Source organism: Rheinheimera gaetbuli (assembly GCF_054781935.1).
The window spans coordinates 459254-516757 of the sequence record NZ_BAAGTL010000001.1; the positions used below are offsets into that span (position 1 = coordinate 459254).

General features: G+C 44.6%; 60 protein-coding genes and 1 tRNA gene (2 of these 61 only partly in view). 26 read left to right on the forward strand and 35 right to left on the reverse strand.

Going from position 1 to position 57504, the window contains the following annotated elements; all coding sequences use genetic code 11:
• Positions 1-325: the 5' end (the start) of a histidine ammonia-lyase gene (gene hutH / locus ACYVIC_RS02145; RefSeq protein ID WP_460856850.1), read on the reverse strand. Its footprint begins 1181 nt before the window's first position; 325 of the gene's 1506 nt are visible here — the first part of the coding sequence; it begins with the start codon at positions 323-325; its stop codon lies beyond the left edge, outside the window.
• Between the two features lie 293 nt (positions 326-618).
• Here hutH and ACYVIC_RS02150 point away from each other — a divergent pair, with 293 nt between their 5' ends.
• On the forward strand, positions 619-1521 hold the full coding sequence (locus ACYVIC_RS02150; RefSeq protein WP_460856852.1) for a LysR family transcriptional regulator: 903 nt from the start codon (positions 619-621) through the stop codon (positions 1519-1521).
• Positions 1522-1561: 40 nt separating this feature from the next.
• Here the strand turns inward: ACYVIC_RS02150 and ACYVIC_RS02155 are convergent, their stop codons facing one another.
• Positions 1562-2593 carry a methionine synthase gene (locus ACYVIC_RS02155; RefSeq protein ID WP_460856854.1) on the reverse strand — a complete coding sequence of 344 codons (1032 nt, stop codon included), beginning with the start codon at positions 2591-2593 and terminating at the stop codon, positions 1562-1564.
• A gap of 24 nt (positions 2594-2617) precedes the next feature.
• Positions 2618-3592, reverse strand: coding sequence for a DUF1852 domain-containing protein (locus ACYVIC_RS02160; protein WP_460856855.1), 975 nt, complete (start codon positions 3590-3592; stop codon positions 2618-2620).
• A gap of 258 nt (positions 3593-3850) precedes the next feature.
• Here ACYVIC_RS02160 and ACYVIC_RS02165 point away from each other — a divergent pair, with 258 nt between their 5' ends.
• Entirely contained in the window at positions 3851-4105 is a 255-nt protein-coding gene (locus tag ACYVIC_RS02165) for a type II toxin-antitoxin system ParD family antitoxin (RefSeq protein ID WP_460856856.1), read from the forward strand.
• A complete protein-coding gene (locus tag ACYVIC_RS02170) occupies positions 4098-4274 on the forward strand; it encodes a type II toxin-antitoxin system RelE/ParE family toxin (RefSeq protein WP_460856858.1) in 177 nt (58 codons plus the stop codon). The genes ACYVIC_RS02165 and ACYVIC_RS02170 overlap by 8 nt, the downstream gene beginning before the upstream one ends.
• Here the strand turns inward: ACYVIC_RS02170 and ACYVIC_RS02175 are convergent.
• Positions 4263-4658 (reverse strand): VOC family protein, encoded by a 396-nt coding sequence (locus tag ACYVIC_RS02175; protein ID WP_460856860.1) that lies wholly within the window; start codon positions 4656-4658, stop codon positions 4263-4265. The genes ACYVIC_RS02170 and ACYVIC_RS02175 overlap by 12 nt on opposite strands.
• A gap of 458 nt (positions 4659-5116) precedes the next feature.
• Between ACYVIC_RS02175 and ACYVIC_RS02180 the strand changes: the two genes are divergently transcribed.
• Positions 5117-6397: a tyrosine-type recombinase/integrase gene (locus ACYVIC_RS02180; protein ID WP_460856861.1), complete on the forward strand. Its 1281-nt coding sequence runs from the start codon at positions 5117-5119 to the stop codon at positions 6395-6397.
• Positions 6398-6479: 82 nt separating this feature from the next.
• Here ACYVIC_RS02180 and ACYVIC_RS02185 read toward each other — a convergent pair whose 3' ends face one another.
• The 6 genes from ACYVIC_RS02185 to ACYVIC_RS02210 form a co-directional block, all read right to left on the reverse strand.
• Entirely contained in the window at positions 6480-7730 is a 1251-nt protein-coding gene (locus tag ACYVIC_RS02185) for a GmrSD restriction endonuclease domain-containing protein (RefSeq protein WP_460856863.1), read from the reverse strand.
• 15 nt (positions 7731-7745) lie between these two features.
• Complete coding sequence (locus ACYVIC_RS02190; protein ID WP_460856864.1) at positions 7746-8309, reverse strand: DUF262 domain-containing protein; 564 nt, start codon at positions 8307-8309, stop codon at positions 7746-7748.
• 98 nt (positions 8310-8407) lie between these two features.
• A complete protein-coding gene (locus ACYVIC_RS02195; protein ID WP_460856866.1) occupies positions 8408-9673 on the reverse strand; it encodes a Wadjet anti-phage system protein JetD domain-containing protein in 1266 nt (421 codons plus the stop codon).
• On the reverse strand, positions 9666-13124 hold the full coding sequence (locus ACYVIC_RS02200; protein WP_460856867.1) for an ATP-binding protein: 3459 nt from the start codon (positions 13122-13124) through the stop codon (positions 9666-9668). The genes ACYVIC_RS02195 and ACYVIC_RS02200 overlap by 8 nt, the downstream gene beginning before the upstream one ends.
• Positions 13121-13984 (reverse strand): DUF4194 domain-containing protein, encoded by an 864-nt coding sequence (locus tag ACYVIC_RS02205; RefSeq protein ID WP_460856869.1) that lies wholly within the window; start codon positions 13982-13984, stop codon positions 13121-13123. Before ACYVIC_RS02205 ends, ACYVIC_RS02200 begins: the two co-directional genes overlap by 4 nt.
• A gap of 22 nt (positions 13985-14006) precedes the next feature.
• On the reverse strand, positions 14007-15467 hold the full coding sequence (locus ACYVIC_RS02210) for a DUF3375 domain-containing protein (protein WP_460856871.1): 1461 nt from the start codon (positions 15465-15467) through the stop codon (positions 14007-14009).
• A gap of 202 nt (positions 15468-15669) precedes the next feature.
• Between ACYVIC_RS02210 and ACYVIC_RS02215 the strand changes: the two genes are divergently transcribed.
• Positions 15670-16614 carry a helix-turn-helix transcriptional regulator gene (locus ACYVIC_RS02215; protein ID WP_460856872.1) on the forward strand — a complete coding sequence of 315 codons (945 nt, stop codon included), beginning with the start codon at positions 15670-15672 and terminating at the stop codon, positions 16612-16614.
• A 111-nt stretch (positions 16615-16725) separates the two neighbouring features.
• On the opposite strand, the gene ACYVIC_RS02220 is transcribed toward ACYVIC_RS02215, so the two are convergent.
• The 4 genes from ACYVIC_RS02220 to ACYVIC_RS02235 all read right to left on the reverse strand — a co-directional run bounded on the left by ACYVIC_RS02220 (position 16726) and on the right by ACYVIC_RS02235 (position 18876).
• Positions 16726-16947 (reverse strand): hypothetical protein, encoded by a 222-nt coding sequence (locus ACYVIC_RS02220; protein WP_460856874.1) that lies wholly within the window; start codon positions 16945-16947, stop codon positions 16726-16728.
• Between the two features lie 228 nt (positions 16948-17175).
• The gene (locus ACYVIC_RS02225; protein ID WP_460856875.1) at positions 17176-17352 is read right to left on the reverse strand and encodes a hypothetical protein; all 177 of its coding nucleotides are present in this window, start codon (positions 17350-17352) and stop codon (positions 17176-17178) included.
• A gap of 61 nt (positions 17353-17413) precedes the next feature.
• Complete coding sequence (locus ACYVIC_RS02230) at positions 17414-17824, reverse strand: hypothetical protein (protein WP_460856877.1); 411 nt, start codon at positions 17822-17824, stop codon at positions 17414-17416.
• Positions 17825-17913: 89 nt separating this feature from the next.
• Positions 17914-18876: a hypothetical protein gene (locus tag ACYVIC_RS02235; RefSeq protein ID WP_460856878.1), complete on the reverse strand. Its 963-nt coding sequence runs from the start codon at positions 18874-18876 to the stop codon at positions 17914-17916.
• Positions 18877-18973: 97 nt separating this feature from the next.
• Between ACYVIC_RS02235 and ACYVIC_RS02240 the strand changes: the two genes are divergently transcribed.
• Complete coding sequence (locus ACYVIC_RS02240) at positions 18974-19219, forward strand: helix-turn-helix domain-containing protein (protein WP_460856879.1); 246 nt, start codon at positions 18974-18976, stop codon at positions 19217-19219.
• Positions 19220-19313: 94 nt separating this feature from the next.
• The gene (locus tag ACYVIC_RS02245; protein ID WP_460856881.1) at positions 19314-20084 is read left to right on the forward strand and encodes a DNA/RNA non-specific endonuclease; all 771 of its coding nucleotides are present in this window, start codon (positions 19314-19316) and stop codon (positions 20082-20084) included.
• 73 nt (positions 20085-20157) lie between these two features.
• Here ACYVIC_RS02245 and ACYVIC_RS02250 read toward each other — a convergent pair whose 3' ends face one another.
• From ACYVIC_RS02250 to ACYVIC_RS02265, 4 genes are all read right to left on the reverse strand, one after another.
• Positions 20158-20664 (reverse strand): imm11 family protein, encoded by a 507-nt coding sequence (locus ACYVIC_RS02250; RefSeq protein WP_460856882.1) that lies wholly within the window; start codon positions 20662-20664, stop codon positions 20158-20160.
• Between the two features lie 81 nt (positions 20665-20745).
• A complete protein-coding gene (locus ACYVIC_RS02255; RefSeq protein WP_460856884.1) occupies positions 20746-21324 on the reverse strand; it encodes a hypothetical protein in 579 nt (192 codons plus the stop codon).
• A 162-nt stretch (positions 21325-21486) separates the two neighbouring features.
• Entirely contained in the window at positions 21487-22065 is a 579-nt protein-coding gene (locus ACYVIC_RS02260; RefSeq protein WP_460856885.1) for an imm11 family protein, read from the reverse strand.
• Positions 22062-22799: an AHH domain-containing protein gene (locus ACYVIC_RS02265; RefSeq protein ID WP_460856887.1), complete on the reverse strand. Its 738-nt coding sequence runs from the start codon at positions 22797-22799 to the stop codon at positions 22062-22064. Before ACYVIC_RS02265 ends, ACYVIC_RS02260 begins: the two co-directional genes overlap by 4 nt.
• 119 nt (positions 22800-22918) lie before the next feature.
• Between ACYVIC_RS02265 and ACYVIC_RS02270 the strand changes: the two genes are divergently transcribed.
• Positions 22919-23173: a hypothetical protein gene (locus ACYVIC_RS02270; protein WP_460856889.1), complete on the forward strand. Its 255-nt coding sequence runs from the start codon at positions 22919-22921 to the stop codon at positions 23171-23173.
• A gap of 38 nt (positions 23174-23211) precedes the next feature.
• Here ACYVIC_RS02270 and ACYVIC_RS02275 read toward each other — a convergent pair whose 3' ends face one another.
• The 3 genes from ACYVIC_RS02275 to ACYVIC_RS02285 all read right to left on the reverse strand — a co-directional run bounded on the left by ACYVIC_RS02275 (position 23212) and on the right by ACYVIC_RS02285 (position 25604).
• Complete coding sequence (locus ACYVIC_RS02275; RefSeq protein WP_460856891.1) at positions 23212-23667, reverse strand: hypothetical protein; 456 nt, start codon at positions 23665-23667, stop codon at positions 23212-23214.
• 12 nt (positions 23668-23679) lie between these two features.
• The gene (locus ACYVIC_RS02280; RefSeq protein WP_460856893.1) at positions 23680-24732 is read right to left on the reverse strand and encodes a competence protein CoiA family protein; all 1053 of its coding nucleotides are present in this window, start codon (positions 24730-24732) and stop codon (positions 23680-23682) included.
• Positions 24733-24800: 68 nt separating this feature from the next.
• On the reverse strand, positions 24801-25604 hold the full coding sequence (locus ACYVIC_RS02285; protein ID WP_460856895.1) for a hypothetical protein: 804 nt from the start codon (positions 25602-25604) through the stop codon (positions 24801-24803).
• A gap of 124 nt (positions 25605-25728) precedes the next feature.
• Here ACYVIC_RS02285 and ACYVIC_RS02290 point away from each other — a divergent pair, with 124 nt between their 5' ends.
• Positions 25729-25878 (forward strand): hypothetical protein, encoded by a 150-nt coding sequence (locus tag ACYVIC_RS02290; RefSeq protein ID WP_460856897.1) that lies wholly within the window; start codon positions 25729-25731, stop codon positions 25876-25878.
• 218 nt (positions 25879-26096) lie between these two features.
• Here ACYVIC_RS02290 and ACYVIC_RS02295 read toward each other — a convergent pair whose 3' ends face one another.
• Positions 26097-27368, reverse strand: a complete 1272-nt coding sequence (locus ACYVIC_RS02295) for a hypothetical protein (protein ID WP_460856898.1) — start codon at positions 27366-27368, stop codon at positions 26097-26099.
• 115 nt (positions 27369-27483) lie between these two features.
• Entirely contained in the window at positions 27484-29526 is a 2043-nt protein-coding gene (locus ACYVIC_RS02300; protein ID WP_460856899.1) for a DUF3987 domain-containing protein, read from the reverse strand.
• A 324-nt stretch (positions 29527-29850) separates the two neighbouring features.
• Between ACYVIC_RS02300 and ACYVIC_RS02305 the strand changes: the two genes are divergently transcribed.
• From ACYVIC_RS02305 to ACYVIC_RS02340, 8 genes are all read left to right on the forward strand, one after another.
• On the forward strand, positions 29851-30618 hold the full coding sequence (locus ACYVIC_RS02305; protein WP_460856901.1) for a hypothetical protein: 768 nt from the start codon (positions 29851-29853) through the stop codon (positions 30616-30618).
• Positions 30619-30730: 112 nt separating this feature from the next.
• On the forward strand, positions 30731-31648 hold the full coding sequence (locus tag ACYVIC_RS02310) for a tyrosine-type recombinase/integrase (RefSeq protein ID WP_460856902.1): 918 nt from the start codon (positions 30731-30733) through the stop codon (positions 31646-31648).
• A 2-nt stretch (positions 31649-31650) separates the two neighbouring features.
• Entirely contained in the window at positions 31651-33666 is a 2016-nt protein-coding gene (locus tag ACYVIC_RS02315) for an AAA family ATPase (protein WP_460856904.1), read from the forward strand.
• Positions 33667-33698: 32 nt separating this feature from the next.
• Positions 33699-34157, forward strand: coding sequence for a DUF6641 family protein (locus ACYVIC_RS02320; RefSeq protein WP_460856906.1), 459 nt, complete (start codon positions 33699-33701; stop codon positions 34155-34157).
• Positions 34158-34213: 56 nt separating this feature from the next.
• On the forward strand, positions 34214-34660 hold the full coding sequence (locus ACYVIC_RS02325; protein ID WP_460856908.1) for a JAB domain-containing protein: 447 nt from the start codon (positions 34214-34216) through the stop codon (positions 34658-34660).
• Between the two features lie 28 nt (positions 34661-34688).
• Complete coding sequence (locus tag ACYVIC_RS02330) at positions 34689-35096, forward strand: DUF2787 family protein (protein ID WP_460856909.1); 408 nt, start codon at positions 34689-34691, stop codon at positions 35094-35096.
• On the forward strand, positions 35096-35383 hold the full coding sequence (locus ACYVIC_RS02335) for a helix-turn-helix domain-containing protein (protein WP_460856911.1): 288 nt from the start codon (positions 35096-35098) through the stop codon (positions 35381-35383). Before ACYVIC_RS02330 ends, ACYVIC_RS02335 begins: the two co-directional genes overlap by 1 nt.
• Before the next feature lie 78 nt (positions 35384-35461).
• Positions 35462-36340, forward strand: a complete 879-nt coding sequence (locus ACYVIC_RS02340; RefSeq protein ID WP_460856913.1) for a DNA-methyltransferase — start codon at positions 35462-35464, stop codon at positions 36338-36340.
• A gap of 79 nt (positions 36341-36419) precedes the next feature.
• On the opposite strand, the gene ACYVIC_RS02345 is transcribed toward ACYVIC_RS02340, so the two are convergent.
• The 5 genes from ACYVIC_RS02345 to ACYVIC_RS02365 form a co-directional block, all read right to left on the reverse strand.
• Positions 36420-37193, reverse strand: a complete 774-nt coding sequence (locus ACYVIC_RS02345) for a hypothetical protein (RefSeq protein WP_460856914.1) — start codon at positions 37191-37193, stop codon at positions 36420-36422.
• 230 nt (positions 37194-37423) lie between these two features.
• Positions 37424-38188, reverse strand: a complete 765-nt coding sequence (locus ACYVIC_RS02350; protein ID WP_460856916.1) for a DUF6602 domain-containing protein — start codon at positions 38186-38188, stop codon at positions 37424-37426.
• A gap of 57 nt (positions 38189-38245) precedes the next feature.
• Complete coding sequence (locus ACYVIC_RS02355) at positions 38246-39175, reverse strand: AAA family ATPase (protein WP_460856918.1); 930 nt, start codon at positions 39173-39175, stop codon at positions 38246-38248.
• Positions 39172-39690 carry an HORMA-1 domain-containing protein gene (locus tag ACYVIC_RS02360; protein WP_460856919.1) on the reverse strand — a complete coding sequence of 173 codons (519 nt, stop codon included), beginning with the start codon at positions 39688-39690 and terminating at the stop codon, positions 39172-39174. Before ACYVIC_RS02360 ends, ACYVIC_RS02355 begins: the two co-directional genes overlap by 4 nt.
• An 8-nt stretch (positions 39691-39698) precedes the next feature.
• Entirely contained in the window at positions 39699-40664 is a 966-nt protein-coding gene (locus ACYVIC_RS02365) for a CBASS oligonucleotide cyclase (protein ID WP_460856922.1), read from the reverse strand.
• Positions 40665-40874: 210 nt separating this feature from the next.
• Here ACYVIC_RS02365 and ACYVIC_RS02370 point away from each other — a divergent pair, with 210 nt between their 5' ends.
• The gene (locus ACYVIC_RS02370) at positions 40875-41201 is read left to right on the forward strand and encodes a helix-turn-helix domain-containing protein (RefSeq protein ID WP_460856924.1); all 327 of its coding nucleotides are present in this window, start codon (positions 40875-40877) and stop codon (positions 41199-41201) included.
• The gene (locus ACYVIC_RS02375) at positions 41185-42018 is read left to right on the forward strand and encodes an ImmA/IrrE family metallo-endopeptidase (protein ID WP_460856926.1); all 834 of its coding nucleotides are present in this window, start codon (positions 41185-41187) and stop codon (positions 42016-42018) included. Before ACYVIC_RS02370 ends, ACYVIC_RS02375 begins: the two co-directional genes overlap by 17 nt.
• A 15-nt stretch (positions 42019-42033) precedes the next feature.
• On the opposite strand, the gene ACYVIC_RS02380 is transcribed toward ACYVIC_RS02375, so the two are convergent.
• A tRNA-Leu gene (locus tag ACYVIC_RS02380) sits at positions 42034-42120 on the reverse strand.
• A gap of 340 nt (positions 42121-42460) precedes the next feature.
• Here ACYVIC_RS02380 and ACYVIC_RS02385 point away from each other — a divergent pair.
• A complete protein-coding gene (locus ACYVIC_RS02385) occupies positions 42461-42958 on the forward strand; it encodes an RDD family protein (protein WP_460856927.1) in 498 nt (165 codons plus the stop codon).
• A gap of 25 nt (positions 42959-42983) precedes the next feature.
• Here the strand turns inward: ACYVIC_RS02385 and lptG are convergent, their stop codons facing one another.
• On the reverse strand, positions 42984-44051 hold the full coding sequence (gene lptG / locus ACYVIC_RS02390) for an LPS export ABC transporter permease LptG (protein ID WP_460856928.1): 1068 nt from the start codon (positions 44049-44051) through the stop codon (positions 42984-42986).
• Position 44052: 1 nt separating this feature from the next.
• Positions 44053-45165 carry an LPS export ABC transporter permease LptF gene (lptF, locus tag ACYVIC_RS02395; RefSeq protein ID WP_460856931.1) on the reverse strand — a complete coding sequence of 371 codons (1113 nt, stop codon included), beginning with the start codon at positions 45163-45165 and terminating at the stop codon, positions 44053-44055.
• Between the two features lie 180 nt (positions 45166-45345).
• On the opposite strand from lptF, the gene pepA reads away from it, so the two are divergent.
• The 4 genes from pepA (at position 45346) to ACYVIC_RS02415 (ending at position 51908) form a co-directional block, all read left to right on the forward strand.
• The gene (pepA, locus tag ACYVIC_RS02400; RefSeq protein ID WP_460856932.1) at positions 45346-46854 is read left to right on the forward strand and encodes a leucyl aminopeptidase; all 1509 of its coding nucleotides are present in this window, start codon (positions 45346-45348) and stop codon (positions 46852-46854) included.
• Entirely contained in the window at positions 46854-47294 is a 441-nt protein-coding gene (locus ACYVIC_RS02405) for a DNA polymerase III subunit chi (protein ID WP_460856934.1), read from the forward strand. The genes pepA and ACYVIC_RS02405 overlap by 1 nt, the downstream gene beginning before the upstream one ends.
• A gap of 15 nt (positions 47295-47309) precedes the next feature.
• Entirely contained in the window at positions 47310-50165 is a 2856-nt protein-coding gene (locus tag ACYVIC_RS02410; RefSeq protein ID WP_460856936.1) for a valine--tRNA ligase, read from the forward strand.
• Positions 50166-50438: 273 nt separating this feature from the next.
• Positions 50439-51908: a Na+/H+ antiporter NhaC family protein gene (locus tag ACYVIC_RS02415; protein ID WP_460856938.1), complete on the forward strand. Its 1470-nt coding sequence runs from the start codon at positions 50439-50441 to the stop codon at positions 51906-51908.
• 45 nt (positions 51909-51953) lie between these two features.
• Here the strand turns inward: ACYVIC_RS02415 and ACYVIC_RS02420 are convergent, their stop codons facing one another.
• A complete protein-coding gene (locus ACYVIC_RS02420) occupies positions 51954-53480 on the reverse strand; it encodes an amidase family protein (RefSeq protein WP_460856940.1) in 1527 nt (508 codons plus the stop codon).
• A gap of 235 nt (positions 53481-53715) precedes the next feature.
• Here ACYVIC_RS02420 and ACYVIC_RS02425 point away from each other — a divergent pair, with 235 nt between their 5' ends.
• Entirely contained in the window at positions 53716-54207 is a 492-nt protein-coding gene (locus ACYVIC_RS02425; RefSeq protein ID WP_460856941.1) for a TIGR03546 family protein, read from the forward strand.
• A 10-nt stretch (positions 54208-54217) separates the two neighbouring features.
• Entirely contained in the window at positions 54218-55969 is a 1752-nt protein-coding gene (locus ACYVIC_RS02430) for a TIGR03545 family protein (protein WP_460856943.1), read from the forward strand.
• Between the two features lie 62 nt (positions 55970-56031).
• Here the strand turns inward: ACYVIC_RS02430 and rraB are convergent, their stop codons facing one another.
• The 3 genes from rraB to parC form a co-directional block, all read right to left on the reverse strand.
• Positions 56032-56403 carry a ribonuclease E inhibitor RraB gene (rraB, locus tag ACYVIC_RS02435; protein ID WP_460856945.1) on the reverse strand — a complete coding sequence of 124 codons (372 nt, stop codon included), beginning with the start codon at positions 56401-56403 and terminating at the stop codon, positions 56032-56034.
• A gap of 5 nt (positions 56404-56408) precedes the next feature.
• Entirely contained in the window at positions 56409-57158 is a 750-nt protein-coding gene (locus ACYVIC_RS02440; RefSeq protein WP_460856947.1) for a 1-acylglycerol-3-phosphate O-acyltransferase, read from the reverse strand.
• A 79-nt stretch (positions 57159-57237) separates the two neighbouring features.
• Positions 57238-57504 carry the end of a DNA topoisomerase IV subunit A gene (gene parC / locus ACYVIC_RS02445; protein WP_460856949.1) on the reverse strand. It continues 2019 nt past the right edge of the window, so 267 of the gene's 2286 nt are visible here — the last part of the coding sequence; its start codon lies beyond the right edge, outside the window; it ends in the stop codon at positions 57238-57240.

Sequence of the window (57504 nt, forward strand, 5' to 3'; positions counted from 1 at the left end):
GGCTTAGTGCATGCACCTTGGTGATTAACATCAGTTTAGAAATGGCTTTGGCAATCGGCTCACCAACACCAACCGCATGAGTAATAAGCAGGTTTTTTTGCAGCAAGGCGGTTTCCGCCGGGGAGATTTGCGTATCACACAAGGGGCCAAAACCGGTGTTGATACCGTAAATGGCTTTGTTAGACGCCGCCATAATTTCAACGTTGTTGCGGCTCTGGTTAATGCTGGCAATGGCTTCTGCGCACAGCTCAGCCTTAATGCTGCCATCGGCGATACCGTTAACGATATCTAAATCCATCCTGTCTATACCATAGCGAAACGTCATTTTGTGCTCCTCGATGTTTAACTCTTTTAAGTCTGTTCAGTACGACCAAACGTTTGAGCGGAATCGGTTTGTACTAAGCTAACCGTTGAAGCCCCGGATGGGCTGAGACGAGCCCCCAGGGAGGGGTTCACGGCGTGTTAGCGTGTGCAAACCGATTCAAGCCAACACCTCAGTCAGGAAGATTGGCACTGAACCCGCTTTACTATGCCGTCATGCTAACTTGCGCCAGTAGTTTTATAAATACATAATAATCGTAACTTATTCCGAATTTACCGAACTAAAGAGCCAGCACTATGCAAGTTCAGGATGTCGACCTTAGATTACTCCGGGTGTTTGTTACTATTGTCGAATGCGGCGGGCTGTCGGCGGCCGAATCGCGGCTGAATATTGGCCGCTCGACCATTAGCGCACATTTATCGGATCTGGAAATCCGCCTGGGTGTAACCCTGTGCAAACGCGGCCGCAGCGGCTTTGAGCTAACCGAGCCCGGCCGCATTACCTATCAGGCGTCGCTGGAACTACTGCAGCAGTGTGAAGCCTTCGCCAGCACCGTTGCTGGCTCAAAGCATAAACTTTCCGGCCGGGTTACCCTGGCCATCATTGACACACTAGTCAGCGATCCACGCTGTGGCGTCGCCCAGGCCATAGCGGCACTAAAGCAAAAAAGCGACAGCATTCAGTTTGATTTATATGTCTGCGAAGCGCGCGAAGTGGAAACCGCTGTCGCCAACGGCCGCTCTTTACTCGGTATCGGCGTTAGCCGCCACCCAATCCGCGGCCTCGATTACACGCCGCTATTTAACGAAACCAACTACCTGTACTGCGGCAGTGACCATCCGTTATTTGCCTGCGACGCTCAGGCCGTCAGCACACTGCTGCAACAGGCCGAGGTGATCACCAGCAACTATTTACGCGATAAAGAACGGCGTAACGACGGCTTAAACTATCAAAACAGCGCCATTGCCTATCATGACGAAGGCATAGCGCATTTAATTTTATCCGGCAAATTTATTGGCTACCTGCCCGAGCATTACGCCAGCTATTGGGTAGAAAAAGGTCTGTTTAAGGCGATATTACCGCAGCAATATTGCTACCAAATACCGGTGATGCTGATCACGTCAAACAATCATGCCAGCTCGCCACTGGCACAAGCGATGATTGACGCCATTAAACGCAGCCATGTTGTCAGGCAATAAACTCTGGCACAGTTTCAGCTGTTTTTGTAACGGCATTTAGTTAGTTGGCCAGTAGTTCATTTCTCACAATTTGCGTCCCTGCCGCCAGGGCATGCAATTTGCCGCTGGCAACCTCGCGGGATAACGGCGCCATACCGCAGTTGGTACAAGGGTAAAGCTTGTCGGCATCGACATACTGCAGCGCTTGCCTCAGCGTCGCCGCCACTTGCTCTGGTGTTTCTATGCTATCGCTTGCCACATCAATGGCACCCACCATCACTTTTTTACCGCGCAGCAGCGCAAGCAGCTCCATCGGTACCCGCGAGTTATGACACTCCAGGGATATAATATCGATATTGGATTGTTGCAGCTTAGGGAATACCGCTTCGTATTGCCGCCACTCGGAGCCTAAGGTTTTTTTCCAGTCGGTATTGGCTTTAATGCCATAACCATAACAAATATGTACGGCCGTTTCGCATTTAAGCCCTTCGATGGCGCGCTCTAAACACCTAATACCCCAGTCATTTACCTCATCAAAAAACACATTAAAGGCCGGTTCATCAAACTGAATAATATCCACTCCGGCAGCTTCTAACTCTTTTGCTTCCTGGTTCAGTATTTTGGCAAATTCCCAGGCCAGTTTTTCACGGCTTTTATAGTGGTCATCATACAGCGTGTCGATCATCGTCATCGGGCCCGGCAGGGCCCACTTTATCGGTTGCGTTGTTTGCGCGCGTAAAAATTTGGCATCGTCAACAAACACCGGCTTTGGCCGCGACACCGGGCCCACTACTGTGGGTACACTGGCATCATAGCGGTTACGGATTCTAACCGTTTTACGCTGGTTAAAATCCACACCGCTTAAGTGCTCGATAAAGGTGGTGACAAAGTGTTGCCGGCTTTGCTCGCCATCACTGACAATATCAATGCCGGCCAGCTGTTGCTGCTGTAATGACAGCCGCAGTGCATCCTGCTTGCCATCAGCCAGTTCGTCACCCTGCAGTTTCCACGGCGACCAAAGTGTTTCCGGCTGTGCCAGCCAGCTTGGTTTAGGCAAACTGCCGGCCGTTGAAGTAGGTAAAAGTGTTTTCATAGTTAGTATTATCCGGATTATTAATTAAGCGAAGTTAGCCGACCATTGTTCCAGCGTTGCCCGGTGCGGTTTAATAAAGTGCTCTTCAGCAAACCTGCCCTGAGCTATAGCTAACTTGCTACGCTCTTCACGGTCATACACAATTTGCGTAATGGAATGATCCGGATTTTTTAAATCCGGTTTATAGCTTTTGCCTGCAACCGCATTGGCGTTATAAATTTCCGGCCGGTAAATTTTTTGAAAAGTTTCCATGGTGCTGATGGTGCTAATCAGCTCAAGGTTGGTGTAATCGTTAAGTAAGTCACCAACGAAATGGAAGGCCAAAGGCGCCACGCTGTTTGGCGGCATAAAATAACGCACCTGCAGGCCCATTTTTTTAAAATACTGCTCGGTTAACGACGACTCGTTTGCCAGGTACTCCACGCCCAGTACCGGATGCTGGTTTTCCGTGCGCTGATAGGTTTTGTTATCGGACACACTGAGGCAAATAACCGGCGGCTTGCTAAAATGCTGCTTGTAAGCATCTGAGTTAACAAAATATCTAAACAGCTTGCCATGCAACTCGCCAAAATTTTCCGGAATGCTGAACTGCGCTTGCTGCTTATTATGCTCGCGCAGCAATACGCTGAAATCATAGTCGCGCACATAAGAGGAAAAGTTATTGCCGACAATGCCTTCAATGCGCTCGTTGGTTTTGTGATCGACAATATGGGTTTTTAATACTTCAATCGACGGAAAGCTTGCGCCATTGCCGGCAATATCCACATCCACCGAAACGATGTCCAGCTCGACAGCGTAGCGATCACCTTTAGGGTTGTCCCATTGCGCCAGCGCATTAAAGCGGTTGTTAATCATCGTTAAAGCGTTACGCAAATTCTGCTGGCGGCACTCACCCCGCGCCAAATTAGCGAAGTTAGTGGTGATACGGGTACTCTCCGCCGGCTGATAATGCTCATCAAACCGAATGCGTTTAATGGTAAAACTGAAATCTTTGTTCATGCTGTGCTATCCCCTTTGCTAATCCGTCGCGACAAAACATCCAGACGTCTAGACTTAAAGCCATGTGTAATTTATACACCCGGGACTGCATGAATAAAAATGATATTATTTCATTAACCAATGACATAAATTCATAGTTAATGCGTATCGAACGCTTATTAATTACCAGTAAAATGTTTTGCTGTTCGCCGCACCTTGAAAAGTGCATGTTATGCGCATAACATGCGCGTAATGCGCAGTTAGCTTTAGGAGTGGACTATGAACATTACTTTGGGTCATGAATTTGAAAAACGCATCAATGAAAAGATCTCATCTGGTTTATACACCTCAGCAAGTGAAGTAATTCGGGATGGCTTGCGGTTGCTGTTTGAAAAGGATTTAGCAAAGCAACACCAGCTGGAGATATTGCGACAGGAGGTTGCACGGGGCTTTGAACAATTGTCAGCAGGGACTCACTCTGCCAAAAACGCTCTGGATATTTTCGATGATGTGAGTCGGGGAATAGATGGCTGATTATAAGCTATCTCTCCTTGCTGAAGCCGATATTAAGGAAATATCGGTAACCACAATAGAGGTTTGGGGTAAGCAGCATGCCAGACTCTATATAGAAAGTCTGCATAACTCGCTGCTGACTCTGGCTCAGCATCCCGATTTAGCCACTAAAACTAACTTATGCCATTGAATGCAGGCCGATTAAATTGCCTTCAGAGTCGCGCACTACGGCGCAAAAACCATGCTCACCAATCGACATTTTCGCCTGCTGTATACTGCCACCATTAGCTACTGCGCGTTCAGCCTGCACCGCACAATCCTCACAGCCAAAATACACTAGCGTGCCACCACCGCCTGGAGTAAAACCGGCCATCTTCACCAGGCTACCGCCGGCACCGTAGTAACTCATGCCGTTTTCTTTATCCATCGGGAAGAACCACATGTCCATCTCAGCCTCCGGCGTGGGTGACGGCATGTGTTCCAGCTTGATATCAAACAGCGCCTGATAAAACGCTTTGGCGCGTTCCATATCGTCTACGTAAATTTCAAAATGTACTACCGGGTTAAATTTCATTGCGTTGCTCCTAAAGTTGGCAATACCTTGCAAAGCCTGCTGATGCTGCAGTAAAGGTAGCAGTGATTGATTCACGGTAGTTAGTCGGATGGAGAATAAAAAGATCGACAAGTATTTCGCAGAATCTACCCGTTATTTTTCAGGTTTTGTTTGGGCGCACTTAAAACATTAGGTACCAAATTATTTTCAGCCATTGGCAACGGCCCGACTAAACGGCAAATGCTGCAAAGTGTTTAGCAAGAAGACTTTATATCTACGATAAATTGGTTTGGAACAGAGTGATAACTTAGTGAGTATATTGGTGCCTAGGGTCGGACTCGAACCGACACGGAGTTTCCCCCGGCGGATTTTGAACAGAACGCGTCTATATTGGTCACTGAAATCAAAGCGTGTAAGATAGGTTTTTACTAAATCGTCACGCTTTGCAAAATCTTTGCAAATCTTAGTGGACTATATAAATGGCGACTCAGCTCGAAAGACACGACATTTCGAAGGGATTATACGTATTCCTACAGAACAATAGCAAGCGCTGGTACTGCCGCTTTAACCTCAATGGCAAGTGGTTGTGCAAAGGCACTGGAGAAGAAGACAAAGACCGAGCTATCGCTATGGCACACCGAATCTTAATAGAATATGAGGTGAGAGCCAAGACCAATACGCTAACCACCAGCAAGCGTTTCCGCGACGTTGCCGAAAAAGCCATTACCACCATGAAAATGGATAAGAAGCGCGGAGCCGGTAAACCTATATATGATGACTACATTGGCTGCTTGCAGAAATACCACATTCCATTTTTCGACCGCACCTATATAACCTCCATCGATGCGGAAAAACTGTACGAGTTCGACATATGGCGAGCAGAGAAGTTAAAACGTAAGCCTGCAAAATCTACCCTGATGACCCATAACGCAGCAATGCAGCTGGTGTTTAAAGAGGCCGTTCGCAATAAATGGATGCTACCTGCCCAAGTACCAGAGCTAAATACAGATAGCGGCAAGATAACGGTAAGGCGCGCATCATTCACCCCAGAAGAATACGAAAAAATCCAAGACCACCTTTTCCATCTAGAGGAAAACAGTCGTAAAGAGGTGACGAGGCAAATACGTGAATTGACGCAAGACTATGCAGAGTTCGTAATTAATACGGGTATGCGCCCTGGGTCTGAGCTGGATAACCTGACATGGGGTGATTTACACATCGAGCGTAGTGATGACAAAGCCACCTTTTTCATTAGCGTTCGCAAAGGTAAAACCACGCTTCACACTGGCACGCGTGAAGTTGTCTGCAAGCGAGCATTACAAAACACCATCCTTCGAATGACAGAGCGTTTTCCGAACCGCCAGGCCGATGACCTACTCTTTCGCTTGCCTAATGGTGCCGAAACTAAAGAAATAGGCCGGACGTTTAATGCAGCACTGAAAGACATCGGTTTAGACGAATCACCATACGGTAAAAGAACACTTTATTCTCTCCGACATTCATTCATCACTTGGGAATTGGTCTCCCAAAAAGTGACAATAGACGTTCTGGCTCGCCAATGTGGAACCAGCATTGAGATGATTGAGCGCCACTACAGCCATGTAATACCAAGGATGTTTAGCCAACAGCTATCAGGTGTTGATATACCCAAGAAAGAAGAGATTGAGCGTAAATGGACACACGCGGATAAACTCAGCAAACTATGGGAAAAACGGTTCATCGACTGGGAAATGAACTACAAAAACCGAGGAACCATTTAAATTTACCAGCTCAAATCTGATTGAACAGACACCAGCACAAAACTGGTAACTGTCAGTTCAGATCTGAGCTAGTACAACTTAACTAAATGTCCGTTGTCTTCCAAACGTCTTTCGCAAGTGAAATTAAAAGCATATGCCGTTTTTCAATTGAAGCAGCATTCCATTCAGGAAACGCTTCCAATTTGGCATTGATTCTTGTTACTGAAGTGTCTTGCCCTACATCGGCTAAAGCAACAAGGCTTCGAGTTAGGTAGTTACCACTCTTACTGTATTCCAATTGCTTGGCCACGTAAAAATCATTGCCTGCGACAATATTGATTGGTTTTTCCAGCAAGGTAAGATTACCGAGGCGATTTTTATAATCGTCATACACAGCATTAGGGTTGTCATCAAGCCAACTTTGGCGAAGCTCTGCTTTTGGGTTGTTCGGCAAAATATGTTCAACTTCAAGCTTGGTATATGGTTCAAGACTGCCAGGCGTCTTGATTCCGCTGAATGCCATTTCGACGTGCTGAGTTAAGCGCGCTAGCAAGTACTTCGTTCGATATTGCTGCATCGAAAAAAATGTGAACCGTTTGAGTGCATCAGCTAGTTCTTGGGACTTAGCACTCATATTTTTCTCAAAATGAACAGATATAAAGTCGTTTAGTTTGCATTTCTGTAAAGAAAGATCTGTTGTTCCGGCAATAGTACGTAGTTCATCCGCCCATAACGAAAAATTACGTTCTAAGTCTTTTGTCGGTGTTTTTGTGAAGATGTAATAAAAAAGGAAACTCTCCAACTGTGCGACGAAGTGATCAAATAGTTGTTTTGGAAAATTGGCGGCGGCAAGTAGTAAGACATAATGCAAACTGAAAGCCCCGCCAGTAAGCCTTTTCAAGCTATCCATCACCAAACTTGGTTGACCGTCATTTCCGCACCCTTTAGCAAATGATATATAGTGCTCTACGTTACGAATTACTTTTCGGACAAACTCAAAGGGTTTAGCTTCGTAGTTGCAAAGAGCTGCATTACCTTTTGCGACAAACCAGTCGTAAATTTCATCTTCACGCACAACATTGTCCGCACGATCATTTTTTATGACGTAGTTAGCCATCAAAAAGTATCTTAGAAATCTAAGAGGTTTTTCTTTAGCCTTCTCAAGTGGTTTGGTAACCTTTTTCCACTCATCTTTCAGCTCCGTAAACTGGGTTTGCTTTACTTGTGTGAACAACAGATTCTTAAGCAAATCCATCGGATTCAAGCCGACCCCTCTTTCATTAATAGTCTCAAAAATTTTTAAAGCACTACTAACATCAGTTGAAATCTGGATAAATACAACGTTATTTGCCAAATATCCCCAGTACTTTTAAAGCTGTGTTACTTCCTCATAATTATCCTTCAAATATCTATAAAGAGTACTATAAGCGTTAACCAGATTTTCCAGAGATCCAAAACTCGAGATACCTGCCGCCTGAATACCGGCACGCACAATTAGGGGTTCAGCATCCAACTCGACAAGCTTTGCCATAACTTCACCGGCGCTTTCATAACGGGGTTCTAATTTAAGGTTAGTACGAACTTCCCCTTCACTATCAACATAACTTGTAGAAATTAATCCGGAAATCATCTGCCGCTGTGGCTCTCCCTGAAACAAATGCTTGAGAGCACACAACAAGAGAAAGAAAGTTGTAAGACGCTGCTGTCCATCGATGACTTCGTAATGATTCTTCTGCTCAGTAGGAGACACCAGTATAGTACCGATAAAATACTCTCTGGCAGAGCCGACATCAATTTGCTCTCCGATATCCTCTAGTAGCTGATGGACTTCTTTGTCAGTCCAAACATACTCACGTTGGTAATCAGGTACAATGTAAAAACATTCTCTAAAGGCTTCTTCAATGCTATATTTGTGATTCTCAATACGAGCCATTTTTTTCGGCTTCCCTTATCTTTTTCAGCAGGTTTTTCATAGTACCTAATATCGTATAATTTAAGAAGTTTGTGCAAAACAAGTTATGTCTGGTTCAATTAACCGGCCCACAATTTCAATTTTTCATACACATAATCCATAGGCAATCGTTCTTGCTCTAACCTAGTATTACCAAACTCACCACTGCGTAATTTTCTAAAAAGGTTCAATTCATGCTCTAGCAGAGCAACTGGTTCTTTGGCTAGAGATTCACTTTCATTGACCATCCGCTTTTTGTATTTTTCTACTGTTTCAGAATCCATCATGAGCGGTACGATATCGCCCAATTTACTGCGCACATCACCTAATATCCCAAAGCCTTCAGAATCGATATCCCCCCAATAGCCTACACGTTTATTGTCTAACCACTTCGCTTTGAGCCAAGCAACATTTTTCCCACCACCGGAAACTGCTATTGTTTTAGGGATATCGTCTAGAGATAAACATGATTGTTCATTTTCGATCACTAAAATGTTTTCTGCAGGCAATTCAAAGTTCAGTAATGTTTCTGATGACATCCTGAGTAGCGGTATTCCGCCCAATAAGTTCATGGTCTCTTTACTGAGAGGTTTGACTAATAGCCAATCTTTTGGTTTTTCTTTGCAATCTAACCAACTTAACAGCCCCAACTCATGTACAGAGCTATCGACCACTGCCGTTAATATTGACTCAATAATCTTTAAGTATTTTTCGACAAATTTTGTATCAACAAATGTCACTGGTAGTGCCCGAAGATAGCATCCTCGGCCCATTCCTTTGTACAACTGGGGAATCAATTTTACGAGTAGCTCGAGATCTGCATCGTTAAGATCAGTCAATACTTCCAAATGCGAAATCAGTACCAGAAACAAACTACGTTCGCGGATAGCTCTCTCCAAAGTATCACTTCGCTTGTTAATATCTTGTACCAAAGCTTCAAAGATATAAGCAATCGTAAAATGCCATTTTTTAAGCTGCAGTTCTTGGCTTGATCCCAATAAGCCAGCAAGTGACTGAATATCATTTACAATTAGATGTGTTGGTATTTCCTGTTCTAAAAGGGACCTATACTTTCGACTCTCCCAACGAACGTAGGAACTTTTCCCTCGAAGTTCGATTTCCTTACAGAACGACCTCCAGCCAGCAATAAAGTTTTGATAGTGATTAATGTCCTTAAGTGGTGAGTTTCCAGTTGGAGGCTTCAAAGAAATCTCTAATGGAAACACCATTTCACCACACAGCAAACTTTTCAAATTTTTTCGGTTATTCCAGTACTTAAGTTTCAGAACCTCAATTACGTCTTCTGGTAAAAGTCCCCAGGAATTAATATCTGTGCGATTAGGCATCGTTTGACTCGGCTTCTCTGGTGACTAGCTCTTGTATTTCAATCTCATGCTCAATTTCCAATGAAGATGCGGCTCGCTTTTGCGCAGCCATCCGTCTATCAATCTCTTCCCATGTCACTTCACACAAATGACTCTCATGTAGTTCTGGCTCTCGTTCAGCAATTAGCAGTGATCTTGCGGATTCGCGTGCTAGGTTTAAGTTTTTATAAGGCGTAATCAGGTTTACATGAATACGCAATTCTTTAAATACTCGAAGAACACGTCGACTAACAGCCTCAGCAGTGTTTGAAAAGGCTTCATCTAGAAAAACGGTGCAGTAAACAGGCTTATCATATCCGTCAGGCGTAAGCACGTACGCTAAACTAGCTGCCACGATAATGCCGGCAAAAGACTCTTTTTCACCACCAGACTTACCACTACTTGAATCTAGAACATCTCTTACTTCAAGAGTTTTAGAGTCAACCTCTTCCGCGAAAAAGGACATTTGATAGCGGGGATCTAATAGCCTCAAACTCTCCATATTGCTGTATGTTGTTGGAGAACTTGCTTTATCTAGAATATCAATTACGTCTTCTAAAAGGCGGAATCTACTTTCATGATCTTCACTTGTTGCTTGACTAAGAGCACTTCTGACTTTCTTTTCAAATTCCTGCACGTGGGAATATTTTTCTCTTTGTGATCCCAATTTCAGATGGCTACCATGCTTAAATTCGGTACGTTTCAATACCTGATTAATCGTATCAATCTTTTCTAGAATGTCCTCTCTCTCTGATTCAAGCTTGGTTTTTATCCTCGCTAATGATTGAGTAGCATGCTTGTTTAATCTCTCTTTGAACTGTTCGATTAATGTGGGTAAACCCTCTGTTTGGACATGAAGATAGTGTTCCAGGTAATATTGAAGCCCATCAAGGCCCGTTGGCCAATCAACAGTGTAAACATGCCATCTGTCTTTGCCTCTGAACGCCCCCATTATTCCATTTGCGATATTTTCAGCTGTACTTTTGGCAGCACGAAACCTTTCCATTTCAGTATCGATTTCTTTTTCAATATCAGATTGTCTATGTGCATTCTCAATTTGAACAATTCCAACCCTTTGCTCAAGCAACTGCCTAACCTCATCAGTCATCCCTGACGATGCCAATTTTTGGAACTTTTCTACTTGCAGCAGAGCGTCACTTTTATTTGTTTCAATAGCCCCTTTTTTTGTCAAAAGAATTCCTTTGCCATCTAAAATTTCCTTAAGATGCAATTTTGCAGCTTCCCATCGGTTTTTTGCTAACTCTAGGTCACCGCCTGATTTCTCAAGCTCCCTCAAATCTGATTCAATGCTGTCTAATCGATTTTGCCAATAAGGAGCATTTATTTGATCCCAAGAATAGTTTGCTAGTCTCTCCCATAACTTTGCGTTTTCCGCAATTCGTTTGAGCGATGCTTTTGCTTTATTTAAGTCGTCAAATAACTCAGACAAGCGGGCCTCTGCATTCAGTTTGTCTGAACTTAGAAGCGCAAGGCGTGCTTTATTTGAGAAACCAAGGCTCCAACTTTTTCGGTCATCAATTCTTCGTTGGTCTTTCTTCTCGAAGCGACCTTTCTCAAGATGAACTAGGCCCTCTTTAGTCATTGAGAAAGGAGTAATATCAAGTTCATCAGTACCAGATACACACAGTAAATCAAATTTACTAAGATGATTTTTCAACCAGTCACGGTAAGGATGGTCTTTCCATATTAGTTTGCGCAGAAAACCTCTCTCGTTGAACTCCGTGAAATTATTTGAGTTTAAATCAGTACGACTCTGAGAGACGACTTGAGCTCTCACATGTAGACCAGTATGTTTAATATTCAGCCAACGAGTCACCATTGAGTAACTCTTTTGAGGAACAAGCAAAGTTGTTTTATGGCCTCCTAGAGCACGCTCAATTGCACCTTGCCATGATTTTTCGCTGTCTTTAACATCAAGTAGCTCCCCTACAAAAATTAACTCTTCGCCGGATAAACTTAGAGATTCGATCATTTCGTCACGAAGCTTTTGATAGCGAATATCGATATTGGAATCTGGACGAGCTTCTATCTCTTTGATTTCGTCCTTTAGACTGCTTAAATATTTTTGCTGATCACTAAATTGAGCACTAATTTCTGCAAAATAATTTTGACCCTTTTCGGTTTCCTCTTCACTTTTTAAAAATCTTTCAGAAGCGGCCTTCTTATGCGCAATATAAATTTCTTCATTAAGCTCTGTGTTCAGACTAAGATCTCGACAATCTCGTTGGTAATTTGAAGATACTTGTATTACGTCTTCCAACTTTTCCTGGATATGACGAATCTCTTTTTTGAGCGACTCAATTTTATCGCCACCATGGCTCAAGTATTCTTCGTGTCTTCTTTCAAGAGAGTCTTGAGCATCTTTTTCATCTATTTCTTTATTAATGATGTCTCTAAGGACTGATTCTAACTGTCTCTCGACATCTGCCAGCCTATTCATCCAGAGGATAGAAAGTGCCTCACCGAAGTAAATTGCTAAATTACCTTTTTCTAGCTGCAAAGAATCAATGTCCTTTGTAGCTTTAGAAATTGTATCAACAATTTCTGGCAACCGGCTTAAATGGTTAACCTGTTCCCTCGCATCAACTAGTTGTTCATGAATAGCAACTAGATCAGCAAATTCATCAACAACTTTTCTCACGTCATCTTTTACACTACTTTGTTCCAGCACCAATTCACGAATTAGCTTTGTAAGATCATCAATTTTTTTTAAACCAAGAGCTCGTGACAATAACGCAGGTGCATTCTTGTTATCCATGTATAGATGTTTTCTATACAGCTCTTGATAGTCAGTGAAGTTACTATCGCAGTCAGTAATAAAAGGGTCATCCCGCAGCCATTGTTTGAACTGCCTGATATTGCCATCACCAAAAGCGTCCAGAATCTCTTTTAGTTGAAGGTTTCGCTTAGCAACGATATAAACCCGTTTTACATCGCTCAATGCATTGGTAACACTAGAAGTCCAGAAAAGTGCCGACAAAGTTATACTTGAGCCATCCTCGCCTTTGTAAAGTGCTCTTAATCCAGTAACAACAGCTTTTTCTCGCTTGCTTTTTGTTCGCGTGGAGGCACCATCATGAGCTGAACCAAAACTTCCGCGCATGTAAGAAATTAGGGAACGGTCAGACCGATCACCTTGCGCAGCGGCGACATTAAATGTCGCCTTACCTGCCGGTAACAACAAAGCCATCAATCCATCAATAAAAGTAGATTTACCTGCTCCATTGTCTCCAGTTACCAATGTACCTTCAGGATCAATACAAGCAGTATGTAGCCCATGGAAAGATCCCCAGTTATAAACAGATAACTCAGCCAACCTTATTTGGCCCTGAGAAAACAAATCGTTACTAGAAATAGAGTTGCGTCTCTCTTCTGCAGTTATGCCTGAGACTTCAAATAAATCTGTATTCATTTCAAGCCACTCCATTCTTTTTGATTGTTCTCTTGTTTATCTGAAGCGAGTGACATGTACTCTGTTAACATTTCCTCTAGAAAATTTGCACTAACTACATAACGTATTATCGGCGTTATCTCGTATCTATCTTCAACACCTCGAATCGTTGAAAGGACCTTTCTTTTTATCATTTCTTTTACTCTAGCTAGTAGCTTTTTCCGGTCTTTTGAAGCGTGGTCAGTGATAGGCAGAAAGGGGGCCAAATAGGATTCTAAACGTTCAATATCAATTGTAATTTTTTGCTCTCCAGAAGATTCACGCTCTTGATAGTGTTTCCTTAAGACTAATAGTATCAAAGTATCAAAAAGTGAAAGTGTTCGTTTTGGTATAAGAGTTGCTGACTCTTCTGAATCAAACTCTTCTTCATAAAGTTCATCTTCCGACGTTTCTTCAATATGCTCAGAAGTCGTACTTGCAACAAAAGCTACTCCTGTTTTCTGGTCGAGCACCAATCGCAAATATACTTCTGATAAATGCTTTCGAACTTCTATTTCGAATCTAATAAGCTGCTCAAACACTTTCGGTTTTTGTGACGCCATAACAGAGCCTTGTCGCAGTAAATGCACAAGAACACGACGGGCATCATGAGGCATATCTGATTCATCAGTGTTCACCACTTCTGTCTTTAACAGAGAATCGGACGAGGTAAGCGATGAAGAAGTATTGTCCGCTATAGAATTTTCCTGTGAGTACCAATTTAAACTATCGGCTTCGTTCGAGTCATTGTTCAACATCGGTTTATCATTAGGAGAAAGGACATGTTCTGCCTCACCTTTAACCATAGAGAAGAAACTGCTTGGAGGTGTGTTATCTGTCATTGGCTTTCCTTACCATGTTTAATTAGAGGGCCAGTTCATCAATATCATCAGGAAATAACTCGGCAGTTAGCAGATAAGTAGGTATTAAAGCTTTCAATTTAACCCCTTGCTTATCGCCAACTATTACTTCTTCTTTTCGATCTAATACTGTTGCATGAACTGCCTTCGCAACTCGCAAGTAAGCAACTAACTCTTCTAAACCAGACTTCAAAGGATTGAGATTAGTGAGCCCGGCAATAGACATTGGGCCATTTTTCCTGAGAGCGTTTAGCGATATATAAGCGATTTGCTTTACCTGAACAGCATCAAGACAATCAAGTACATGGGCACTTGGCTCTCTGCGATTCGCGTTTTCTTCCACCCCTGAAGTATTAAGCTTGTCATCAGGGCTTCTTAACTTTAAAGATTCGGGAGATTTAATTTCTATTGGGCCTACTGGCAGAACAAGACCTGTTTCAGTTTTCAATTCCAGACCTTTTTCACGCAGGACTACAGCTTGCCGTTCAAGTTTTAACAATAATCGGTCAACAGCCTGATTTTCTGCCGCAACGCCACTCTCGATGTATGAACGTAAACTTTCTTCAGTGCGCCTTCTAACTCGAAACACTCTTTCACTTTCTCGGTTCAATTCACGCATTAAATGACTAAGAAACTGGTGTTGGCTGCCCGATAATTGTTGCCCAATCGGTCTACTCAAGATGCCCCGTAATTGCTCGCGAAATTCCATCGTTCTATTCTGATCACAAAGCAATTGAAAAAATCCTTCAAATGCACTCCCTGCATCGGTAGTCGAAAGCAGTGCTTCTTTCTCCATCACAGAAAGTAAGATGTCTCCTCGGGAGGATGCTCCCTCAATGATCTGCACGCGAAGATTTTTGTCTAAGACCCTAATTTCATCTTCAACACGGCGAAAGTCGCCAGTCAGAACAGAGGCCAGTTGATAGATTTCACGAATTCTTTCTCTCTGTTCTGCCTCTGACAACATGGGAATTATTCCGGCTTGAAGATCCTCAATTTCTCGCTGAACTTCTCCCTTTTTACTTTCAAGTAGAAGCACCCTTTCATTAATGTTAGGGCTAATTGCAACAGCTAAGTCTCGGACTGCTTCCTGAACAATTCGCAGATGTGACGCCGTAGTACTTGAACTACGCTCATCTAACCCCCTGCAAAATCTAAGTGCAATTTCACTTGCATCGGTCTTAGTCAGAGAGTCATCCATCTCGCGTAACCAACCGTTTTTGATCCATTGGTTCAGATAAGTAGATGCTGAAGTCTCCGTTACCCAAATACCCAACTCCCTGCAACGAGTAATCTCTGCATCCAATAATATTCGTGCTCTACCATAAGGTACTTCACTTTCATCAGAAAAAATCTCTGCAATAAATGCCAGGATGTACGGCGCATTGTCTGCCTTTAACAACTTCCATGCGGCATTTTCGTCAAATAGGCGACTATACTTTGCTTGCAAACCTTGGAAACTCAATCCTTATCTCCCTTTTGGATGTTGGTAGAGAACTCATCTTTAAAGCCCGCCCTGTACTCCAATTGGAAAAACAATATCATCATCATTTTGATGATGTCAACAGATAAAATTGACACCCATATGTAATTGGGATTACGATCTAAACTCTTCTTAAGTGCAACGGTTGTTTTTATTGATAGAGCGTTGTCTCAGTTCGATGATCTTGAGATACGAAACGCTTATTAGGTATGCAAAAGATTCTAAAATAGAGGTAGTAATTATTTTGAAAAGCGATGCGTCACTCCACTTAGAAACCATCAGCCAATCACAACAGGAAAGACTATTTCATATAGACTTTAAACTTCGATTCTTGGGTACTGTTAGCAGAAATGACTTAGTTAGCCGGTTTGGAATAAAAGCTGCTGCAGCAACGCGTGATATGTCTTTATATAAAGAATTGGCACCTAAAAACCTTTCCTACGATACCAGAGCTAAAACATATATCAGCACAGAGCAGTTTAAACCGCTCTTTCATTACAAAAGTGCTCAGGCACTGTCCGCATTGTGTTATGGACTAGGGGATGATCATGTCGCAGTTAGTAACTCTTTAGTGTTATCAGAATCTCCAACGAAACTAAATTTCCCAAATTTAGAAATTCTTGCCGGTATAACCAAAGCTATTCACCAGAATAAAGCCTTAGATATAGGCTATCGCTCATTATCGAGTGGCTTGAGTCAACGCGTGATTGTTCCTTTTGCACTTATTGATAATGGTCTTCGATGGCATGTACGCGCTTACGACCGTATGCGTAATCGATTTACTGATTTTGTTATCAACCGCATTACGAATTTAGAGCTACTGGATGGAGAAATTACAAAGGTCGAGACAAAAGAAAATGACATACAATGGAACCGTATCGTCGAAATGAACATAGTTCCTCATCCAAATCTTGAATATCCTGAAACTATAGAAACTGAATATGGCATGACAGATGGAGCACTAAAAATTATGGTTCGAGCAGCTCTTGCTGGGTACGTGTTGAGACACTGGAATATCGACTGCTCTCCGAACCACAAATTGCAAGGTTCAGAATTTCATTTGTGGTTAGAAAACACTCCCACTCTTTATGGTGTTGAAAACCTGTCGATAGCACCAGGCTATGATTAACAAGAATCACTACATTAAAGCTGATGTTAAACAACCAGATTACGATCTACCGAAAATCAGTCTCCGAATTGTCTGTGGGTGTGTACGGGGACTGAATTAGAAATGCGCAATTTATTCAATTCTAATATTTTTTCCATGCTCTTCCATAAATTCAGCAAACTTAGCCCAACTCAAGCGATATTTATTAACGCTGTTACCAGCTGGAAGCCACTCGATATTACCTTTACTGATTAATAAGTTGCCTAACCTTGAATTGTCTTTTTTGACCTCGATCTCGATGTCTTTGTGTTGAACCAACTTCGTGTGCAAGTTAATCGATACTTCATGCGCCATAAATGTTACTTCCCCGTAGTGTTGAGAGTTATTAACTGAAGAATTCAGTTTTGCACTTTAATATAGATTAAAGTGCATATTTTTTGCTATATCAGAGACAAAGTGCATGCCTTGTCACTAACATAGTGAATTCTGATACAGCTGTCACCACTTTAGCTAAAATTTACACTTATGCAACACAGATAAGCTGAAAGAGCATACAGAACGCTGATGCTTAGTAATGTGAGTTCAAGCGAATAGCTGCGTATTTCCCGAGGCCTGTTTCAGGTGTTTTTTAATAATCATCACTTGTAAAAAGAAAAAGCCCCAGCGAAGAGTGCCGGGGACTAAAATTGCTCGCCTACCTTGCGATAAGCCTAGCTGAACTTCCTGCTTAAAGTTGTTTTGTAGAATAGCAGATTTCATGTCAAATGTTGCCTGACTTTAAGGTGATGGGCTAGCTTGCTGTAATGAACCGTAACCGCTCCTATTCACTCTTTCCCTGATTCACTTTCAGAATGATGCCATTCACAACATGAGTTAAGCCGAATGCCTGCTGTATGTTTAGACGATTAGTGTAAACCATATGTTCACCACTTTCTTCATCTATGACCGATTCATAGTAAATTGGATAGTCCAATTGGTCTTCAAACCTGATAGTGGCTTCACACGTGTATCGCTTGAATTCTTTATCGTAGTCAGTAGTTCTAACATTAATTACTTGTATGTACTTATTTAAATCTCTATCACTTAGTACTTCATGGCTCGCTTTAAGCGAGTCCCTAATTAGCAAATTTAATAATATTTCTTTTGACGCATCACTCGAGCATTTTGGCACTGAACCAAAACAGCCAGTTAGCAGCGATACTGACAACAACAAACAAGCTAGCTTTCCCATACATTACTCCAGTTAATAAAAGCATTAATTTTGATAGCCAGTTGGCATTCTCAATTTTGACTTCAGTCCACGCGTGCCGATAAGCATTCTTAGATAACCGCTAATATTGAATAAATGAATCCGAAGAATGCCAGCCATGCCAACGTGATGGTCACAGAACTTCCCATCCATTTCGGTAGTCCAGGCCAAAAAGTTTCGTTTAGGATTTTGTATCGGAAATAGTCGTAGACATAGAATTGAGCAACTATCACCATTGCAATCAAATTGCTAAAGAAGGGCTTATATTCATATCCCATAATCTCGACACAAAAGGCAACAGCAAAAATGATAATCGAACTTACGAGCGTTAAGAAAAAGCCTTTCTTGAACATACCTTTGAACAGATACAACAAAGGGCCAATTAGTAAACCGGCTAATATCGAGAACCACTGAAACGTTAGCTTTTTTGAATCCGCTTTGGGCAGCTTTGTCATACCATGTACGAAGTAGTCTTTGAACCCTAACTCTGCTGCACCGCTAGCTTGTAAAATCTTAAATCGCTCCTTCCACCAAGGGCTCACATCCAACGTTTCCAAATCCACTACTGTCACTGTATCGCCGCTTTGAGACCCGGCCATTTTTGGTAATGCCAATGATGGCTGAGTAGGCTCTGCGGCACTATCAACAAGCTGAGTGCTGGCTGGCCCACCGTGAAGTAAAGAGCCGCAGTGTTTGCACATAACTTTATTACTGACCGTTACTCTGTAATCATCATTTGCCAGGTTCTTAGCGCTGGTTACTGAGTTAACGACTGTCTCTTGATAGGTCACATCTTCTTGCAGTGATTTTTCTCGAATGACTTTTGTTAATATTCCGGCTTGTTCAAGCTTTGCATGAAGCTCGTTCGCTTGTTGCTGATTTAGATTATTTCGTAGCGAATACGTCCGGCCTGAGAACAGCTTATCTTTGTTACTCTCTGATATCTTTAAGAATTTACATAGAAATGAGCCAATGAGTTGCTTGTCTTTCCCCTCTTTAATCTGTCCGTCAAAGATTAACTTATATCGCTCCATGTGCTTACTCATTATATAGGACTATATGCCTAGGAATATAAACTATAGACCACTAGAGGGCAAATCATCATAGTCGCCTAAATTTACGAGGCTTTTGATGAGTAAGCAGTTTTTAAGCGCCTTAGGGCTAAACGTAAAGAACAGACGCATTCAGCAGAAACTAACGCAGCTGGAGCTGTGTCATGCTGCCGGTATCGATTTGAGCTACATCAGTCGCATAGAACGCGGCCAGGTGAATGTAAGTATTGAAGCGTTATTGAAAATTTCAACAGCCCTTGAATGTAATGCAAAAGATTTACTGCCTGACAATGATGTGTCTGATTCTGATGGGACAGACAAGTAACACTACATCTTATAATTCTGTACAAACTTTAGTCATCACTAAGTAACAAATTCTGCGCATGATGCTTTCTGGTTAACCAGAGAAAGGCATCAAAATGAAAATCAAAACTACCTTCGTGTTAGCAGTACTGGCATTTCTGTCAGCATCTCAAGCGTTCGCTGCAAACTGTGTTTATGGCTGCCCTACCGGTAAATCAGGCCAAACAATTGAGCGTCCTATCTACACCCTGCATAACAACAGCAGTACTAAGTTTGCGAATTGGGTGGCTTATAAAGTGACTAAGAATACTATTGATGGCCCAAGCCGTACCCGGACATGGAAGGCTGACCCAAGTATCAGTTCTGCCTATACCCTTGAACCAGCTGATTATACTGATGCTGCCGCGGTGCTTGGTACTGACCGAGGCCATCAAGTGCCGCTGGCTGCTTTTAGCAATACAGCGCATTGGGCAATGACGAATTACTTATCTAACATCACACCGCAGTCAGCCAATCTAAACCAAGGGGCATGGGTTAAACTAGAAACCGCTGTAAGAAACCTAGCCCGTAATGGTCAGGATATTTACGTCATAACAGGGCCGTTATATGAGTGGTACTTCGGTACATTGCCGGGCGCAGATGAAAGCCACACTATACCATCAGGTTACTTTAAAGTTGTCATTACTGATAATGCAGGCTGGGTAGAAGCATCGGCATTTATCATGGAGCAAAACTTAAGCCGCTCTGCGGGTTTTTGTCCACGTGAAGTGACTATTAATCAGGTTGAGTCCCGTGTCGGCTTAAATATCATGCCAACGCTACCGTCATATAAAGAACCAGCGGTCGAAGGCCAGGTTGGTGGCTTGAAAACTGAGCTGGGTTGCTAATCATTTACCGTGCTGCCCAAGGTTAGTGCCTCGGGCAGTTTAAATACGCTACGGAACTGTTATTGGTCTTACATCAAAATATGTTTAACAAATCTTCGTCAAACCTTACGCCAGTGAGGTGGTGTTTTTCACAGCATTTCTTAAATGCTTCAGATACGAATAGCGCTTTATAGCCTTCGAGCTCAGATTTAAAAATGTTTAAGCCCTGCAGGCTACCCTCATCAAAAACAAGTGTTTCTAATCCGCACTCAAACCCGTCCATGTATTTTTTTAAGCACAACGCTGTCTGCTCTTTACCTGCTGACATACAGTTAAAAAAGTCATAATGGACACCATCAATTATCAGCGGCAATAACTCACCGTCTTTAGCAATTAAAGGAAGCAGGCTCTCTTTCGCTTTACCGTTTAGCAGTAAGAAACCGCCCCAAAACGATACATCAGGTAGTGGTGTTCCGTTTTGAAAAGGTTCGCTTAAAGGACATACTGGCTGTACCCAACGTTCTTTAATGCTCTCGTGTAATCTGACAAACCGGCGAACCAATTTTAATTCTGTATCACCAATCAACTTGGCTACTTCCATCAGATCTAAATCCGGCACCTCGTAGGAATTAATCTCTGGTTTGACGCAATAAATTCTCATACTTATATAAAGGTTCTCACCTTAAACGAATATATTAAGCAACTGGCTGTCTAGATTAATGCCGGACAAATTATGTTTTTCAATTAACAGCTTGAAGCGCTCCGTTGCATACAGAATCGTACAACCCTGCATCTTCGATCTAAATAAGTATCGACCGTTATTTGCTAAATCAGCTTCATCAAAGACTAGTGATACAACACCAGCAGGCTGACCATCTAAATATTTTCGTTCTGTTAGTGAAATATCCTCTTGTCCAAATACCTGACAGTTGAAGAGGTATGCAGGTTCACCGTCTACCTTAATCGAAAGGAACTCTCCGTCATTTTTTAGTACGTTACTTAAGGCGTCGTAGGCTTTGCTAGATAGATATAAGCCCTGGCTATCCCACAGAGAGATATCCGGTGTTTTGGCTCCACTTTTCGACAAACTTTGCAGTGATGTTTCTACACATTTCCATTTACTTGCTAACGACTCACCAGTTAGCGGTGCGTTCATTAATGTCGTTATCAAGCTGAAGTCATCTAATTGCTCCGCAATTGTCATAACGTCAAGCTGTAAAGCTTTATAACTCTTGGGATCGTGCTTTAACTGATAAACCATTTTATTCACCTGCCCACTGAGCATCTTTCTTTTCTAAAATCTGCGATGGACAACCACCATAAGTGAGCACATGTTTTATATCTCTTAACCTGTTTCGCACCGAACTTTTGGTTGCTGATGAACGAAATAGTGACTGAGGAGCATCCCCCAATCATGTCTCATTTAAGCTGTTACCTGACAACTGAATATATTTAATAAGTCCTTGTCGAACCATACGCCAGTCAGAGCACTTTCTTCGCAAATATTCTTAAAAACATCCGTTATAAAAAGTGCGTGGTAGCCTTCTAGAGCCGACTTGAATATGGATTTACCAGCAACGTCATCTTCATCAAACACCAAACTTTTTAAACCGTTCGGAAAGCCGTCTTCGTATTTAATCAAGCTTAGTTCAGGAACTTCAGCGACTGACTGTGTGCAGTTAAACAAGATTACTGAATGACCTTCGACGTCAATCGGCAAAAACTCTCCATCGTTTTTAATATGAGGTGCAAGTACCTCAAAGGCTCTTTGGTTGAGTACCAAAAAATTACTCCAAAAAGTAATATCTGGTGCTGCTACATCCTTAAAGGATGGGTGTGCTGAGCAACTTGGCTTTACCCATCGTTCTGATATCGGCATGCAACTGTTAAAAATACGCTTAGTGAAACGTAAATCGGTGTCATTAAGCAGTTTTGCCAACTCAATTATTCTAAGCTGAACAAGTTCATGGGTATTTTCTTGTCGCTTCAAACGATAAATCATGCCGTACTCCCTGTTTTACTAGTCCCTCTCTGCGTGATATAGCTGGGATGTTCGCCAGTTTTAAGTTTAAGTTTTACTGTTCTTAAACGATTAATAAAAATCTCTTCAGGAAGATTGTCGTTAATAAATTGATCTGAAATCCAATCCTCGTAATTCTCATTGTGCAATGGCCTGTGGGTAGGCGACTTAGGCGTTGCCCAATCATCTTGCCTGTTTGGCTCAAAGTTGCGCAACCACAATCCATTTATTGGATCGTTAATACCATAACCGAAGCCATGTAGGTTTAGACGGCATAATTCCATATCGGCTTGCATGAATCTGCCCTTTCCTGGAATGATGTGATGCGCCTCATGAAATGAGGTTGGCTTTATCTCTCCTACGGCGGCAAGATTTTTGGCCAGTGTTTTAGTGGGGTGATGTTTTTCAGCGAGTAGCTCAAAAGCTGATCGCTGCTTGCACGATTCACGATATTGAGTAAGCTGAGTCTGTAATTTGAAATGGGCTGCAATTTTACGTCTTTCAACTTTGAGATGCTGCCAATCTCTATTGCACTTATCAATTCTAGCTTTTTTAGCTACAACTGATTCGTTGGCAGGTGCTCCCTTGTTCCTGGCATTATGAAAATCTCTCGCCTTTAACTCGTAGTTATAAATGATCATTTCAAGTGGTGTCGGATTAGATGGCCTTTCTGGCTTGGGGTACTCCACATATTGGATTGGTGCGTTGGATTTCATCCTGAAGTTCTCTCCATTTGTGAGTTTACGCAATGGGCCTCATTCTACTGGCGACACCATTTGACATCAATCATTTGTAAATTTATTTTTAACCAATAATTCACTTTTAAGGTTTGGTTATGGATAATCAGCGTGTCACTGAGCAACAGGCGGTGCAACTTCTGCAGCAATGGAATGGTGTTGGCCATGATTTGCCGTCTCTGGCAAAACTCAAACCGGCCAGCAATAAACAGGCAATACTTCTATTTCTACCTGGCTATTTGTGTAATCAGTGGTATCAAGTTGGCGAAACTTATAGCTCTTATAGGGAGGCACTAACCTGCTTGGGTACACTAATTGATAAGAGTCAGTCAACCAGAGGAATCAGAAACTGATACCGCTAGAAACAGCTACAAGTCGATAAATGCTTGCGTCAATAGCCCCATGGCAGATTTACTATGGCAAAAAGACAAATTGATATAAGAGCTGTAGAAAAACAAATTACCATGGCAACAACCGACCATTTATGACTGAAGTTCGATTTGTAAGTGAGATTTCTATTTAGCTTTGTTGCGGTGACATCATCACCATACGATGCCCTCATCCTTCTTAGTCTTAGGACAGCATCCAAAGGAGTCCTGTATTCAGCTTTTAATGCAAATAACCCGAATAAGATAGTCAACGCTAGCGATACCCATCCTAAAGCCAACAATAGCACCCATGAGGGTTTTTGCGGTACGTAATGCCCCTGAAGGGCGACTAAGCTGGTCAGTGCAGCGAGCGCCAGCGTTACAACATTGCGCAGCCAGTCATAATATGGCTTCTGATGACTGCTGATAAAGCGACGCTCAATATCTTCAAAAGAGACTGTTTTTCTTTCTTCATGCATTTTTTATTATCCTTATGGATGATTCTTCAACGACAACTCAACATAACCGACCGCCTGGTATTTCTGTGCTAAGTTGTGCATGTAATGTCTGTCAAGCTGAATGGTGATTGATGTGTAATCGCCACAAGTAGGACACTTGGTATTCGTGACCATATACAAGAACTGGCACTTGTCACAATGCTTGGCTTTGGACTGCTTTAGAACGGTATACAGCGCATCAGCCGCGTTAACCATCTCATCTAACCGCTGATTGTATTTAATAACATCCTGCGCTTCGGCGCTGATTGGCTCTGTTCTAGGTTTAACAACATACTGCCGCTCTGGAAATACCGGCTTGGGGACTGGCTTATTGTTAACAGGCTTAAATTGTAACGGTGCTTGCCGCTTCATTTCAGCGATAATGTCGTCACATACTGCAACAAACTGTGACTCAAACTTTGTTTGTCGCGGGTGAAATACCCATTCCTTGTATTGATTCGAGAAGATATGCGCTTTGATTACCTGGATAAAAGGCTTTTTCTCTTTGGTATAGGCGTCATAAACATTAGCCAGACTTACAAACAGTTCTGCACAGCCATCGCCTGTTTTGGCAGCCTTTTTAAACAATTTGGGAAAGCCGAATGTTAGCTGTAAACGGTGTTCACCAATCGCTAAGACAGCAACCGCAGACTCATTATTTGACGATAACTCAAATGAGAGAACCTGCTGGTAAACAGGATTAGATGCCTTGGTAACTTGATACTGTTTCTCATGCCGGGCAAGTATATTACTAAGTGGTAAGTCGTAATCGGGCAACGCGATTTCGCTACCAACTGACTCTTCCAATATTTGTCTGATCAGCCAGAAACAACCTCGCTTGAAGTTAAATGTGCAGGGTTTATCCTCATTTGCAGACCTTGGCGCATGCCCAAAATGATGCACCTTCTCCTGCCCCTTACGCGCCACCATCGGAGCTCCGCAGCCATCGCAGAGACAGTTACAGGCTAATCCCGACTCTACTTCATCAATCGTGACCAGCCGACCATCGTCAATTAGCTTTGCATAAGGTATTAAGACTTCATCCATGAGTGAATACCAAACGAACATTTACTAAATCTTATCAATTAACCTAAGTTAAAGAAATTTCACTGTCACTACAACTGGAACGTCTGGTTTTGTCTACGCATAAAACCTTGTTCATACAGTTGTTCTCGAACGAGGTTGTAGTAAATTTCCGGTTCACTTGGGGAGACATTATATAAGTCTTCGATCCGTTCGTTCCTGAACCAAAATGAACCATCAGATATGTAGCAATGGATTCTGTTTTTACAATACCTATTGGACCTATCTGGCTTTTTAACCGAGTTTAACCTAGGCATTTCAGGTAAAAACATGTAGCCGACAAGTAATGGGATGTTTTTTGTAGACTCCAGTAATACTTTAAAAGCTTGTTTAGAGTGAAAATGTGTATCTACAATCTCAATGGCAATTAATGGATTTTTATCGGTTAGAGAAATTTCACTTGAATGCCTACCCAAAATATCGAATAGAACAAACTTTCCATAAACTAGACCAAACTTAACTTCTTTTGCCCACTGATAGTTTTTGATTCTCAGTAGGTTCTCGTAACCTTTCTCATCAGCCCAAGGGGTTTCGAAGTAGCCAAAATCATGTCTTTCGTACTTATTCAGAAAGTTACAGATCATGTTTTGTCGTTCTTTATGAGCTTCACTTTCAGTAGAACCTGGATCAATATCATGGCGAACAGGTTTTTTCTCAAAGAAATGTGGTGTTCTAGGATGATTTCTTATTCCTAGTTGATAATTGCCGTCAGTCCTATCCCTAAGGTCTTTTTCTCTCAGTTCAGCTCTGCGTTCATCGCTGAAAAGCTCTCGATATGAGACAGGTTCCCACTCGTCATGCTCGTTGTAATAGTAAGCCACTTCATATTTAGGCACTTTCTATACTCCTTGCCCTAATGCTTATACAGCTGAAAGATCTTTATTTAAACACGAACCCATCTATTTTTGTAAATTTAATGTATAAAACACCGTATTGATTTCTTACAACTTACAACAGATTATGAGCGCAGTCAGTAAGCCACTTTATGACCATGATTTCGTTGCTAAAGATGGTGCGATATTACTTGGTGGCCTGTGTCGGGAATGGATTAACAAAGATACCGGCGAAACCGCGCTATCTTGCTCTGTGATTACCCTGCCGCCCCACTAAGCTGATGCATACTCATAGCAAGGCATCACAACTCTAACTACCGCTAGTTATGGCATTGGTAAATCGCTGGCGGGATGAAAACATCACTGGCACGAGCGAATTCCAACCAATGCTGAAGCCGCACACACCCTATGACCTGATGGAAATAAAGATAAATAAACCAAGCACTTAATTTCAATCGTAACTCCTTTATTAATTAACAAAGATTAGCCGCCAAGCTATCCAAGAATCAGCTTTTTCAGATGTTTTAACGCTTGTACCTGCGCCAACTCTAGCAAACTATGATTGATTCGGATTTCATGAGCTTGTAGTTCTTGCACACTAATCACACTTGCACCATTGTGATTTGTATACCAGTACATAAAACCATGTTTTCTGACAAGTTTCTGTTGCACTTCAGTTAGCTTAAGTAACAGACGTGGACAATAAACTTTTGTTCCCTTTAGAAAGTATTGCGATCCATAAGCTAGACTAATTAACTTCAATCCACCTGAATCATGGGGCTTACGCACTCTTTCTAAACGAGTAATTTGAATTGGTTGAAATGGCACCTTTCTGAACGACAACAGAGGAATATCCCACGGCCCAGCATCAATTAATTTTTGCAATTTATTGTAGGCTCTCAGATGACTCGTTTCAGGGCTACCGACTCGCTGCGTACCAACAACTTCTTCGTCCGCGCCCTCATTCAGGATATAGTCGTACTCTGTGCATCCAGTTTGATCTATTAACAGCTCAGGCAAATGCAAACCGACAATATCAAGTGCAATATCAAGCCGAGTCACATTGGCATTGAGTAATTTACTCTTTGCTTGTTTACCAAGCACATTTTTTAACCAGGAAAAGAATGTTTGCAGCTCAGTTTCCGTGTGACGTGCCGGGTTGATAGTGACTTTGAGAAGGTTTTGCTCACTCCTTTTTGCTGCTACTTCAGGATGCAAACCCCAAAGTAGCAATATCTTGTCGTCGCGACCAAAACTTAAAATCGCAAAGCGTTGATACACATCTTGGTAGTTAGCAAGAACTTCAGCCTTCCCTTGTTTTATTAGCTTTAAACATTCGGGCAACTGCTTTAGATGACGGGTCTTTAATGCTTTTAACTCATCCTCATTAACATCTATGGTTAGATACAGCATATCTACTATTGGTGTTGAACCAAATGCCAATGGGTTACTGAAAAATAACGTCAGAAAGCTGTGTAGTCTGGATAACTTGAACTGACTAACTGCATAGGAATCTGGCTTATGGCTAAACCAATTTTTGGTCTCCGTTTTAACCATAAGCTCACTATTAGTATTGCTAATCGTTTGCATATACCAATCTATGCTATTTAGCTTATTAGTAGATGCTGAGTAATAGGCCATATTCTCCAGATAGTCATTACTGGATTGGGTAAGTAACAGCTTAATGTGTCTAGGAATAGAATCAGAAACCTCTGTTGTATTATAGAGATTTTGTTCGGCTTTTTGCTTACTGCTATTAGTCTGCAATTTTAACTACCTCAAATGTTCAGCAATTCGAATAAGGTTAAGTTCTATTAGTCTGGTTGCACACTAATCACACTACGAAAAGCAGTTAGTGTGATTAGTGTTCGTTAACATCAGATTAATGCTTGAACATGTATTTAGTTGTTGGACGAACTTTCCAGAGAGTCTTCTTATAATCAACCTGGCGAGTTACCAAACCGAACGACAAAAGGTATTCTAAAAGCTTCTCAACCTTGTCAGTATCGCGATTAATCCCACGCCAGTTCCGCTGGGCAATATTGCTAGCGGTGAATTGTTTATCCTGTGGAAGCTCAAGCAACTTAAACAACAGTGATTCGGCTTCTTTGTGAAGGATGTCACTGTTTTCTTTGAAGGCCTTTTTTGCGTGTGAACGCAGATAAGTGATGGTGCACTGAGCTTGTTTAAGAGCTTTAAGACCAACAACCTTATCAGAATCATTGTTGAGACGCCCTGATTCATAGTTAATAATCAACTGATAAACCAGACTAACCTTAAGAATTGTTCCCGAATATTTAGACACGTGAGCAGCATAAATTGGAAAGTTCGCGCTCTCCTCAATATGCTTATTTAAAGCATTTACAAAACGGCTGTAGTACGCCGATGCTTCTTTCGATAGGTTAAATACGATCTTTTCATCAGGCTCAAACAAGCCAACCAGATACTTTTTAAGCGCAACTAAAAATTTTAGCATTTGTTTATCAGCATCAAAGGCGGGATTAGGCTTGTAGCTACTGCGAGAAGTCGCGTTATATACCGCAATTTGAAAGCGATTTATCAACCCATCATTGCTATTAAATAAGCTTTTTACTTCTGCTAGCAATACGTCAGGTTGAACATTCGCAATCATGGCTACAGCTGCGCTTTCAACAGATGAGTAGCCATACGCCCGAGCCTTTTTAATCTCCGCGTTTCCTGATTCAGACTGCATCAATTGCCCACGTAGAGTGGCATTACTTGGATTACTGAGTAGTTTAAGCGTACTACCTAGCTCATCAGAGTGCAGGATGACAGAAAATAAGTCTCCAGTAAGAAGGTCAATTAAACCTGCTGAGGTTGTATCCGTCACAACAAGGACTCGACCAATATGCTTCTTAGATTGAGCATCACTAGACAATATTTCTACGTTCTGTCGCATGGCTGCTAAAGCATCGATGTTAAGTGCGCTTTGGGTTTTAACAGCTTGCTTAATCTCTGTGTTCATCTCCAGGATGATGGCTTTATCAGCCATCCGTTTTAACTCATTGAAAAAATTTTTGGCTTCAACAGTCTCTTGCGAAAGTTTAAAACGTTCAAAAAGGTTAAACACTTCATTTTGGGTAGGCGTTTTACCTGTCCCCGGCTTACCAATTGAGAGACTCCACATAATTGGCGCTAAGCGACTCGAATTGTCTGAAGAAACGACAAGTACCTTGGCAACCATCGCACCAATAAATGACATTGTGGTAGCAAAAACATAGTCATATGTTTCAAGGGCACCGATCCTTTGGACCATTGAGAAGTGATAGAGCAAAGACGGCATTAGTTTCTCACTGAGAGGAATAAGCTCTATCATTTTTGGCTTGAACTTTTTAGGTTTGATCGCCTCATCGACACCAAAATCTGAGGCAAATGTATACATGTTAACAGCAGGCTCTAGTCGATTAATGCTATAACAGCCAGCATTAATCTTGAATGATTTGCTAAATTTGAAATCCAATTTATCCGTTGATTCCCGCGCCTCCTTTAGCTGTCGCCATTCTTCACGATTACCCTCAATCAGATACACAGCTTTAATTGAGTCATCACTTTCAACAAAAAAATGCGCCTTTGCATGAAGTTGCCGAAAGCGCTGTAAATTGGTTTCATCAAGTTTCGCTGTGCTTGAGGCGAAGAAAAACGAACCTTTAGTAAGGTCATCAGCAGCCGAAATTGAAAAACCCACTCGCTGTTCAAGAGATGCCATAGCAAACTCTTTTTTTGATGCAGACTCCAGATTGGAGCGGTTAAGGGTAATATCAAGATTTTCCGGGGCAAAAGGTAAACCAACGATAGCAATAATAGCCTCTTCACTTGCACCAGAAGTACGTTCCTCAGGAGGCGGCAACTGTTCACCCAATGTCTGTGTTTCCGCACAATTTTTTGCTGCAATGTTTTTGCTCATATATCTCTCCGACTAGATAGCTAAATAATGTCTTAAGACGAACCATTTCGCTCTTGACGGGGGATAAGGTATATTTTTGCTAAGGTAAGCGAATCTGGCTAAGTTCGGCAAAAAATTGCTGACAAATCAGACCAGATTAAAATATTGATATATAAGATTTTTTCTAAGGACTATTGATTTCATTTTTGTTGTGCTTTACTCAAAAAGAAAGAAGCACATACTTAATCCCACAAGAAAAGGAACTGATTTAACCATATTTTTCATACAGATAGAGGCAAAACCTACAGATTAAAATTTTTGCCAGAAACTTAAGGGTGACACGCTATGGGTAAGAAGAGAAAGTACGGAACGGAAGACAACAGAGTGGTGTTAACAGCTAAAAATTCAATGCGACTTCACGCCAAGCGTTGTTTAAAGCTAAATCCTGCAGGCCCAAAATCTACACCTTTAGAAGCCATTGATTTTTATAAAATCCCCTCAAAGCAGAAAAGCTACTCTGAAGACGAACACACCTTTATTTTCAATCTGATTACCAACCCTAAACTTAGCCCATTAGCAATTAAAGTTGGAATTTGGTTATTCATGCACATCCGTCCATTAGATGATTCGGCTTTACTTGATCTTACAGGGAAAAGGGTGAGAAACAGAGAAAGCATTGGTGAATTTGGAGAGATATATCTTAGCGGATTTTCAAATACGGTAATGGACTCGATTGGCACAGAGCAAGCTATACCTATTTTACATGAGTTAGCTAAAGATCAGATTTCATTATCAAAGGATGAGCTTCTTCACGCGTTATTCGATCTTCACCATTTCCAATATGTGACAGTGACAGAGGTGTCATACAGAACTAGTCAACAAGGAAGAAAAGAATGGAAAGAGCAATTGCAAAAGTTGCCCAAGAAGGAGCAGGATAATATTAATGATGAGCTTCGAATTCTAGATTCTAAAGCAGAATATGTTCTAGTCGAGCTGACAACCAAGCTTACAACCGACGACTATAGTGGAAAATGGTTTCCGCTGTCAGAACCAGAAAAGGATTTAGCCAAGCCGATTTTGAATCTCAAAAGTCTGCAATTAACCGTGTCATAAATACCACTCGCCATTCCACCCAGACCAGCGCTACCATAGTGTAGCGCTCTTTCTTGTGCATCCTTTCTTACCCTATTTCATTCTGATTATCACTACTTAACGAGGTGCTCTTATGAGTACAGCTTCGCCGTATTCGCTTTATTTAAGCAGGCTATCGGCTAACAGCAGAGCGTCTATTGCATCACAGCTTCGTAGCATCGCTAGAATTATGGATTGGCCGGAAGATGATGTTAACCGGTTTCATTACATCAACTATCAGGACATGTTGCAGATACGGGCGATGTTGCAGCATGCTGGCTGGTCGGCACGTTCGATTAACCGGGCACAGGTGGCTATTCGCAGTATCGTCAAAGTCGCGGTCATGATGAAGCTAGCCGATAGCGAGCAACTTAATCAGCTCAGTAGCTTAAGTAAGCTAAAGCATGCCGAATACCCCGGCACAGCGCTGACCAAACAGCAGGTTCAGGCTCTCTTTGCCCTGCTTGAACGCTCTGTTACCCCGACCGGCATTCGTAATGTTGCGCTATTCGCGGTACTGCTGGGTACAGGGCTTAGGCGCAGCGAGCTGGTTGCACTTCAGCTTAAAGACGTGGATATCAACAAACAGACCCTGCTGGTTCGTCACGGTAAGGGCAATAAGTCACGCACCGTGTTTCTGCCCGATTGGTGCCTGAACTACCTACAGCGCTGGTTAATACTGCGCTCAAAGCAGCCGGGATACCTGTTTTGCTCGATGTTTATAAGTGGCGCTGTCACCCTTGATAAGCCGTTAAGTGTTTGGCTGGTGTATAGGCTAATCAAAGACAAGTTACATCATATTGGTGTCGAGAATGCCTCACCGCATGATTTACGCCGCACCTTTATTACCCGCTTGCTTGAGCAGAATGTTGATTTGAACACAGTCAGGCAGATGGCCGGTCATGCGTCGATTACTACCACGACCATTTACGATAAGCGCGATATGCAGTTTATGCAGCAGGCGGCTAAAGCGCTTAGCTATGGCAGTGGTAACGGCAAAAGCGGGAGGTAAATATGATTGCCCCACCCAGAACGCCGGTGCCCTGTCATTATCTGGCCGCGTTTTATGCTCGGCAGGTAATTAGCCTGATTGATGTTGATATCAACATCACCAATGTTAACCGCACTATCTTAAAGCGCATCACCGGCCATGCAGTAGAAGGCAACTTAGAGCTTAATACCGACATCGCACTTAAACATCTAGCCGTTACTGATACCGCGCCTGAACTTACTGCCCGAGTTGAGCGGAATTTAGCGACACTTTGCACTTTGTTTGGCGTTGATGCAGCCTTTGGTCCTGCCCTGGGCTTTTTGGTGCTCATCAATATCAATCAGGGGCTTAATCAGCTGGTGGATTTTGTTGGCGGTTACTTTGAAGAAAAAGCGCTGGAGACGCTGCTATGTAACGTGTCCGGCTTAAGCGCTAATGATGTGAGTGTTGGTTTGTCTGTCATGCAGCAAAACGGCATTTTGATTGTTGACCGCTACCTCAATGAGCTGCAGGACATCACAATGCCGGCCAGTATGCTGTATGTGCTGACCAGTGAAGATATCGAGAGTAAAGCGCAGCTATTGCAGCATGTACTCTGCCCAAGCTCAGCGATTGATTTAACCACAGATGATTTTAGTTATGTCGATGTGGCACTGCTGCAAGGGTATCTGGCAGAGGCCATCATTCAAAAGATTCGTGGCGTGAATATTCTGCTTTATGGTGAGGCCGGTAGCGGTAAAACGGCCCTTGCCAAAGTGCTGGCGCAAAGCCTGTCGATACCACTTTATGAAGCCCGAAACATGCGCATGGACGAAGGGTTTTTGTCTAACGAGTTTGGCGCAAAAAGCTCTGACACCCAGCGTATTCAGTACATCACCATGCTGCAAAGCTTAATGGGTGGCAGCGACATGATGTTACTAGTCGATGAATGCGAGAGCTTGTTCTATAGCGCGGATACGCATTACTCCAAAGAGTCCGTGCATCGGCTGCTTGAACAAAATGCGGTGCCAACGATTTGGATAACCAACTACGTTGGTGAGCTAGAAAACAGCTTTATTCGCCGCTTTAAATTGGTGATGCCGGTTCATGCACCTAAAGATGAAGTGCTGGAGAAAATGAGCCGTGCGGAGTTTAAAGGCTTAGGGGTTAGCAGTGAGTTTCATGCGCGGCTAAGTAAAACCCCAAACCTGACACCGGCGCTATTAGCCAATGCCTCCCATGTGGCACGAACGCTGGGCGTTAAGCGCAGTTTGGCGCAAGGCGTTATCGATGATGTGATTGAAAACAGCCTTACCGCCTGTGGGTTATGGGATGACAGTATGCGCTATCAGGAAGAGTTGGCGTTTGATATGTCGCTACTGAACATCAAGCAATCTGCATCTGTGTTAAAGCAGATTAACCATGCCGTTGCTAATAACGCGCCTATACGGGTGTTGATTAGTGGCCCACCGGGTACAGGTAAAACCGCGCTGGCGCATTACTTAGCCGAGCAACATAAGCGGGAGTTAAAGCGGGTATTAAGCTCAGATGTACTGAGCAGATATGTCGGTGGCTCGGAGAAACAAATCGCCAGGCTATTTCAGCAAGCACACCGCAACAACCAAATGTTACTGCTTGATGAGGTCGACAGCCTGCTCACCAGTCGGGAGCGACTAAACATGCACCACGAGCGGCAAGTGGTGAACGAACTGCTGGCGCAGCTTGAGTGCTTTAGCTATCCGCTCTTTGCTGCAACTAATTTCGAAACGGCTTTAGATAGCGCCATATTGCGCCGCTTTGACTTCAAGCTGCAGTGTGACTACTTGACTGCGCCGCAAGTGTTAACGCTGTACAAGCGCACTGTGAGCGTCCAAACGCTATCAACATCAGAGACTGAGCAGCTTAGTTCGCTTAGCAGATTAACACCCGGCGATTTTGCACTTTTAACCCGTCGTTTGCGCTTTAGTGCAGCACACGAACATCGTCAGTTAGCGCTTGCCGTACTGACTGATGAAAACAACCGCAAGCAACCTAAAACCCCCATCGGCTTTGTGCAATAGCCACTAAGCCAACACCATAAGGAAAACACACTATGTCTATATTGAGTTCGCTCAAGGTTATCGCTCGCCCAAAAATTGAGCCCAAACCACCTATCTTAGGCAAACGCTTAAAGCTGATTGAAAAGCTGGATGAACAGCAAGCAATGGCGCAGGCTATGTTAGATGGTCAGGCTTATGAAGCCTATAAAGATAAAAAGGTGAAAGACCCCGATACCGGTGAGCGCAAAACCGTACGTACACGCAAAGCTGTTCGCCCCTGGTACTTTGATGACAACGACCACTACTACTTTGAAATCAAAGTCGGGCTGAAAACGCTGGAGCTGGAAAAAGGCAAAGCGGCAATTGATGTCGGTAAGAAAGAGGATTTACCTACCGTTATTAGCACCATCATCAAGGCGGTAGAAAGCGGTGAGCTGGATGCGCAGATATTGCAATTGTCACCGGCAAAACCCCCGAAACAACCTAAAGCCAAAACCATGGATAAGAAGTGATGCGATATGGCCGGTCAGTGTGCCGGCCAAAGTTTAAGAGGTTTTGGAGGTGAGGAATGCCAACCTTACGCGAAATAGATGTGAAGTACCGTTTCAAAGAGATCGACTGCGACATTACCGGCATGCCAGTGCATCAACCTGCAGCCATAGCCCGACTGTTCGACTACCTGAAGTATGAAACGAAAGAAGTCTTTATTGTCGTTAACCTAACCAAGCAGCATGACATTAACTGCTTTGAGGTAGTGGCTACAGGCAGTGTTGACGCCGTCACAGTGCGACCGGCTGAAGTACTGAGAACCGCAGTCATTCTAAATTTAAAAGTGGTGATGCTGATCCATAACCATCCGTCAGGTAAGACCGACACGAGCCGGGCAGATATCAGCATTACCCGCCACATCATAGATGCGGCAAAAACACTGGATATCACAGTACTAGATCACATCATCATCGGTCTGAACCAGTACACCAGCTTACAAGAAACCCATCCAGAAATTTTTCAGTAAGCATCCCATCAATTCCGGAGTAAACACTATGCGTATTCAATACGAGGGCTTAGCTTTGCCTGTTTCAAAGCGATTTATCGAAGAGCTGATTAAAGTTATCGAACCGCACCGAGAGCCATTAGCAGAATTTGTCTGCGTAAACTTTCGGGACCCGAAATTCAGTGCAGAAGATGGCGGCTACCACCCGGTTGAAATACTGTTGACCGGCACCAGTGGCCGTTATGACATCTGCTACATCACTGACTTCTGCTATGCCGGTATTGGTGATTGTGCGGAGCTGGTGAAATCACTCGATTTTGAATTCATCGCGGGCACCTTTCAGGATATGACCGGCTACTACCCTATTGAAGTCGCCAGAGAAATCTACCCGATATGGGAAGAGAACTTTTTAACCTACTGGCTGGATATGGGGGTTTTTGAGGTGGAGGTAAGCTGATGGAAGCGTACAAACCAAAAAGGGGCGAAGCCCACTTAAAAGCTAGCCCGAAACGTATTGCTCTTGGTAATTGGCTGCGCGAGCAGCGAAAGGTTAAAGGTCTTACTATGCGTGACATGGCAGCGATCAGCGGTTTACCTCATAGCTACTTCGGCAAGATTGAGCAGGGTATTCGGGGGCTCGATATTCTGGAGTTTCTTGAATTGTGTTGTTGGCTTGATAAGTCACCAACTAAAGAGCTTGGATTGCTTATAGAGTTTATCAGAAAAGCTGAACTTAATTCGTAATCACTGTATGATTGTACATATCTACATACATTAGAATTCGGGCTTATTTTAAGCCCTAATCTGATTTGAGAAATACTTATGACCCAATTACTCACAGATTTATTTGCAGAGCAACCAGCTCCTGACGAGCAGACGAGTTCATTTGGTAGCAATGGTAAAATTATTCCGGGAGATGCGCTTGCTAGGCTACGTGAATTACCTAGCAATTCTGTGAACTGTTGTATCACTTCACCGCCATATTGGGGCCTTAGAGATTATGGCATTGATAATCAGATTGGTGCCGAACAAGACCTTAATGACTTTTTGAACAAACTTGTCGAAGTTTTCAGGGAAATGCGCCGCGTTTTAACCGATGATGGTACATTCTGGTTAAACATTGGAGATAGCTTTACAAGTGGTGGTAGAACTTGGCGGCAATCAGATAAGAAAAATGAAGCTCGTGGCATGGATTACAGACCGCCAACACCGGAGGGCTTAAAACCTAAAGACTTGATCGGAGTTCCTTGGAAACTGGCGTTTAAGCTTCAAGAAGACGGCTGGTATTTGAGAACAGATATAATATGGCATAAACCAAATGGCCAACCTGAATCAGTTCGTGATCGACCAACGCGCGTTCATGAATTTGTTTTTATGTTTTCCAAAAAAGAAAAGTACTTCTATGACGTTGATGCTGTCAAAGAGCCTTCTGTAGACGGCAAATCAAGACGACTTAGATCAGTTTGGTCTATCAATACAAAACCTTTTAAAGGCGCGCATTTTGCCGTATTCCCGCCTGAACTGGTGCAATATTGCATGCTCGCAGGATCTAAGAGAAATGATGTAATACTAGATCCATTTTTCGGGTCCGGAACTGTCGGAGTGGTGGCAAATCAACTTGGTAGACAATGGTTAGGTATTGAACTTAACGAGGAGTATATTGAGATAGCCAAGAAACGAATTTTGGTCGAGCGTTTTTAACCCCACATCTTAAAATAAAGGCACGAATATTTCGTGCCTTGTTAACTGGCTTACCACAAAATGTTGAATTGGTGAGAAGTTAGAATTCCCAAGACGCGTGATGAATACAGACGCTTTTGTCTAAATGCTTAATCTGCAACTTCCGTTCACCACCGCCATCAAAATACAGCGAAAATATCGGGTTTCCATATTTATTGGTTACATAGCAGTAGCCTGGTTTAGGAAATTGCTTACTATCCATTTTTAATTCAAATCGGCCATTAAGACATTCAAGCAGAATCTCTTTGGGGATCTCTACAAGTTCATAATAGCGACTAAAACTGGAGTTCACTTTTTTCCCATTTAGATGGCGCAGAACTAGAATTCGATCATATCCACCCAAATGCCTAATAAACTCTTCAGCAAGTTCAACTAGAACTTGCTCTCTCTCAATTTCAAACTTTTCTTTGTTACCCCAATTGGCGTTCTTACCTAACTCCATCCACTTTGAAATATGGACCATATCAAACGATGAGTTTTTAGCTGCTTCTGTTTTCAATGAAAACTTCTGGCCTGCAATCTCAATGTCATAGCCGGGGTTTCCCTGACGAGATAAATCAGCCTGACCACCTGTAGTGCTAATGCTTTCCTTTAATCCATGTTCAAAGGCAAACTTAGAAAAAGCCGAGGTGGTAAATGCGTGATGCAATTTCATCTGCAAGCCCAGATAAGATGCACTACCTTCATTCAGGATTTTGTGGTTTGAGGGAACAAGCTCGTTCAAAACGAATTTGTGGGGGACGTTTAATGCTCTCTCAACAGAATTGAGAATAGACTGTTGAGCAGCAGAAGTTTTGCTGGTATCGATGATCATAATAACTCCAATATTTACGGTCGGTATTTCAACCCCATTTGTTTCATGCGAGCACACAAGTCTGAGACTCGATTCGCAGCGCTTGGATAGAGTCTATATCTAAAGGAGTTTTGTCAATAACATTGGGAATGTAGAAAACTGGGGGGTAAGGTTCCGAAGAAACTCCAAATAGCCCGCTCGACCATCATTCAAGATTTGCAACAGATTAGTTTTTCTTCGCTTCGTGAGATTCATTGAGAGCTTGTCTCGCTCATAACTTCTGCATACTTATTCCAATCAACTGCGGGAACAGTCCCAAGAGACTGGAGTTTCTGAAGCAACCTAAAAATGAAGTAAGCTAGCGAATTTTTTGCTGGGCCGAAATGATTAGCCCCTTCAAAAACGTCGAAAGACTTATCAGATAATGCCAACACAAAATCTAATTTACGCTGGCCTTGTAGTTCAACAAAATTGCTTAAAAAAGAACCATCATCAATACCGTTTTTCCAGCTGACTCTTGGCGCAATAATTCCAGAAATTATGTTAATGGGGGGCTTCGCTGGATACTGCCCACCTGCATGAATTATAGGTATCGTTGTTCTTTCAAGATCCCTGACAGACTTTGCTTTATTTCCTGCATAGTCAAGGTATGACTTATTTATTTCTGGCTTTATCTCCAAAATACAGTAAACAGCTTCTGCCGGAATATAGCGGTGTGATTGTTGATCTAAAAGCGTTGGAGTGTATTGATTATCAAATATGACGACATCTATTTGATGACTACTTTTCCCATTGCTATCAATAATGATGCCGGTATCTACTTCATATCGCTTGGGCAAATAACGGCGTAATAGTTTAATAAAATGCTGCTCGTTAACATCTCCCATCACACCGTCATGTGAAATGGTTTTTGAAGCAAGTTCCAACTGCAGCTTGATAACTTCTTGCTCCGCTGCAAAAGCATTTCTTAAAAACAGCTTACCGTCGATAGCTGCTTGCGATTTTGCTTTATTCATATAAAACCTTTTTAGCCAAACATCAATGGTGTAAGAGAGAACAACAAGGAAAAGAACTTATTGACTGTCCTCTAAAAATGGCTTCGTTGGAATTGTCTGGCCAGCTATCTCTAATGCTCGATGAGCGCTTATAGAACTATTTGGGTACGCATCCAATACAATCGACGGAATTAATCGCTGAGATATATCCGAAAATGTGAAGCCATATTTCCTATCACCAGTTGCACCAGTCAGCTTAGCCAATTCGGCAATATCCTTTACAGACAATCCAGTAGGTTTCAAAAGGTCATTAAGTAAAGCAGCTCGTTGCTCCAATGTAGGTCGCTGAAACTCTATAATCTCGGCAGCACGTCTCCGGATAGCGGGATCAAGGGCATTAAGCCTATTGGTGCACATTATAACTGCAGCAGGTAATTTCCCTTGCGCTAGTCTGTCTATTCCTCTAATAAAAGCATTTACTCCCGCCCGGTCTTCATGGTGCATTTGTGTCGCTTCACGCGATTGAGCAAGAGCATCTGCCTCATCAATTAATAGAATCACGGCTCCTCGAGAAACGCCATTTGGCGATTTCAATTTCTCCGCTTCAATAATTGTTTTATCAAATGCCGCTGACACCAACTGCGTCATTTCACCTACACGGCCCTGTCCTCGAGTACTCAGACTCATCGGCAGTAGAGTGATTTCGATATCCTCTTGCCGAGCAACTGCATCGCCTATTGTCTCCGCAAGTTCAGATTTACCCGAGCCAACATCACCTGCCAGAACAATAAGTGGTGGCCGCCGAAGAACTGTATCGATTAGAAATGAAGCGTCAGGATGTACTTTCTGAAGCCAGTTCTTTAGACCGTTTGGATTTACTAGTAATCCGAGCAGCTTTGTGAGGCGGATTTTTCTGTCATCCATACCAACCAAACGCGATAAGCGTTCTTTCGCTGATATGTCAGGAAATATAGAACGTCTTTCAAACAATTCATTAATATCGGTCATTGGTATGCCCTTACTGAAGATCTATTTAATGCGCAACCACCAGCACTATAGTTTCTGTCCTGTTCCAAGTATCCATTGATGCTTGGAATAGGTGCTCCGACTCGTTTTATAGATAATTGACTTTCAAATTCTGCTTGCTGCTGCACTGAAAGCGCATGCCATTTGTCGGTGTACGTTAAATAACTTTTGAAAGTAGCACCTGAAACATCTTTATTCGGTCGCACTTTGCCCGGATCATCATCAATCACGCCACTAGTTATGTCTGAAGCAGAATAAAATAATGACGGTTCAATCCACCCACCATCTCTTTGGAAACCATATTTAACGCTATCTAAATAGCCATTTTTTAACAAAAGAGTTAGCTCTTGTTCGAAATTGACGATTTGCACGTCAGAAGGGCCTGTCGGATAGAATCTCTGTATACGTTTGAGATCGGTTGCAACCTTTGATGCTAAGTGTTTAGCATGCGTCAAAGTAAAGGTCTGAGTACTGGATTGAGTAAAACTAAGTGTCATATTTCACCTCATACGTCAAAAGTTGAACCGAAAACTTTTTGCCAATAGTAAAGAGTTTTCTCTTTAGTTGTGGCTGCAAGGGCGGCATCAATTGCGTCTCCGGCATCCAGAGCAGCTTCTGCAATAACATCAAGGTTCTTTGCTGTATATAAATTTGCAACATTATTTGATGCGTTAACAGGGTCGATGATTTGACAGGGTTCAGAAAAACTTCCAACTAAGGTTGGGCTGTAATAGTCACCAAAGACAATTTTGTTTTTGAGCTCACTTGATGCCAAATAAGTGAAAAAACTTTGCAATGCCTCAGGGTAGTCAGAAATGTCTAACCCTTGATCAACAAGATGAGCAAGTATTAGTTCGACCATAAACGATTTGAATCTAAAATCACTTCGTTCACGCTTTTCCTTTCGAGCCCAAAATTTAACAAGCCTTACAACTTGAGAAAAATGGGTATGATTTGCACTTTTCCTTTTGCGGATAAACTCAAGATGCATAGGTATACTTGTTTCAAGAAATGAGCCATTTTCCTGACTTACCAAATTACCTTTCCAAGTCTTATCACCAGAGTAAAGGATAGGAACAATATCAACATCCAATCCTGACCCTCGAAAGGAAACAGTTATACTGTATGTCTGGGGCTTGACTTGGTCTGGCGAAAAATTGGGAAATGCTATCCTTAATTTCTCAGCGACAAACTCCAGCAGAGCTTTAATATCCCTAGGAGCATCGGCACCAGAAATGTAACAAGCCATATCAACATCGTTAAGCGATCTAAGTGCTGTACCTTTTGCCAAACTACCTGACAGCATGACCCTTTTGATTGAAAAATCAGGGTGTGCATCGATATAACTTTCTAACTTTTCAGCCAACCGTCGTGCTTGTGCACGATATTCATCTGCTTTTTCTTTAGGAAGGTTCACTTTGTCATGTGCAAACCTTACTAAGTCTTTATGATCTACATGTGTGCGTGCCATTAAGCACCTCCGTCTCAACATACCTTAACAAGGGCTTCTCTAACTTCTGCTCACATGTTTTCTCTAATTCGAAGTGAAAAACGGTGAAAGTAACACCATAAAAGCAAATAAAGTTCAGAGTTGCGAACAAGTAAAACATGGATATTTCCTGTAGTCAAGCCTATAATGTAAGTCTATACCGAACTTTTGAACGAATTGAGGTACGCCATAATGAGCACAGCTCTGGCAGATAAAATTAAGGATTTAAGAAAATCTAAAGGATATACTCTGGAGAAACTTGCAGAGTTAACAGGGTCCAGTAAAAGTTATATTTGGGAATTAGAGAATAAAACACCTCCAAGACCATCAGCAGATAAGCTCGGGAAAATTGCCGAACAACTTGGTGTAACTCTAGAGTACCTGCTAGACGGCGATGGTAGCCTAACAATTGAAGATGCTGCCGATGCTCTGTTTTACAGGAAGTATAAGCAGATGGATGATAAAACAAAGGCTAAAATCCGTTCTATAGCCGAGTTATGGGATGACGACTCTGACTAAACAACTTAGCCCAGTACGATGGGCATACAAACTCACAAACATTCTCAACGCAGTACCTGGCTTAGCACGATTTCCTGTTGATGTTAAGTTAACAGCGGAGGAGATATCTAGAACCTTATACCCTGACGACCCGATTTCAATGATAAAAGGTGCGTCATTACCAAACTTTGAAGCGGGTTTGTTTAAAGCTCCGGCTCCCAAGAAAGGATGGGGTATCATTTATAATAAAGATATCGTCTCTTCTGGACGCCTGAATTTCACCCTAGCGCACGAGTTCGGGCATTACCTTATTCATAGAATAGAGCATCCAGAAGGAATTCAATGCGGCGAACAAGATCTAGTCCGTTGGGACTCTGAATATCGGCAGATGGAACATGAAGCAAATGTATTCGCTGCAAATCTCCTAATGCCGCTGGACGACTACAGAGTTCAAATATCCGCTAATGTAAAAGCTGATTTTGAGATGATCAGTCATTGCGCAAACAGATATGGAGTGTCACTTGTTGCGGCAGTATTGAAGTGGTTAGAGTACACAGAAAGCAAATCCATTTTAGTTGTATCTCGGGATGGCTTCATTTTGTGGGCTAGGTCCAGTCAACCTGCATTTAAAGCAGGTTTCTATATAAAAACATCGAATCGACCACCTATACCCGTTCCTGCAAAGTCTTTGGCCGCAGATGGAGTAATCTTTGGGCTTTTACCTAATACGACTAGGCACAGTAATGACGTGTGGTTTGGGGAACATTGTGAAGAAATAGCAATTAATTCAGAACTTTATGATTTTAAGTTATCTTTAATTCACTTGAATAGATACTGATTTCTATGTGTATATTGGTGCCTAGGGCCGGACTCGAACCGGCACGTTGTCGCCAACGGTGGATTTTGAATCCACTGCGTCTACCAATTTCGCCACCCAGGCATTGAGAGGACTTTTTCTTTTGTAACTAACCTAGTTACAGGCCTTTGCAAAACTTTGCAAGGGCGCTGCACTTTTAATAACTGCTGAATCGTAGACTATTCAACGAGTTATGTCTACCCCACCCCTAAGACGCTTTGCATTTTGAATCCGCTGCGTCTACCGATTTCGCCACCCAGGCACTGAGGGATATTTTGAGGTAAACGCCTGCATTATACGACGCGAATTGTGATGCGCAAGCGAATTTATGCCACAGCGGTTTAGTTGCGCAAAATTACAGCAGCTTCGAAAAAAGCAAAGTGCATGCTACACTTGCGCGGTTTTTTTACTGGCGGATAACACTATGTTTGCTGATGCACCCCGCGCGGGTTTAATGCGCCGTTTGGCGGCGATAATGTACGATTGGTTAATTTTAGCCGCGCTGTGGATGCTGGCGATGGGATTGGCGATGGCTGTTATTGCTTTGCTAAGCCAGCTGGGGCTAATTTCACTGGCCGGTTACACAGACTATGCCGATGTGGTTACCCGGCATAAAATTTGGTTTCAACTGTATTCGGTGTTGTGCTTTTTCTGGTTTTATTTGTATTTTTGGTGCAAAGGCGGCCAAACTCTGGGCATGCGCGCCTGGCGTATGCTGTTACTTACTCAGGACAACACCACGATAAGCTTTAAACAAGCCTTGCTGCGTGCAGTAACGGCACTGTTTGGCATTGGCAACCTGTGGCTGTGGCTGCGCTGGGGTAAAGGCCTGGCGCTGCAAGACCAGCTAAGCGGCACTCAGGTGATAGTGTTAACCAAAGAACAAAGCCGGCAGCTTAATTTGCATAAAGCGGCGCAATAGCCGCGTTAGCCTACGCGATGTATAACTAGACTTTTTTGCGCATAAAATAAGCAGATAAACCAATAAACAGCAGGCTGGGTACTAAAGCACCAGCCAGTGGGGGCAGCTGATACACCAGCGCCATCGGGCCAAATACCTCATTGGCCATGTAAAAACCAAAGCCGGTTAAAATACCCATCAGTACCCGGGCCGCCATGGTAACGCTGCGCAGCGGGCCGAAAATAAACGACAGTGCCATCAGCAACATAGCAATAATGGTTACCGGCTGTAAGGCTTTGCGCCAAAACGCTAATTGGTAGCGGCTGGTGTCCTGGGCATTTTGTTGCAAATAATCAATATAATCGGTTAAACCGCGTAGCGACAGCATTTCCGGTTTAATAGTAACAACCCCGAGTTTGTCTGGCGTTAATGACGAGGCCCAACGCAGTTGCGGCCATTGCTGTTTACCAATACGTTCAGGTGTGAAGTTAAGCTGGGTAACCTGCTGTAGCTGCCAGGCATCACCACTGTAAACCGCCGCACCGGCGCTAAGCACCGACTGCAATTGCAACAGCTCATCGAACTGATAAATAACCACATCACTGAGGTTACCAAAATCATCTACTTTGCGGATATTAACAAAGCGGTCACCATCTTTGGCCCACACCCCTTGCTGGGCGGCAAACAGGCTACCATCGGAAATAGCTTTAGTGCGCAGCTCCCTGGCTGCTTTATCACTTACCGGCGCACCCCACTCTGCCACTGCCATCATTATCAACATCATCACCAGTGAGGTTTTCATTACCGAACTGATAATATTCAGCCGTGATAAACCTGCGGCCTGCATCACCACCAATTCGCTGCTACTGGCCAGCATGCCCAGACCGATCAGGCCGCCTATCAGCGCCGCCATCGGAAAAAAGGTCACTAAATCACCCGGTACGCTGTAAAGCGTAAACAAGGCAGCGTGCACCATATCGTAGTAGCCACGGCCTACTGAACGCATCTGATCAATAAACTTAAACATGGCCGAAATCACCAACAGCACACTCAATGTCAGCATTGAGGTGCTTAAAATGGTTTTGCCGATGTAAACGTCAATAATTTTTAACATGTTATTCTCTGCCCGCCAGCCAGGCATGCAGACGATTCGCACTGCGTCTGTTGCGCATAATCAACACTGTGCCCATTAACAAGGCGCTACCGTGCAGCCACCACATACCGAACTGAGCTGGAATTTTGCCATCTTCTAAGGCTGAGCGGGCGATAATTAGCAGCGAGTAATAGCCCAGGTACAACAATAAGGCTGGTAGCAGGCGGCCAAACTTACCCTGGCGTGGGTTCACCCGGCTAAGTGGCACAGCAATCAGGGTTAACAGCGGAATAGACAGCGGAATAGCAATACGCCAATGCCACTCAGCCACCGCTTCGTTACTATCAAGTAGTATCAGTTCGCTGGTTGGCACGCTGCCCAGTTTACGCCGGCGCTGCTCTACCTCTTGCTCACGAATTTGAATTTGGTATTGCTCAAACTCGGTTATTTCAAACGCCGGCGAGCTGACATCGCCGGCATAGCGACGGCCCAGATCCAGTTGCAGGCTTTGCGCACCGCTGGCATCTTCGCGCACTATTCCGCCTTGCGCATACACCACCGACATATTAGCATCACTGCCGCTGCCAGTAGTTTGTGCTACAAACACCTTATTAAGGCGGCCAGCTTCGCTGCCGCGGCCAACGTCATGCACAAAAATAACGGCTTTTTCATTCGAGGTATGCTGAAAGCGCCCCGGCACCACCGACATTAAACCAGCACTGGCATCGGCTTTTTCCAGCACCTGATATTCACGCTCTGTGGCCCAGGGGCTTAAATACAGTGTGACGCTGCCCGCAGCAACGGCCAGCAATAGCGATAATATCAGCGTAATACGCGTGACATACCACTCACTTACACCCGTGGCATGCAGTACCGTCATTTCGCTGTCGGCATAAACTCTGCCATAGGCAACAAGAATACCAATAAAGGCACTTAACGGCAGAATAATAACCGCCAATTGCGGCAACTTCAGTGCCACTATGCTCATTACCAACTGACCAGGCACTTCGCCCTCTGAAGCATCAGCCAGTATTTTGACAAAGCGCTGACTGACAATAATGGTCATCAGAATGATAAATACCGCCAACTGAGACTTAAACACCTCAGCTAACAGGTAACGAAAAATAATCAACACGCCCCCTAAAAACCTTCCATTTTGCTGGAACCCTGGCGATTTTTCAGTAAACTTGATATTTATAGCAATTATTATCGACCAAACAGCAGAGAAAACCGAGCTTTTTTATAATTTCGCGGTAGAATTCTGCCAATAATGTGCCCGCTATGTTAGCACAGTCTATTAGAATCAGGAGTTAGTATGGAGTTCAGCGTAAAAAGCGGAAGTCCGGAAAAACAACGCAGTGCATGCATTGTTGTCGGTGTGTACGAACCACGTCGTCTTTCCGCTGTAGCAGAACAACTGGATAAAATCAGCGAAGGCTACATTAGCAACCTGTTGCGCCGTGGTGATCTGGAAGGTAAACCCGGCCAGATGTTGCTGTTGCACCATGTACCCAATGTATTAAGCGAACGTGTACTGCTGGTTGGCTGTGGTAAAGAACGTGAGCTGGACGAGCGGCAATACCGGCAAATCATTGCCAAAACCATCAGCACATTAAATGAAACCGGATCAATGGAAGCGGTATGCTTTTTATCCGAGCTGCACGTTAAAGGCCGTGACACCTACTGGAAAGTGCGTCATGCAGTGGAAACCACGCAAGATAGCCTGTATGTGTTTGATCGCTTAAAAAGCAAAAAAGATGAAACCCGCCGCCCGTTGCGTAAAATTGTGTTTAATGTGCCGACCCGTCGCGATCTAACCATCGGCGAAAAAGCGGTAGAACATGGTTTAGCCATTGCGGCCGGGGTGAAACAATGTAAAGACGTTGGCAACTTACCGCCAAATATCTGCACGCCACAGTATCTGGCTGAGCAAGCTCAGTTACTGGCCGAAAGCAGCGCCAAAATCAGCGTTGAAGTGCTGGGGCCGGACGAGATGGCCAAACTGGCGATGAACTCTTACCTGGCAGTAGGCCGTGGCTCAGTTAATGGCCCGCGCATGGCTGTCGTGCGCTATAACGGTGCCGGTAATGACAGTGCCCCGGTAGTGCTGGTGGGTAAAGGCCTGACCTTCGACTCTGGCGGTATCAGTTTAAAGCCAGGCGATGGCATGGATGAAATGAAATACGACATGTGCGGCGCCGCTTCAGTGTTTGGTACCCTGCATGCGCTGGTGCATTTAAACCTGCCCATTAACGTTATTGGCGTACTGGCTGCTGCCGAAAACATGCCGGATGCTAACGCCTATCGGCCGGGCGATATTTTAACCACTATGTCAGGCCAGACGGTTGAAGTGTTAAACACTGATGCCGAAGGCCGGTTGGTGTTGTGCGATGCCCTTACTTATGTAGAGCGCTTTGACCCTGAGCTGGTAATAGACGTAGCGACGTTAACCGGCGCTTGCGTTGTTGCCCTGGGTAAACATGCTACCGGCTTGTTAAGCAACCATAACCCGCTGGCGCACGAAATACTCAATGCCTCTGAGCAAAGCGGCGATCGCGCCTGGCGTTTGCCATTGTGGGATGATTATCAGGACCAGCTGGAAAGCCCTTTTGCTGATTTCAGCAACCTGGGTGGCCGTGCCGCCGGCACCATTACCGCGGCCTGTTTCTTGTCACGCTTTACCCGCAAATATAACTGGGCGCATCTGGACATTGCCGGTACTGCCTGGCGCAGTGGCGGTAAAGACAAAGGGTCTACCGGCCGGCCGGTGCCCATGTTAACCCAGTTTTTAATTAACCGGGTTGGCCAGCAACAGGATAATTAATGCAAGTTAGCTTCTATCTAAGCGATGATAGCCAACAAAATGAGCTGAGCACTGTGCCAGCTCATTTTGCTTTAGCCTGCCGCTTATGCGCTGACTTGTACCGCGCCAAGCAACGGGTTTTCGTTTATACTGCCGACCAGCAACAGGCTGAAGCGTTCGACGAACTGCTATGGCAGTTTGATGCCGAACGCTTTGTGCCACACAACCTGAGCGGTGAAGGGCCAAAGTATGGCGCACCGGTAGAAATAGGCTGGCAAGCTCCGAGGCAAAACCGTACGGTGCTAATTAATCTGACCAGCGAAGTACCGGCGTTTATCAGCCGGTTTTCACAGGTTATCGAATTTGTTCCCAGTGCTGAGGCCGACAAGGTGCAAGCGCGGGAACGTTTTAAGCAATATCGTCAGCAGGGCATTAATCCGCAAACCGTTAATGCGCGCTGAGCTACAGGTACTATCATGGAAAAAACCTTTAACCCAACTGCAATAGAGCAGGCAATGTATCAGGCCTGGGACAGCAAAGGCTATTTTAAACCCAGCGGCGACAGCAGCGCTGGCAGCTACTGCATTATGATCCCGCCACCAAACGTCACTGGCAGCTTGCATATGGGCCACGCGTTTCAGCAAACCATTATGGATGCTTTAATCCGCTACCAGCGCATGCAGGGCAAAAACACCTTGTGGCAAGCCGGTACTGACCACGCTGGTATTGCTACCCAGATGGTAGTCGAGCGTAAATTAGCTGCCGAAGGCCTACCTGGCCGCCATGCACTTGGCCGTGATGCCTTTATCGAAAAAGTCTGGCAATGGAAGGGCGAATCAGGCGGTAATATCAGTGCACAAATGCGCCGCCTCGGCAACTCGGTAGATTGGCAACGCGAACGTTTCACCATGGACGAGGGCCTGTCTAACGCCGTACAGGAAGTGTTTGTACGCCTGTATGAAGACGACCTGATCTACCGCGGTAAGCGCCTGGTAAACTGGGACCCGAAATTACACACCGCAATCTCAGATTTAGAAGTGGAAAACAAAGAGCAAAAAGGCCAGATGTGGCATTTGCGCTATCCGCTTGCTGACAACGCAGCAACCGCCGATGGTAAAAATTATCTGGTTGTGGCCACCACCCGGCCAGAAACCATGCTGGGCGATACCGGCGTGGCAGTTAACCCGAAAGATGAGCGCTATCAGGCACTAATTGGCAAAGAAATACTGCTGCCGCTGGTTAACCGCCGTATTCCAATTGTGGCCGACGAGCATGCCGATATGGAAAAAGGCACCGGTTGCGTCAAAATTACCCCGGCACACGACTTCAACGACTACGAAGTCGGTAAGCGCCAGCAATTGCCTATGATAAATGTGATGACGCCAGATGCCACTATACGCGCTGAAGGCGAGTGCTTTCATCCGAATGGCGAAGCCAACACCGCCGTTACAGCAGCTATACCGGCCGAGTATCAGGGCCTGGACCGTTATGCTGCGCGCAAAGCCATTGTTGCCGCCTTTGATGCAGCCGGCTTGCTGGAAAAAGTAGAAGATCACAACAACACCCTACCCTATGGCGACCGCAGCGGTGTGGTGATAGAGCCACTGTTAACCGATCAATGGTATGTACGGGTTGCGCCACTGGCAAAAACCGCGACCGAAGCGGTTGAAAGCGGCCAGATCGAATTTGTACCCAAGCAATACGAAAATATGTACTACAGCTGGATGCGCGACATTCAGGATTGGTGTATTTCGCGCCAGCTATGGTGGGGCCACCGTATTCCTGCCTGGTACGACGCAGACGGTAAAGTCTATGTTGGCCGTGACGAAGCTGAAGTGCGTGCCAAACATGGTTTAGCCGCAGATATTACCCTAAGCCAGGACAACGACGTATTAGATACCTGGTTTAGCTCAGCGCTGTGGACGTTTTCTACTTTAGGCTGGCCGGACAATACCGACGATTTAAAAACCTTCCACCCAACCGACGTTTTAGTTACCGGCTTCGACATTATTTTCTTCTGGGTGGCGCGGATGATTATGATGACCATGCATTTTGTTAAAGACGAGCATGGCAAGCCACAGGTACCGTTTAAAACCGTCTATGTTACCGGCCTGATCCGTGATGAAAACGGCGATAAAATGTCTAAATCCAAGGGCAATGTTATCGACCCGCTGGACATGATAGACGGCATCAACCTGCCGGATCTGCTGGCCAAGCGCACCAGTAACCTGATGCAGCCACAGTTGGCAGAAAAAATAGCCAAAGCCACCGAAAAGCAATTCCCCGATGGTATAACCGCCAGCGGTACCGATGCACTGCGCTTTACCTTAGCCGCACTGGCATCTACCGGCCGCGATATTAACTGGGATATGAAGCGCTTAGAGGGCTACCGTAATTTCTGCAATAAACTGTGGAACGCCAGCCGCTATGTGCTGATGAACACTGAAGAACAGGATTGCGGCTTTAATGGCGGCGATATGCAGCTGTCACTGGCTGATAAGTGGATACTGGCGCAGTACCAGCAAACGGTTAAACAGGTTCGGCAGTACTTTGATACTTACCGCTTTGATTTAGCCGCCACCGCCTTGTATGAATTTACCTGGAACCAGTTCTGTGACTGGTACTTAGAACTGACCAAGCCAGTACTGTTTAAGGGTAATGAAGCCCAGCAACGCGCTACCCGCCATACGCTGGTAACCGTACTAGAAAGCCTGCTGCGCTTAATGCACCCGATTATGCCGTTTATTACCGAAACCATCTGGCAATCGGTAAAACCTTTAGCCAACATCAGCGCTGACAGCATTATGCTGCAAGCCTACCCGCAAGTGGATTACAGCCTGATTGATGCCACGGCAACTAACGATCTGGAATGGCTAAAAGCCGTGATTACGGCTATTCGCAACGTGCGTGGTGAAATGAACATTGCACCCAGCAAACCGCTAAGCATACTACTGCGTAATGTAAACAGCGAAGAGCAGCGCCGTTTAAGCGAAAACGAGAGCTTTTTGATGAACCTGGCTAAGCTGGAACAGATCACGCTACTCTCAGCAGATGCAGCGGCGCCAACCAGCGCGACACAGTTAATCGGTAGCATGGATTTACTGATCCCGATGGCCGGTTTAATTGATAAAGATGCCGAGCTGAGCCGCATTGCCAAGCAGCTGGAAAAAACCCAGCAAGAGTTGGCCCGGGTGGCAGGCAAGCTTGGTAATGAAGGTTTTGTTGCCAAAGCACCAGAGGCAGTGTTGGAAAAAGAACGCGCCAAGCAAGCCGAGCTGGAGCAAGCGGTAGTCAAACTGCAGGCCCAGCACGCCGAAATAGCAGCACTGTAACCGCACCGTTCAAGGGGTCAGAGTCGTTGAAAGCCGGATATACAAGTATCCGGCTTTTTTTCGTATTGCGTGGAACCTTGCTGCGCATTTCAAGTGCTCTGACCCCTTGAAAATCTTGCAGTTGTAGAAAACAAAATTTTTGCTATGATTGCGCGGTATTGCGCGCAGCACAGCTGATATATGCAAGGAACCGCTCCGTTGAGTTGGGTTATCTGCTGCAACGGTTCACTTAACTTTTATCCGGCGTGCCGGAGTTAACTTTGAGAATAATAAATGATGTCAGCAGATACCCTGGTCGAGAGTCTCGCCGAACCTGTTGCAGCGGCGGTCGAAGCGGCCGCTGTTAGCCCAACTGCACTCAGTTTAATTCCACCTCTTGTAGTATTGGCATTTGCTATCTGGCTAAAACGGCCAATACTGGCACTTATTTTGGGGGCCGCAGCAGGCTTATTGTCAATAGGCAGCCCGGGCGACGCGTTGTTTAATCTGGGGGAAACCTCAGTGCGCGTGATGCAGGATGAAACTATCGGCTGGTTAATCCTGGTGTGTGGCGGTTTTGGCGCCTTAATCGCCCTATTGGTACATACTGGCGGCGCCTTTGCTTTTGGCCGTATGGCTCAACGCTATGCCAGTGGTCGCAAACCGTCATTGTTTATGACCTACCTGCTGGGGCTGATTATCTTTATCGATGATTATCTCAATGCGCTTACCGTCGGTGAGACCATGAAGCGGATAACCGACAAATTTAAAGTGTCACGCGAAATGCTGGCCTATGTTGTTGACTCTACCGCTGCGCCAATGTGTGTACTGGTGCCTATTTCAACATGGGCGGTATTCTTCGGCGGCTTGTTGGTGGCCAATGGCATAGCGCCGGTAGACGACCCTAATGGTATTAAAACGTATATCTCTGCTATCCCCTATATGTTGTATGCCTGGCTGGCACTTATCCTGGTACCTTTAGTTATTTTGGGCATTATGCCGTTAATAGGGCCAATGAAAAAAGCTGAGCTGGCAGCGCAGCAGTCCAGTTTTATCAGCGATGCACCGGCAGAAATAGCCTCGTCACATACTCATACCAGCGATGACTTTGCCGTAGAGTCCTTTGAAGAAGAGTTTGATGCCTCAGACAAGAAAACCGGTAAGCTGTATAACTTCTTATTGCCAATGCTGATGCTGATTGCTTTTACTGTTTGGTTTGATGCAGAGATCTGGCCGGCGTTAATTCTGACGTTTATTATTACCATTCCAATGTATATGGCACAGCGATTAATGCCTTTTACCGAGATGATGGAGCTGATGATGCATGGTTTTAAAACCATGCTACCGGCTATTTGTACCGTGATCGCCGCCTTTGTGTTTAAAGATGTCTGCGACCAGCTTGGTTTGCCGCAATACATTATTGAAAACCTGGCGCCCTATATGAGCGCGCAACTTCTACCAGCACTGGTGTTTTTCTCCATGGCAATTCTGGCCTTTGCTACCGGCTCGTCCTGGGGTATTTTTGCCGTGTCTATTCCTATTGTTATGCCGTTGGCGTTTGCAGTAGAAGCTAATATTCCACTGGTAATAGGCGCCCTGTTATCGGCCAGCTCTTTTGGTAGCCAGGCCTGTTTTTACAGTGACTCCACCGTATTGGCAGCACAAGGCTCGGGTTGTAACTTGATGAGCCATGCGCTAACTCAGTTTCCGTATGCCTTTATGGCGGCTGTACTGGCGTTTTTTGGCTTTATTGCGCTGGCCTGAATTGGCATTTAACCATCAAAAAAGGCGCTTAATGCGCCTTTTTATTTACTCGGATGTGGTTAAAAACCCCGGCTTACGGTAACCATCAAGATATCGCTCAACGCTAGCCGCCAGCGATACTAACCGTGGCTCAGACCAGGGTAACCCGACCAGGCTTATACCCAACGGCAAAACGCCATCAAAGGTTGCCGGTACTGTTACCGACGGATAACCCGCCACAGCCGCAGCGGTAGAAGTGCCGAAATTAAACTGGTCACCTTTAACATGGTCTATAGGCCATGCCGGACCATACGAGGGCAAAATAATCGCATCATAGCCTTGTTGCAGGTACTGATTAAGCGCCAGCTCAGCCAACTGCCGGCTTTGCGCAAGTGCGGCAAGATAGTCGGCTTTGTCTTGCTCAAGATCTATCGCCGCTGCCTGTTCCAGGTATTGCTGACCATAAAATGCCAGCGCCGCTTTACCCTGCTGCTGATTAAACGCCACAATTTCTGCCAGAGTGTCTACCGACTCAGGTGCCTGATAGCTTTTTAGCCATTGTTCCAGATCGCGCTTAAATTCATAAATAAGCACTTTAAACTCAGCCTGATACAACTCGCCTGGCAACTGCCAGCTGTCGGCATTAACTACCTCAACACCATCAGCTTGCAGCATTACCGCCAACTGATTAAACATCGGTGCCAAAGCGCGGTTACGTTTATCATAGGCACGGACTAACAACACTTTTTTCGCCTGGCTTGGCACTGTGGCAGCGTGCGCCAAGGGCGCAGACAGTTTGCTACGTGCTTCATCGGTTAACATGGCGTCGAGCAAGAGTGCAGCATCAAACACTCTACGCGCCATCGGCCCGGCGATATCCTGAGCATGCGCAATAGGAATAATACCCTCTCCCGACACGGCACCGCGGCTGGGTTTAATGCCCACTATGCCGTTGATAGCCGCCGGACAGGTAATGGAGCCATCGGTTTCGGTGCCCACCGCCAACAACGTAAAATCTGCCGACACGGCTACGCCGGAACCTGAACTAGAACCACAAGGTGTGTGTGTTAACAGATGCGGGTTTTTAACCTGGCCGCCCAGCGCTGACCAGCCACTGGCCGAACCCTCACCACGAAAGTTGGCCCATTCAGATAAGTTTGTTTTTGCCAGAATCACCGCTCCGGCAGCGCGTAATTGCTGCACCAGCTGCGCATCACGCGGTGTTTTATGGCCTTTGAGCGCTAAGGCACCTGCAGTTGTTGGCATATCATCTGCACTGGCGATGTTAGCTTTTAGCACTACCGGCAGGCCATGCAGGGGGGATAACAGCTGACCCGCGGCGCGCTGTTGATCCAATTGCCGGGCTTGTGCCAGCGCGAGCTGATTAATATCGGCTATTGCCGCCAGTTGGTGTCCGTTTTGATTATTGGCTGCAATCTGTGTCAGATAGTGTCGTACCAACTGCTCGCTACTAAGCTCGCCACGCTGCATCGCATCTAACGCCGTTTTGGCATCTAGCCAGTCTGGCGCTTGTTGTGCTGTCGCAATGCTACTAAACAGCAGCATACTTATCAGGCTTAAACGGCTACGCATAGTTAATTTTCCTTGTTATTATCGCCAGTTAACAGATAGTACGTCAGCTACTGCTAATACTGCGGAAACTTTATCCTACAAAAACCGCTGTTGCCCGCAAAATAACCAACCACTGCAGCGAAAGAGTAAAAACAAGCATTGCATCAACACTTTGTCACGGTTTTGTCCCTGACAAAAGCTGCCGGCACTGTTACCTTATATAACATCATTGAATCACAGCGTTACCGGAGGCCTCATGCTGACCTTGCTGGCTAAAATTCTTAAAGTGTTAAACTCACAAGCTTCGCCGTGGCAAATCGGCTGGGCCATAGCGCTGGGCCTGTTTGCCGGTATTTTGCCCTTTGGTTTGCTTACCTTACTTATCATCTTAATTGTCTGCCTGCTGACCATTAATCTGTCGACCTTTATCGTGGTATGGGGCCTGACTTCCGGCCTGATGTTACTGCTTGCCGCCCCGCTGGAGCGCCTTACCTGGCAATATGCCCAGAGCGACAGCCTGCTGGCGCTGTTAGCCAGCAGTGAAACCCTACAGCTATTTCAGTTACACCATACGCTAACGCTGGGTGCCTTTGTATCAGGTGTATTGCTATTGCTGCCAGTAGCCTGGCTGGCTAAGGTGCTGGTGCAGCAGTACCGCTCACGAGTGATGACCAGCATAGAAAAATGGAAAATCATGCAAATGCTTAAAGCCAGCAAGCTGTTTGCGCTGTATGAAAAACTGAACTAAGGAGCATGGCATGATACGTAAATCAGGATGGTTAGTGTTTATCGTATTTCTGGCCGCATTGCTGGCACTGGTGTATCTGTTTGCCGGCACGGCTGTTCGGCTGGGCATGGTGTATAGCCTGGAAAAAGCTGTCGGCGCAGAAGTCAATATCGATAAAGTATCCGTTGAGCTGGCGCCGTTGGCGCTGCGGGTCAATAACCTGCAAATAACTGATGCTGCCAACCCGGCACACAATAGCATTAGTTTTGGCCATGCCCGGGCAGCGCTTGAGCTGTGGCCAGCACTGCTGGGCTATTATGTGGTTAACGATTTAAACATCGATGGCCTGCAATATGGTGCACAGCGCAGCAACGCCGGGGCGGTGTATCGCACACCTGGCGCCTCAGGCGAAAAGGTTGATCTGGCCAAGCTGCTGCAGGTCGATTTACCCGATGCCGACGAACTTATAGCGCGGGCAAAGTTACAAACGCCGGCCAAAGCCGAAGCATTAAAACAGCTAGCCGCAACAGAGCAACAACAGCTGAAAAGCCTGCAACAGCAATTGCCAAACAAAGATACGCTGGCGCAATATCAAGCTGACATAAAGGCGCTAACCGATAGCAAAATCAGCAATGCGGCCGACTTAGCAACTAAAGCGGAGCAGCTACAGCAACTAAAAACACAACTAACCGCAGAGAAAGACAAACTGCTGGCGGTAAAACAGCAACTGACGCAAAGTAAAGATAAGCTGCAACAAGCCGTAACAGAGCTGAAAACAGCCAGCGCCGCCGACTATAGCAAGGTGCAGCAACTGGCGAATTTAAGCGACGGCGGCCTTGCCGGCATCAGCCAGATTTTACTCGGCGACTTGTGGGCTGAACGCATAACTCAGCTGCAGAGCTTGTATCTGCTGGCCAAACCTTACTTACCAGACAACCTGCCGCAAGGCAGTAACGACAGCCCGACACAGCCCGAAGTGGTATTGCCCAACCGTATTTTGCCGCTGCCAAGCCAGCCCTACCCCAACGTCTGGATTAAGCATGCCCGGGTTAACTGGCTACTCGGCGGTGGTGAGGGCACACTGACATTGCAAGACATTACTGCGCAGCATGCACTGATTAACAGCGCCACTACCTTTGCCCTGGACGTAAAACAGCTACCGCAACTGGCGGCGTTTAACCTAAGCGGCGACTTTGCCATTTTAGAGCAAATGGTAACCAACCTGAACTGGCAACTGGACGGCTTAAACCTCAAGCCAATGACTTTAGGTAAAGGAGACAGTGCACTGGATCTGGCTGCCGGGCTTGTCAGCTCAGGCGGCAAGCTCAACCTGACCGATAACCGTATTACGCAGCAAGCCAATGTCGTACTAAGCGCAGCAAACTTTAACAGCAGTGGTAATAAATACTTGCAGCAACTGGCCGGGCTACTAAACCAGCAACAGCAAATTCCGCTTAACATTGCCGCCACCGGCTTAGTCAGTGCGCCAGATGTAAGCGTTCGCTCCTCGCTGGACAAACTGCTGGGCGATGCGCTGCTGGGTGAAGCGAAACAAAAAGTGGCCGCTTACCAAAACGAGCTACAAGCCAAACTGTATAGTCAGTTACAGAATGGCCTGGCCGGCCAGCAAGATTGGGCCGCGATGTTAACCCAACAGGACGATGAAGTGGCGGATCTTAGCGGCAGTATTGATAGCATGCTCAATGCCAAACTGGCTGATGTTAAAGAGCAAGCCAAAGATAAACTTAAAGACAAACTGCTGAATAAACTCGGTGGTGGTTAAACGCAAATTTATAACCAAAAAGCCGCTGTGTCAGCGGCTTTTTGTAATCATCAGGCAGTAGCTTATTCTTCGTCGTCTTCCAGCTCGAACTCGTCTTCGTCACCTTCAAAATAGGTGCCCCAACCGTCGTATTCTACGTTATGCTTGTGCGCTAGCTGTTCCAGCTTAATGGCATCGGCCACTATGGTTTCAGTAACCAGCGACTGCTCACGAATGGCATCGAATACCCAGGCGTTGCCGCCATCTTCAAACTCGACTTCTTCGGCGTCGGTCACTTCGTAGCCCAATTTAAATAGCTCTACCGCCAGTTTTTCCAGCTTGGCGAAGTCTTTGTCATAAAAGTGGTGTTCAATGGTGTATTGCGCATCCGGATCGCTGCCGTCTTCTAACAAGGCGGCGATGGTGTCTTCAGTAAACTCTTGCCAGTTTTCCATAAAAATTACTCTTTAGCTGTGTTAATGCTGGCAGTGTAGTCGTTGCTTAGTTCGCTATCAAGCGTAGCAATTTGGGCCTGCATCTGCTGGTGCAACTTTTCAGCGAATTGGCGGATATTCATTTGCTCTTTGTCGGGCAAAGGAACCGGCGCCATTAACTGCACTATGACTTTGCCATTGTTCCAGCGGTTAAGTTTAAATTGACCATGGGTACTGCTCATACACACAGGCACCAGGGGCACACCAGCTTCCATAGCAATATGAAACGCGCCCATTTTAAACGGCAGCAGGCCACGGCCGTAGCTGCGGGTGCCCTCGGGGAACATCCACACCGACAAGTTATCGCGCCGGATCCGCTCTGCCGCCGCTAGCATGGTGTTAAGTGCCTTCGACTTATTATTACGATCGATAAGAATATTGCCGCTTAACCAGTACAGCTGGCCAAAAAACGGCACATATTTCAGGCTTTTTTTACCTATGGTGACGGTACGCGGTTCTACAGCATTGCTAATGGTAAATAAATCTAAATTATTCTGATGGTTAGCAACATAGACACAGGGCTGGCCAATATCAGCCCCCTGATACTTACGAATTTCGACCTTAATACCAAATATCCATGAGGCCCAGCCATACCAGTGGGAAAAAATGAATACGTTGTTAGCATGAAATGGCCGCACTAAACACAGCAACAAGCCTGCTATTGTGCTGCCAATAAAAAACAGCACTAATAAAATTAACCGTACTACCGCTATCACCGCATTCTCCAACTGACTGCGCTTACCTGACTGCTTTTACAAAAAGGGCGCCGTAAAAAAGGCGCCCAGTATAACGGCTTTATTCGGTATTGCTGGTTTGATCACTGCCATCGTCAGGCTGATTTACCAGCACTTCGTCAATACGCTGCAGCCCCCGCGGCAACTTATTACCACGTCTGCCACGTTCACCATGGTAGTGCGCTAAATCATCGGCTTTTAACCCCAGCTTACGTTTGCCGGCTACCAGGGTAACACTGCCAGCTGCAGGCACTATTGCCAGCTGGCAAACGTATTCTTCGCGGCTGGCGGCACGGCTTGAGGGTATCGACATCAGTTTATTACCTTT

Bases quoted from the DNA above. Each gene is read 5' to 3' on its own strand.
- ACYVIC_RS02305 (WP_460856901.1), top strand. From the start codon at position 29,851: ATGGGTAAGAAGAGAAAGTACGGAACGGAAGACAACAGAGTGGTGTTA.
- ACYVIC_RS02365 (WP_460856922.1), bottom strand. From the start codon at position 40,664: ATGGCACGCACACATGTAGATCATAAAGACTTAGTAAGGTTTGCACAT.
- ACYVIC_RS02170 (WP_460856858.1), top strand. From the start codon at position 4,098: ATGGCTGATTATAAGCTATCTCTCCTTGCTGAAGCCGATATTAAGGAA.
- ACYVIC_RS02200 (WP_460856867.1), bottom strand. From the start codon at position 13,124: ATGAATACAGATTTATTTGAAGTCTCAGGCATAACTGCAGAAGAGAGA.
- ACYVIC_RS02300 (WP_460856899.1), bottom strand. From the start codon at position 29,526: ATGAGCAAAAACATTGCAGCAAAAAATTGTGCGGAAACACAGACATTG.
- lptG (WP_460856928.1), bottom strand. From the start codon at position 44,051: ATGTTAAAAATTATTGACGTTTACATCGGCAAAACCATTTTAAGCACC.
- ACYVIC_RS02290 (WP_460856897.1), top strand. From the start codon at position 25,729: ATGAGCGCAGTCAGTAAGCCACTTTATGACCATGATTTCGTTGCTAAA.
- ACYVIC_RS02370 (WP_460856924.1), top strand. From the start codon at position 40,875: ATGAGCACAGCTCTGGCAGATAAAATTAAGGATTTAAGAAAATCTAAA.
- ACYVIC_RS02330 (WP_460856909.1), top strand. From the start codon at position 34,689: ATGCGTATTCAATACGAGGGCTTAGCTTTGCCTGTTTCAAAGCGATTT.
- ACYVIC_RS02430 (WP_460856943.1), top strand. From the start codon at position 54,218: ATGATACGTAAATCAGGATGGTTAGTGTTTATCGTATTTCTGGCCGCA.
- ACYVIC_RS02350 (WP_460856916.1), bottom strand. From the start codon at position 38,188: ATGAATAAAGCAAAATCGCAAGCAGCTATCGACGGTAAGCTGTTTTTA.
- ACYVIC_RS02375 (WP_460856926.1), top strand. From the start codon at position 41,185: ATGACGACTCTGACTAAACAACTTAGCCCAGTACGATGGGCATACAAA.
- ACYVIC_RS02360 (WP_460856919.1), bottom strand. From the start codon at position 39,690: ATGACACTTAGTTTTACTCAATCCAGTACTCAGACCTTTACTTTGACG.
- ACYVIC_RS02235 (WP_460856878.1), bottom strand. From the start codon at position 18,876: ATGGAGCGATATAAGTTAATCTTTGACGGACAGATTAAAGAGGGGAAA.
- ACYVIC_RS02355 (WP_460856918.1), bottom strand. From the start codon at position 39,175: ATGACCGATATTAATGAATTGTTTGAAAGACGTTCTATATTTCCTGAC.
- ACYVIC_RS02310 (WP_460856902.1), top strand. From the start codon at position 30,731: ATGAGTACAGCTTCGCCGTATTCGCTTTATTTAAGCAGGCTATCGGCT.
- ACYVIC_RS02150 (WP_460856852.1), top strand. From the start codon at position 619: ATGCAAGTTCAGGATGTCGACCTTAGATTACTCCGGGTGTTTGTTACT.
- ACYVIC_RS02175 (WP_460856860.1), bottom strand. From the start codon at position 4,658: ATGAAATTTAACCCGGTAGTACATTTTGAAATTTACGTAGACGATATG.
- ACYVIC_RS02315 (WP_460856904.1), top strand. From the start codon at position 31,651: ATGATTGCCCCACCCAGAACGCCGGTGCCCTGTCATTATCTGGCCGCG.
- rraB (WP_460856945.1), bottom strand. From the start codon at position 56,403: ATGGAAAACTGGCAAGAGTTTACTGAAGACACCATCGCCGCCTTGTTA.
- ACYVIC_RS02340 (WP_460856913.1), top strand. From the start codon at position 35,462: ATGACCCAATTACTCACAGATTTATTTGCAGAGCAACCAGCTCCTGAC.
- ACYVIC_RS02385 (WP_460856927.1), top strand. From the start codon at position 42,461: ATGTTTGCTGATGCACCCCGCGCGGGTTTAATGCGCCGTTTGGCGGCG.
- ACYVIC_RS02230 (WP_460856877.1), bottom strand. From the start codon at position 17,824: ATGGGAAAGCTAGCTTGTTTGTTGTTGTCAGTATCGCTGCTAACTGGC.
- ACYVIC_RS02265 (WP_460856887.1), bottom strand. From the start codon at position 22,799: ATGAAATCCAACGCACCAATCCAATATGTGGAGTACCCCAAGCCAGAA.
- ACYVIC_RS02245 (WP_460856881.1), top strand. From the start codon at position 19,314: ATGAAAATCAAAACTACCTTCGTGTTAGCAGTACTGGCATTTCTGTCA.
- ACYVIC_RS02345 (WP_460856914.1), bottom strand. From the start codon at position 37,193: ATGATCATCGATACCAGCAAAACTTCTGCTGCTCAACAGTCTATTCTC.
- ACYVIC_RS02425 (WP_460856941.1), top strand. From the start codon at position 53,716: ATGCTGACCTTGCTGGCTAAAATTCTTAAAGTGTTAAACTCACAAGCT.
- ACYVIC_RS02195 (WP_460856866.1), bottom strand. From the start codon at position 9,673: ATGCCTAATCGCACAGATATTAATTCCTGGGGACTTTTACCAGAAGAC.
- ACYVIC_RS02325 (WP_460856908.1), top strand. From the start codon at position 34,214: ATGCCAACCTTACGCGAAATAGATGTGAAGTACCGTTTCAAAGAGATC.
- ACYVIC_RS02260 (WP_460856885.1), bottom strand. From the start codon at position 22,065: ATGATTTATCGTTTGAAGCGACAAGAAAATACCCATGAACTTGTTCAG.
- ACYVIC_RS02270 (WP_460856889.1), top strand. From the start codon at position 22,919: ATGGATAATCAGCGTGTCACTGAGCAACAGGCGGTGCAACTTCTGCAG.
- ACYVIC_RS02335 (WP_460856911.1), top strand. From the start codon at position 35,096: ATGGAAGCGTACAAACCAAAAAGGGGCGAAGCCCACTTAAAAGCTAGC.
- ACYVIC_RS02320 (WP_460856906.1), top strand. From the start codon at position 33,699: ATGTCTATATTGAGTTCGCTCAAGGTTATCGCTCGCCCAAAAATTGAG.
- ACYVIC_RS02205 (WP_460856869.1), bottom strand. From the start codon at position 13,984: ATGACAGATAACACACCTCCAAGCAGTTTCTTCTCTATGGTTAAAGGT.
- ACYVIC_RS02160 (WP_460856855.1), bottom strand. From the start codon at position 3,592: ATGAACAAAGATTTCAGTTTTACCATTAAACGCATTCGGTTTGATGAG.
- ACYVIC_RS02415 (WP_460856938.1), top strand. From the start codon at position 50,439: ATGATGTCAGCAGATACCCTGGTCGAGAGTCTCGCCGAACCTGTTGCA.
- ACYVIC_RS02255 (WP_460856884.1), bottom strand. From the start codon at position 21,324: ATGGTTTATCAGTTAAAGCACGATCCCAAGAGTTATAAAGCTTTACAG.
- ACYVIC_RS02225 (WP_460856875.1), bottom strand. From the start codon at position 17,352: ATGAAATCTGCTATTCTACAAAACAACTTTAAGCAGGAAGTTCAGCTA.
- ACYVIC_RS02250 (WP_460856882.1), bottom strand. From the start codon at position 20,664: ATGGAAGTAGCCAAGTTGATTGGTGATACAGAATTAAAATTGGTTCGC.
- ACYVIC_RS02410 (WP_460856936.1), top strand. From the start codon at position 47,310: ATGGAAAAAACCTTTAACCCAACTGCAATAGAGCAGGCAATGTATCAG.
- ACYVIC_RS02155 (WP_460856854.1), bottom strand. From the start codon at position 2,593: ATGAAAACACTTTTACCTACTTCAACGGCCGGCAGTTTGCCTAAACCA.
- ACYVIC_RS02190 (WP_460856864.1), bottom strand. From the start codon at position 8,309: ATGGCTCGTATTGAGAATCACAAATATAGCATTGAAGAAGCCTTTAGA.
- ACYVIC_RS02180 (WP_460856861.1), top strand. From the start codon at position 5,117: ATGGCGACTCAGCTCGAAAGACACGACATTTCGAAGGGATTATACGTA.
- ACYVIC_RS02420 (WP_460856940.1), bottom strand. From the start codon at position 53,480: ATGCGTAGCCGTTTAAGCCTGATAAGTATGCTGCTGTTTAGTAGCATT.
- ACYVIC_RS02275 (WP_460856891.1), bottom strand. From the start codon at position 23,667: ATGCATGAAGAAAGAAAAACAGTCTCTTTTGAAGATATTGAGCGTCGC.
- pepA (WP_460856932.1), top strand. From the start codon at position 45,346: ATGGAGTTCAGCGTAAAAAGCGGAAGTCCGGAAAAACAACGCAGTGCA.
- ACYVIC_RS02405 (WP_460856934.1), top strand. From the start codon at position 46,854: ATGCAAGTTAGCTTCTATCTAAGCGATGATAGCCAACAAAATGAGCTG.
- ACYVIC_RS02165 (WP_460856856.1), top strand. From the start codon at position 3,851: ATGAACATTACTTTGGGTCATGAATTTGAAAAACGCATCAATGAAAAG.
- ACYVIC_RS02240 (WP_460856879.1), top strand. From the start codon at position 18,974: ATGAGTAAGCAGTTTTTAAGCGCCTTAGGGCTAAACGTAAAGAACAGA.
- ACYVIC_RS02220 (WP_460856874.1), bottom strand. From the start codon at position 16,947: ATGGCGCATGAAGTATCGATTAACTTGCACACGAAGTTGGTTCAACAC.
- ACYVIC_RS02280 (WP_460856893.1), bottom strand. From the start codon at position 24,732: ATGGATGAAGTCTTAATACCTTATGCAAAGCTAATTGACGATGGTCGG.